Origin of the sequence: Gordonia sp. NPDC057258 (genome assembly GCF_042668985.1) — a bacterium.
Lineage (GTDB): Bacteria > Actinomycetota > Actinomycetes > Mycobacteriales > Mycobacteriaceae > Gordonia > Gordonia hongkongensis.
The window spans coordinates 56,191-112,462 of the sequence record NZ_JBHUXZ010000014.1 but is presented as its reverse complement, the minus strand read 5'-3'; the positions used below and the strand labels follow the sequence as shown (position 1 = coordinate 112,462).

Annotated in this window: 52 protein-coding genes, 1 tRNA gene and 1 pseudogene (2 of these 54 running past the window's edge); 26 read left to right on the top strand and 28 right to left on the bottom strand. The window is 68.9% G+C overall.

Annotated features, from left to right (window positions below):
- The 4 genes from ACFUEJ_RS12600 to ACFUEJ_RS12585 all read left to right on the top strand — a co-directional run.
- On the top strand, positions 1–987 hold the 3' portion of the coding sequence (locus tag ACFUEJ_RS12600) for an HNH endonuclease signature motif containing protein (protein ID WP_259936127.1). 636 nt of this gene lie to the left of the window's left edge; the window shows 987 of its 1,623 coding nt (coding positions 637–1,623); its start codon lies off the left edge, out of view; the stop codon is at positions 985–987.
- Positions 988–1,060: 73 nt separating this feature from the next.
- Positions 1,061–3,250 (top strand): choline BCCT transporter BetT, encoded by a 2,190-nt coding sequence (gene betT / locus ACFUEJ_RS12595; protein WP_388029709.1) that lies wholly within the window; start codon positions 1,061–1,063, stop codon positions 3,248–3,250.
- Positions 3,247–4,773 (top strand): aldehyde dehydrogenase family protein, encoded by a 1,527-nt coding sequence (locus tag ACFUEJ_RS12590; RefSeq protein ID WP_388029706.1) that lies wholly within the window; start codon positions 3,247–3,249, stop codon positions 4,771–4,773. Before betT ends, ACFUEJ_RS12590 begins: the two co-directional genes overlap by 4 nt.
- On the top strand, positions 4,770–6,338 hold the full coding sequence (locus tag ACFUEJ_RS12585) for a GMC family oxidoreductase (protein ID WP_388029704.1): 1,569 nt from the start codon (positions 4,770–4,772) through the stop codon (positions 6,336–6,338). The genes ACFUEJ_RS12590 and ACFUEJ_RS12585 overlap by 4 nt, the downstream gene beginning before the upstream one ends.
- A 13-nt stretch (positions 6,339–6,351) precedes the next feature.
- On the opposite strand, the gene ACFUEJ_RS12580 is transcribed toward ACFUEJ_RS12585, so the two are convergent.
- Positions 6,352–6,954: a TetR/AcrR family transcriptional regulator gene (locus ACFUEJ_RS12580; RefSeq protein WP_288816270.1), complete on the bottom strand. Its 603-nt coding sequence runs from the start codon at positions 6,952–6,954 to the stop codon at positions 6,352–6,354.
- Positions 6,955–7,022: 68 nt separating this feature from the next.
- On the opposite strand from ACFUEJ_RS12580, the gene ACFUEJ_RS12575 reads away from it, so the two are divergent.
- The 3 genes from ACFUEJ_RS12575 to ACFUEJ_RS12565 all read left to right on the top strand — a co-directional run bounded on the left by ACFUEJ_RS12575 (position 7,023) and on the right by ACFUEJ_RS12565 (position 9,833).
- A complete protein-coding gene (locus tag ACFUEJ_RS12575) occupies positions 7,023–7,892 on the top strand; it encodes an alpha/beta hydrolase (RefSeq protein WP_311277728.1) in 870 nt (289 codons plus the stop codon).
- Between the two features lie 118 nt (positions 7,893–8,010).
- Positions 8,011–8,505 carry an RNA polymerase sigma factor gene (locus ACFUEJ_RS12570; RefSeq protein ID WP_058251215.1) on the top strand — a complete coding sequence of 165 codons (495 nt, stop codon included), beginning with the start codon at positions 8,011–8,013 and terminating at the stop codon, positions 8,503–8,505.
- Entirely contained in the window at positions 8,502–9,833 is a 1,332-nt protein-coding gene (locus ACFUEJ_RS12565) for a VOC family protein (protein ID WP_388029700.1), read from the top strand. Before ACFUEJ_RS12570 ends, ACFUEJ_RS12565 begins: the two co-directional genes overlap by 4 nt.
- A 1-nt stretch (position 9,834) precedes the next feature.
- On the opposite strand, the gene ACFUEJ_RS12560 is transcribed toward ACFUEJ_RS12565, so the two are convergent.
- Positions 9,835–10,308, bottom strand: coding sequence for an anthrone oxygenase family protein (locus tag ACFUEJ_RS12560; RefSeq protein ID WP_311277731.1), 474 nt, complete (start codon positions 10,306–10,308; stop codon positions 9,835–9,837).
- Positions 10,309–10,425: 117 nt separating this feature from the next.
- Between ACFUEJ_RS12560 and ACFUEJ_RS12555 the strand changes: the two genes are divergently transcribed.
- Complete coding sequence (locus tag ACFUEJ_RS12555) at positions 10,426–11,736, top strand: hypothetical protein (protein WP_388029697.1); 1,311 nt, start codon at positions 10,426–10,428, stop codon at positions 11,734–11,736.
- Between the two features lie 218 nt (positions 11,737–11,954).
- The gene (locus ACFUEJ_RS12550; protein ID WP_388029730.1) at positions 11,955–12,719 is read left to right on the top strand and encodes a lytic transglycosylase domain-containing protein; all 765 of its coding nucleotides are present in this window, start codon (positions 11,955–11,957) and stop codon (positions 12,717–12,719) included.
- Between the two features lie 125 nt (positions 12,720–12,844).
- Here ACFUEJ_RS12550 and ACFUEJ_RS12545 read toward each other — a convergent pair whose 3' ends face one another.
- From ACFUEJ_RS12545 to ACFUEJ_RS12530, 4 genes are all read right to left on the bottom strand, one after another.
- On the bottom strand, positions 12,845–14,137 hold the full coding sequence (locus ACFUEJ_RS12545; protein WP_137810229.1) for a M18 family aminopeptidase: 1,293 nt from the start codon (positions 14,135–14,137) through the stop codon (positions 12,845–12,847).
- A 14-nt stretch (positions 14,138–14,151) separates the two neighbouring features.
- Positions 14,152–14,832 carry a phosphoribosylformylglycinamidine synthase subunit PurQ gene (gene purQ / locus ACFUEJ_RS12540; RefSeq protein WP_058251220.1) on the bottom strand — a complete coding sequence of 227 codons (681 nt, stop codon included), beginning with the start codon at positions 14,830–14,832 and terminating at the stop codon, positions 14,152–14,154.
- 10 nt (positions 14,833–14,842) lie between these two features.
- Positions 14,843–15,082 carry a phosphoribosylformylglycinamidine synthase subunit PurS gene (gene purS / locus ACFUEJ_RS12535; RefSeq protein WP_010844201.1) on the bottom strand — a complete coding sequence of 80 codons (240 nt, stop codon included), beginning with the start codon at positions 15,080–15,082 and terminating at the stop codon, positions 14,843–14,845.
- A 95-nt stretch (positions 15,083–15,177) separates the two neighbouring features.
- Positions 15,178–15,660 carry a glutathione peroxidase gene (locus ACFUEJ_RS12530; protein ID WP_058251221.1) on the bottom strand — a complete coding sequence of 161 codons (483 nt, stop codon included), beginning with the start codon at positions 15,658–15,660 and terminating at the stop codon, positions 15,178–15,180.
- Positions 15,661–15,786: 126 nt separating this feature from the next.
- On the opposite strand from ACFUEJ_RS12530, the gene ACFUEJ_RS12525 reads away from it, so the two are divergent.
- Together ACFUEJ_RS12525 and ACFUEJ_RS12520 are read left to right on the top strand one after the other, a co-directional pair.
- The gene (locus ACFUEJ_RS12525; protein WP_065629103.1) at positions 15,787–16,293 is read left to right on the top strand and encodes a MarR family winged helix-turn-helix transcriptional regulator; all 507 of its coding nucleotides are present in this window, start codon (positions 15,787–15,789) and stop codon (positions 16,291–16,293) included.
- Between the two features lie 127 nt (positions 16,294–16,420).
- A pseudogene (locus ACFUEJ_RS12520) lies at positions 16,421–17,963 on the top strand (DHA2 family efflux MFS transporter permease subunit).
- 173 nt (positions 17,964–18,136) lie between these two features.
- Here ACFUEJ_RS12520 and ACFUEJ_RS12515 read toward each other — a convergent pair.
- Both ACFUEJ_RS12515 and ACFUEJ_RS12510 read right to left on the bottom strand, forming a co-directional pair.
- Positions 18,137–20,305 carry a S9 family peptidase gene (locus ACFUEJ_RS12515; protein ID WP_388029692.1) on the bottom strand — a complete coding sequence of 723 codons (2,169 nt, stop codon included), beginning with the start codon at positions 20,303–20,305 and terminating at the stop codon, positions 18,137–18,139.
- Positions 20,305–21,201 carry a phosphoribosylaminoimidazolesuccinocarboxamide synthase gene (locus ACFUEJ_RS12510; protein ID WP_388029689.1) on the bottom strand — a complete coding sequence of 299 codons (897 nt, stop codon included), beginning with the start codon at positions 21,199–21,201 and terminating at the stop codon, positions 20,305–20,307. Before ACFUEJ_RS12510 ends, ACFUEJ_RS12515 begins: the two co-directional genes overlap by 1 nt.
- Positions 21,202–21,290: 89 nt before the next feature.
- Here ACFUEJ_RS12510 and ACFUEJ_RS12505 point away from each other — a divergent pair, with 89 nt between their 5' ends.
- A complete protein-coding gene (locus ACFUEJ_RS12505) occupies positions 21,291–21,578 on the top strand; it encodes a SelT/SelW/SelH family protein (RefSeq protein ID WP_211539003.1) in 288 nt (95 codons plus the stop codon).
- A 245-nt stretch (positions 21,579–21,823) separates the two neighbouring features.
- Here ACFUEJ_RS12505 and purB read toward each other — a convergent pair whose 3' ends face one another.
- The 3 genes from purB to ACFUEJ_RS12490 form a co-directional block, all read right to left on the bottom strand.
- Entirely contained in the window at positions 21,824–23,251 is a 1,428-nt protein-coding gene (gene purB / locus ACFUEJ_RS12500) for an adenylosuccinate lyase (RefSeq protein WP_058251227.1), read from the bottom strand.
- A 63-nt stretch (positions 23,252–23,314) separates the two neighbouring features.
- Positions 23,315–23,716 carry a hypothetical protein gene (locus tag ACFUEJ_RS12495; protein ID WP_058251411.1) on the bottom strand — a complete coding sequence of 134 codons (402 nt, stop codon included), beginning with the start codon at positions 23,714–23,716 and terminating at the stop codon, positions 23,315–23,317.
- Positions 23,717–23,815: 99 nt separating this feature from the next.
- Positions 23,816–24,409: a TetR/AcrR family transcriptional regulator gene (locus tag ACFUEJ_RS12490; RefSeq protein WP_175404307.1), complete on the bottom strand. Its 594-nt coding sequence runs from the start codon at positions 24,407–24,409 to the stop codon at positions 23,816–23,818.
- A gap of 181 nt (positions 24,410–24,590) precedes the next feature.
- Between ACFUEJ_RS12490 and ACFUEJ_RS12485 the strand changes: the two genes are divergently transcribed.
- The 3 genes from ACFUEJ_RS12485 to ACFUEJ_RS12475 all read left to right on the top strand — a co-directional run bounded on the left by ACFUEJ_RS12485 (position 24,591) and on the right by ACFUEJ_RS12475 (position 26,916).
- On the top strand, positions 24,591–25,346 hold the full coding sequence (locus tag ACFUEJ_RS12485) for a DUF6882 domain-containing protein (RefSeq protein ID WP_058251413.1): 756 nt from the start codon (positions 24,591–24,593) through the stop codon (positions 25,344–25,346).
- A 53-nt stretch (positions 25,347–25,399) separates the two neighbouring features.
- Positions 25,400–25,891 (top strand): nucleoside deaminase, encoded by a 492-nt coding sequence (locus ACFUEJ_RS12480; protein ID WP_058251228.1) that lies wholly within the window; start codon positions 25,400–25,402, stop codon positions 25,889–25,891.
- A gap of 80 nt (positions 25,892–25,971) precedes the next feature.
- Positions 25,972–26,916, top strand: coding sequence for an alpha/beta hydrolase family protein (locus tag ACFUEJ_RS12475; protein WP_058251229.1), 945 nt, complete (start codon positions 25,972–25,974; stop codon positions 26,914–26,916).
- 68 nt (positions 26,917–26,984) lie between these two features.
- On the opposite strand, the gene purD is transcribed toward ACFUEJ_RS12475, so the two are convergent.
- Genes purD through ACFUEJ_RS12460 form a run of 3 tightly spaced genes read right to left on the bottom strand, consistent with a single transcriptional unit; the run spans position 26,985 to position 31,633 of the window.
- Positions 26,985–28,238 (bottom strand): phosphoribosylamine--glycine ligase, encoded by a 1,254-nt coding sequence (purD, locus tag ACFUEJ_RS12470; RefSeq protein WP_175401151.1) that lies wholly within the window; start codon positions 28,236–28,238, stop codon positions 26,985–26,987.
- 54 nt (positions 28,239–28,292) lie between these two features.
- A complete protein-coding gene (locus ACFUEJ_RS12465) occupies positions 28,293–30,371 on the bottom strand; it encodes an ArnT family glycosyltransferase (protein ID WP_388029684.1) in 2,079 nt (692 codons plus the stop codon).
- Positions 30,368–31,633: a glycosyltransferase gene (locus ACFUEJ_RS12460; RefSeq protein WP_388029681.1), complete on the bottom strand. Its 1,266-nt coding sequence runs from the start codon at positions 31,631–31,633 to the stop codon at positions 30,368–30,370. Before ACFUEJ_RS12460 ends, ACFUEJ_RS12465 begins: the two co-directional genes overlap by 4 nt.
- Positions 31,634–31,768: 135 nt before the next feature.
- On the opposite strand from ACFUEJ_RS12460, the gene ACFUEJ_RS12455 reads away from it, so the two are divergent.
- A complete protein-coding gene (locus ACFUEJ_RS12455) occupies positions 31,769–33,889 on the top strand; it encodes a RecQ family ATP-dependent DNA helicase (protein ID WP_388029680.1) in 2,121 nt (706 codons plus the stop codon).
- A gap of 91 nt (positions 33,890–33,980) precedes the next feature.
- On the opposite strand, the gene ACFUEJ_RS12450 is transcribed toward ACFUEJ_RS12455, so the two are convergent.
- Entirely contained in the window at positions 33,981–34,406 is a 426-nt protein-coding gene (locus ACFUEJ_RS12450) for an HIT family protein (RefSeq protein ID WP_004020640.1), read from the bottom strand.
- Between the two features lie 200 nt (positions 34,407–34,606).
- Between ACFUEJ_RS12450 and ACFUEJ_RS12445 the strand changes: the two genes are divergently transcribed.
- Complete coding sequence (locus tag ACFUEJ_RS12445; RefSeq protein WP_388029727.1) at positions 34,607–35,602, top strand: DNA adenine methylase; 996 nt, start codon at positions 34,607–34,609, stop codon at positions 35,600–35,602.
- 17 nt (positions 35,603–35,619) lie between these two features.
- Positions 35,620–36,459 (top strand): hypothetical protein, encoded by an 840-nt coding sequence (locus ACFUEJ_RS12440; RefSeq protein ID WP_388029677.1) that lies wholly within the window; start codon positions 35,620–35,622, stop codon positions 36,457–36,459.
- Here ACFUEJ_RS12440 and ACFUEJ_RS12435 read toward each other — a convergent pair.
- The 4 genes from ACFUEJ_RS12435 to ACFUEJ_RS12420 form a co-directional block, all read right to left on the bottom strand.
- Entirely contained in the window at positions 36,456–37,937 is a 1,482-nt protein-coding gene (locus tag ACFUEJ_RS12435) for a sensor histidine kinase (RefSeq protein WP_388029724.1), read from the bottom strand. The two genes, ACFUEJ_RS12440 and ACFUEJ_RS12435, sit on opposite strands and share 4 nt — an antisense overlap.
- Complete coding sequence (locus ACFUEJ_RS12430) at positions 37,930–38,652, bottom strand: response regulator transcription factor (protein WP_165630597.1); 723 nt, start codon at positions 38,650–38,652, stop codon at positions 37,930–37,932. The genes ACFUEJ_RS12435 and ACFUEJ_RS12430 overlap by 8 nt, the downstream gene beginning before the upstream one ends.
- 93 nt (positions 38,653–38,745) lie before the next feature.
- A complete protein-coding gene (locus tag ACFUEJ_RS12425) occupies positions 38,746–39,432 on the bottom strand; it encodes a DUF899 family protein (RefSeq protein ID WP_311277740.1) in 687 nt (228 codons plus the stop codon).
- An 86-nt stretch (positions 39,433–39,518) separates the two neighbouring features.
- The gene (locus ACFUEJ_RS12420) at positions 39,519–39,731 is read right to left on the bottom strand and encodes a hypothetical protein (protein ID WP_388029672.1); all 213 of its coding nucleotides are present in this window, start codon (positions 39,729–39,731) and stop codon (positions 39,519–39,521) included.
- 157 nt (positions 39,732–39,888) lie between these two features.
- Here ACFUEJ_RS12420 and ACFUEJ_RS12415 point away from each other — a divergent pair, with 157 nt between their 5' ends.
- A complete protein-coding gene (locus ACFUEJ_RS12415) occupies positions 39,889–40,128 on the top strand; it encodes a three-helix bundle dimerization domain-containing protein (protein ID WP_065631505.1) in 240 nt (79 codons plus the stop codon).
- A gap of 37 nt (positions 40,129–40,165) precedes the next feature.
- Here ACFUEJ_RS12415 and ACFUEJ_RS12410 read toward each other — a convergent pair whose 3' ends face one another.
- Complete coding sequence (locus ACFUEJ_RS12410) at positions 40,166–40,528, bottom strand: Rv2640c family ArsR-like transcriptional regulator (RefSeq protein ID WP_211539014.1); 363 nt, start codon at positions 40,526–40,528, stop codon at positions 40,166–40,168.
- Between the two features lie 101 nt (positions 40,529–40,629).
- Between ACFUEJ_RS12410 and ACFUEJ_RS12405 the strand changes: the two genes are divergently transcribed.
- Positions 40,630–41,115 (top strand): ArsI/CadI family heavy metal resistance metalloenzyme, encoded by a 486-nt coding sequence (locus ACFUEJ_RS12405; protein WP_137810476.1) that lies wholly within the window; start codon positions 40,630–40,632, stop codon positions 41,113–41,115.
- Between the two features lie 61 nt (positions 41,116–41,176).
- Here the strand turns inward: ACFUEJ_RS12405 and ACFUEJ_RS12400 are convergent, their stop codons facing one another.
- From ACFUEJ_RS12400 to ACFUEJ_RS12385, 4 genes are read right to left on the bottom strand one after another with little or no spacing between them, the layout of a single operon-like run.
- Positions 41,177–41,587 (bottom strand): low molecular weight phosphatase family protein, encoded by a 411-nt coding sequence (locus ACFUEJ_RS12400; RefSeq protein ID WP_226512472.1) that lies wholly within the window; start codon positions 41,585–41,587, stop codon positions 41,177–41,179.
- The gene (gene arsB / locus ACFUEJ_RS12395; protein ID WP_388029668.1) at positions 41,580–42,668 is read right to left on the bottom strand and encodes an ACR3 family arsenite efflux transporter; all 1,089 of its coding nucleotides are present in this window, start codon (positions 42,666–42,668) and stop codon (positions 41,580–41,582) included. The genes ACFUEJ_RS12400 and arsB overlap by 8 nt, the downstream gene beginning before the upstream one ends.
- Positions 42,665–43,027 (bottom strand): helix-turn-helix transcriptional regulator, encoded by a 363-nt coding sequence (locus tag ACFUEJ_RS12390; RefSeq protein WP_226512470.1) that lies wholly within the window; start codon positions 43,025–43,027, stop codon positions 42,665–42,667. Before ACFUEJ_RS12390 ends, arsB begins: the two co-directional genes overlap by 4 nt.
- Before the next feature lie 42 nt (positions 43,028–43,069).
- Entirely contained in the window at positions 43,070–44,275 is a 1,206-nt protein-coding gene (locus ACFUEJ_RS12385; RefSeq protein ID WP_226512469.1) for a winged helix DNA-binding domain-containing protein, read from the bottom strand.
- A 499-nt stretch (positions 44,276–44,774) separates the two neighbouring features.
- Here ACFUEJ_RS12385 and ACFUEJ_RS12380 point away from each other — a divergent pair, with 499 nt between their 5' ends.
- A complete protein-coding gene (locus ACFUEJ_RS12380; protein ID WP_388029665.1) occupies positions 44,775–48,548 on the top strand; it encodes a hypothetical protein in 3,774 nt (1,257 codons plus the stop codon).
- Positions 48,549–48,789: 241 nt separating this feature from the next.
- Here ACFUEJ_RS12380 and ACFUEJ_RS12375 read toward each other — a convergent pair whose 3' ends face one another.
- On the bottom strand, positions 48,790–50,427 hold the full coding sequence (locus ACFUEJ_RS12375; protein WP_388029662.1) for a carboxylesterase/lipase family protein: 1,638 nt from the start codon (positions 50,425–50,427) through the stop codon (positions 48,790–48,792).
- A gap of 72 nt (positions 50,428–50,499) precedes the next feature.
- On the opposite strand from ACFUEJ_RS12375, the gene ACFUEJ_RS12370 reads away from it, so the two are divergent.
- On the top strand, positions 50,500–50,853 hold the full coding sequence (locus ACFUEJ_RS12370; RefSeq protein ID WP_065631513.1) for a Fe-S protein: 354 nt from the start codon (positions 50,500–50,502) through the stop codon (positions 50,851–50,853).
- Positions 50,854–50,924: 71 nt separating this feature from the next.
- Here ACFUEJ_RS12370 and ACFUEJ_RS12365 read toward each other — a convergent pair.
- Together ACFUEJ_RS12365 and ACFUEJ_RS12360 are read right to left on the bottom strand one after the other, a co-directional pair.
- Positions 50,925–50,999: transfer RNA gene (locus tag ACFUEJ_RS12365), tRNA-Thr, on the bottom strand.
- Between the two features lie 69 nt (positions 51,000–51,068).
- Entirely contained in the window at positions 51,069–51,455 is a 387-nt protein-coding gene (locus ACFUEJ_RS12360; protein WP_078111682.1) for a RidA family protein, read from the bottom strand.
- Positions 51,456–51,644: 189 nt separating this feature from the next.
- On the opposite strand from ACFUEJ_RS12360, the gene ACFUEJ_RS12355 reads away from it, so the two are divergent.
- From ACFUEJ_RS12355 to otsB, 4 genes are all read left to right on the top strand, one after another.
- A complete protein-coding gene (locus ACFUEJ_RS12355) occupies positions 51,645–53,141 on the top strand; it encodes a threonine/serine exporter ThrE family protein (protein WP_388029658.1) in 1,497 nt (498 codons plus the stop codon).
- A 164-nt stretch (positions 53,142–53,305) separates the two neighbouring features.
- The gene (locus ACFUEJ_RS12350) at positions 53,306–53,476 is read left to right on the top strand and encodes a hypothetical protein (protein ID WP_165630609.1); all 171 of its coding nucleotides are present in this window, start codon (positions 53,306–53,308) and stop codon (positions 53,474–53,476) included.
- A 46-nt stretch (positions 53,477–53,522) separates the two neighbouring features.
- Positions 53,523–55,010, top strand: a complete 1,488-nt coding sequence (locus ACFUEJ_RS12345; RefSeq protein ID WP_058251252.1) for a trehalose-6-phosphate synthase — start codon at positions 53,523–53,525, stop codon at positions 55,008–55,010.
- Positions 55,007–55,795: a trehalose-phosphatase gene (otsB, locus tag ACFUEJ_RS12340; RefSeq protein WP_058251253.1), complete on the top strand. Its 789-nt coding sequence runs from the start codon at positions 55,007–55,009 to the stop codon at positions 55,793–55,795. The genes ACFUEJ_RS12345 and otsB overlap by 4 nt, the downstream gene beginning before the upstream one ends.
- Here otsB and ACFUEJ_RS12335 read toward each other — a convergent pair.
- On the bottom strand, positions 55,792–56,272 hold the 3' portion of the coding sequence (locus ACFUEJ_RS12335; RefSeq protein ID WP_388029655.1) for a putative zinc-binding metallopeptidase. It continues 671 nt past the right edge of the window; the window shows 481 of its 1,152 coding nt (coding positions 672–1,152); the start codon falls outside the window, past its right edge; it ends in the stop codon at positions 55,792–55,794. The two genes, otsB and ACFUEJ_RS12335, sit on opposite strands and share 4 nt — an antisense overlap.

Sequence of the window (56,272 nt, the reverse complement as noted above, 5' to 3'; positions counted from 1 at the left end):
GTATCGGGCACCCTGACCCCCGCACTCGCCGCCCGGCTGACGATGATGTTCGCGGTCTGGGGCAAACCCGGACTCAACAACCCCGACGACCCCGCCTCACCCAGCGGACCGGCCGGCACCGCCGACCCCGACGCCCTGACCGCCGCCGCCGACCGCGACGGACGCACTCTCGCCCAAACGAATCACGACGCCCTCGACGCCGCCCTGGCCGCCGGTTTCGCCGACGGCACACTCGGCACCTCGCACCGCGGGCTACCCGTGCAACTGATCATCAAGGCCGACCTCTCCGACCTCATCCGCGAAGCCGGACTCGCGACCACCGCCACCGGCACCCTGCTGCCCGTCCGGGACCTGATCGCGATGGCCGGTGACGTCCAGCCGTGGTTGGCGATCTTCAAAGACGCCACCACCGTCCCGCTGCACTTCGGGCGGGGTAAACGCTTGGCCACCCGCGAACAACGCCTCGTCTCCTTCGCCCGCCCCGATGGCGAAGTGTGCTCGGCACCAGGATGCGACCAACCCGCCACCCACGTCGACATGCATCACGCACAGAAAGACTGGGCCAAGGGCGGACTCACCGACATCGACGACCTCGCCCCCGCCTGCCCACGCCACAACCGCATGGTCGGCAACCAGCCCGGCCAATACACCACCCGCGTCGTCCGGTCCGGGCCCGACGAAGGCCGCTGCACGTGGCGGTTGAACGCCGAACCCGGCGCACCACCCAACCCCGAACGCCTCAACCGCCGACCCGACATACCCAGGCGGTTCGCACACCACCTCAACACCGTGCGCAACGACATCCACGGACCACCAACCCGGCCCGGCGATCAACCACGCCCAGACGGCCACACCCACGACGACGCACGCCGCTCATGGGCGACAGTCAGCCACGTCATCGACGTCCGACCACCCCGACCCGGCCGACGACAGGTCCGCCCCTCCCTCGTCGAAGCACACCTCATGGAGCTACTCGCCACCCACTGAACCGGGTAGAACAACTCACACGGATCCGTCCAAACGGTCCGCCCCATCGGCGATCGGACTAGCGTCGTGGTCCATGAGTGATGACGCCGCTCGACCGTCCACGTCGGTCCATGCCGAGACCAAGACCGGCGAGCGGCGATTGCCCACGCGCCGGGTCAATCTGACCGTCTTCATAGCCTCGGCTGTCATCGTGGTCGCCTTCGCCGTCTGGGCGCTGGCGGCACCGGCAGCGGCCGAGTCGACGATCAACGACGTACGCGACTTCATCACCCGCTGGTTCGGCTGGTGGTACTTCATCCTCGCCACCGCCATCGTCGGTCTCGTGGTGTTCCTCGGCCTCAGCAAGTACGGGCGCTACCGGCTCGGACCGGAGGAATCGCGCCCCGAGTACAGCCTGTTCACCTGGACGGCGATGCTGTTCGCCGCGGGCATCGGCATCGATCTGATGTTCTTCTCCGTCGCCGAACCCGTAACCCACTTCCTCAACCCGCCGACCGGGGCCGGGGAGACCAACGAAGCGGCACGTGAGGCGGTCACCTGGACGGTCTTCCACTACGGCGTGACCGGATGGGCGATGTACGCGCTCATGGGTGGCGCGCTTGCGTACTTCGCCTTCCGGCACAATCTTCCGCTGACGATCCGGGCGGCGCTGTACCCGATCTTCGGCAAGCGCGTCGAAGGCCGGTGGGGCGACGCGATCGACGTCGCGGCCGTCCTTGGCACCATCTTCGGCATCGCCACGTCGCTGGGGATCGGGGTCGTCCAGCTCAACTTCGGGCTGAACGAGATCTTCGGGATCGAGCAGGGCAAGGCGGCCCAGATCGGTCTGATCGTCCTGGCGGTGGTGATCGCGACCGCGTCCGCGACGTCGGGGGTGGACAAGGGCATCCGACGCCTCTCCGAGATCAACGTGATCCTGGCGATCTGCATGCTGGTCTACATCACGGTCGCCAAGGACGCCGACTTCTTGCTCAACGGTCTCGTCCAGAACGCGGGCGACTACGTGTCCACCTTCACCGACCGCACGCTCGACACCTTCGCGTGGGACCAGGTGAACCCGCCGCCCGGCAACGACGCCCGCGCCTTCGTCGACGGCTGGACCCTGTTCTTCTGGGCCTGGTGGGTGGCCTGGGCGCCGTTCGTGGGGCTCTTCCTCGCCCGCATCTCGCGGGGACGCACGTTGCGACAGTTCATCTTCGGTGTCCTGGTGGTCCCGTTCAGCTTCATCCTGGTGTGGATCTCGATCTTCGGGAACAGCGCCCTGCAGGTGGCCCGCGGCGATGCGGACTTCGCCGAGACGACCGCCTCCACACCCGAAGCCGGGTTCTATTCGCTGCTCGAGCAGTACCCCGGTTCGACGCTGCTCATCGGGATCGCCACGATCACCGGCCTGCTGTTCTACGTGACCAGCGCCGACTCCGGCTCGCTCGTGATGGGCAACTTCACCAGTCGCCTCGGCGACCCGATGGCCGACTGCGCCCGTTCCCTACGAATCTTCTGGTCGGTGGCCATCGGACTGCTGACGCTGTCCATGCTGTTCGCCGGCGGCGGCGACGGCTCGATCCTGACCCTGCAGGCCGCGACGGTGATCATGGGGCTGCCGTTCTCCTTCGTCCTCGGGCTGATCGGCATCTCGCTGCTGCGCGCCGTCCGCAACGAGTCGGTCAAACTCGACAGCTTCCGCACGACCCTGCCGAAGGTGATCGCCGTCGGGCGCGGTCCCACCGAACACGGCAGTTGGCGGCAGCGACTCGTCGGGACCCTTCGCTTCCCCGGTCCGGTCGCCACCCGAAAATTCATCGGGGCCAGCGTCGTTCCGGCGATGACCGAGGTCGCCGAACAGTTCTGTCGCGAGGGGATCACCGCGACGGTCGACGAGTCGGCCGAGAACGAAGGGCTGCCGTCGCCGCGCCTGGTCGTCGAACTCGCCGAGGTCCCCCGGTTCGAGTACTGCGTGTGGCCGGTCTCGGCGCCGACCCCGACGTACGCGGTCCGGACCCAGCGGTCCGACGATCGCTACTTCCGGTGCGAGGTGTATCTCACCGAGGGGTCCCAGGGCTACTCACTCACCGGATACACCCGCGACCAGATCATCGGTGACATCCTCGACCAGTACGAACGCCATCTCGGTTATCTGCATCTGCGGGATGCGGCCGGTGATCACCACGACCCCGAACCCGATCCGGCCGGCGGCGACGGTACCGTGCCCGACAGCGACACGGACATCCCCGACAGCAGTTCCGAAGGAGCACCGGCTCGATGAGCGAGACCCTCTACATCGGCGGCCGCTGGCGGCCCGCCGCCTCCGGCGAGACCCGTGAGATCCGTTGTCCCGCAGACAACTCGCTCGTCGGTGTGGTGGCCGAGGGCGGTGCGGCCGACACCGAGCAGGCCATCGCGGCGGCCCGCCGGGCGTTCGACGCCGGCGAGTGGAGCGCCACACCCGCCGCCGACCGTGGGGACCTCCTTCTCCGCGTCGCCGCCCAGATCGACGAGCGCCGAGACGAGTTCGTCCGCGCCGAGACCCTCGACACCGGCAAGCGGCCCTACGAGTCGGACATCGACATGACCGACATCGCGAACTGCTTCCGGTACTTCGGCAAGCTCGCGGCGGCCGACGCCGGGCGTGTGGTCGACACCGGGTCACCCGACGCCGATTCGCGCATCGTGTACGAACCGGTCGGCGTCTGCGGATTGATCACACCGTGGAACTACCCGCTGCTGCAGGCGGCGTGGAAGGTCGCGCCGGCACTGGCGGCAGGCAACACCTTCGTGCTCAAGCCCGCCGAACTCACCCCGCACACGTCGATCCTGCTCATGCAGGTCCTCGAGCAGGTCGGTCTCCCGGCAGGCGTGGGCAACCTCGTCCTGGGCGCGGGCGCCGAGGCCGGCGCTCCGCTGTCGTCTCATCCTGACGTCGACCTGGTCTCGTTCACCGGTGGGCTCGTGACCGGCCGGGTCATCGCCCGCGAGGCGGCGGCGACGGTGAAGAAGGTCGCGCTCGAACTCGGGGGCAAGAACCCGAACGTGGTCTTCGCCGACGGCTGCGCCACCGACGAACTCCTCGCGGCAGCGGTCGACAACGCGCTCAACGCCGCGTTCCTGCACTCGGGGCAGGTCTGCTCGGCCGGGGCGCGGCTCATCATCGAGGAGTCCGCACACGATCGCTTCGTCGATGAGCTGGTCCGCCGCGCGGAGCAGATCCGGCTGGGCCTGCCCTACTCCGACGGCACCGAGACCGGGCCGCTCATCTCGGCGGCACACCGCGACAAGGTGCACGCCTACGTCGAACAGGCACGTGCGGATGGCGCGATCATCCGTACCGGTGGCGCGTTCGCCACGGGCGATGCGGGTTCGGGGCGCCTCGACGACGGATGGTTCTATCTGCCCACCGTGATCGATCGCGCCGACCGATCGATGGCCTGCGTGCACGACGAGGCGTTCGGACCGACCGTCACCGTGGAGACCTTCGCCACCGAGGACGAGGCCGTGACCCTGGCCAACGACACCGTCTACGGTCTCGCGGGAGCCGTCTGGTCGGCCGATGCGGCACGCGCCCGCCGCATCGCCGGACGAATCCGGGCCGGAACGGTGTGGGTCAACGACTTCGGGCCGTACCTGCCGGAAGCCGAGTGGGGCGGTTACGGCCAGTCGGGATTCGGGCGGGAGCTCGGACCGTCCGGTCTGGCGGAGTACCGCGAGGCCAAACATGTCTACGAGAACCTCCGACCGGGCGTGACCGGCTGGTTCGCGGACCGGTCCGGAGACGGCGAGGAGCGACGATGAGCGAGACCTACGATTACGTCGTCGTCGGCGGCGGCTCCGGGGGTGCCGTGGTGGCGTCGCGGCTGTCCGAGGACCCCTCGGTCACGGTGTGCCTGCTGGAGGCGGGTCCGTCCGATGTCGGCGACGACGCGATCCTCCGGCTCGACCGGTGGATGGAACTCCTCGAATCCGGTTACGACTGGGACTATCCCATCGAACCGCAGGAGAACGGCAACGATTTCATGCGCCACGCCCGGGCGAAGGTCCTCGGCGGGTGCAGTTCGCACAACAGCTGCATCGCCTTCTGGGCTCCGCGCGAGGACCTCGACTCGTGGGAGCGCGACTTCGGATGCGCCGGATGGGGTTCGGCGGAGTTGTACCGCCTCTACCCGCAGATCGAGACCAACGACGCGCCGGGCGCGCACCACGGTCGCAGCGGTCCGGTCCACCTCATGACGGTGCCGCCGAACGACCCGTGCGGGGTCGCCCTGCTCGACGCCTGCGAGTCGGTCGGCATCCCCCGCGTCGAGTTCAACAGCGGCAGCACGGTTGTCAACGGCGCCAACTTCTTCCAGATCAACCGACGACCCGACGGTGTGCGCGCCTCGTCGTCGGTCAGTTATCTGCACCCGCACCTCGAGCGGCCGAACCTCACCATCCGCACCGGATCGTGGGCAAAACGGGTGGTCATTGAGCGGGTCGACGGCGAGTTGCGTGCCGTGGGCGTCGACATCACCGACAACGCGTTCGGTCGCACGACACGGATCGAGGCCCGGGGCGAGGTGATCGTGTCGGCAGGGGCGATCGACTCCCCGAAGTTGCTGATGCTCTCGGGAATCGGGCCGGCCGACTATCTGCGCGAGCACGAGATCGAGGCCCTCGTCGACGCGCCGGGGGTCGGTGAACACCTGCAGGACCACCCCGAAGGGGTGATCGGGTTCGAGACCGCGAAGCCGATGGTCCGCGAGTCGACCCAGTGGTGGGAGGCGGGCATCTTCACCACCGTCGATGCGGGTCTGACCCGGCCGGACCTGATGATGCACTACGGCAGCGTGCCGTTCGACATGCACACCCTTCGCCAGGGTTATCCGACCAGTGACAACACCTTCTGCCTGACACCGAACGTGACGCACGCGCGGTCACGGGGCACGGTGCGGTTGCGCTCCCGTGACTTCCGCGACAAGCCCCGCGTGGACCCGCGGTACTTCACCGACCTCGAGGGCTACGACATGCGGATCATGATCGCGGGCCTGCGCAAGGCGCGGGAGATCGCCGCCGCGGAGCCGCTGGCGACGTGGGTTGCGCGCGAACTCTATCCGGGCCCCGCCGCCACGAGCGATGCCGAACTGGCCGACTACATCACCCGCACCCACAACACCGTCTACCACCCGGTCGGCACCGTGCGGATGGGTGCGCCCGACGACGAGCTGTCGCCGCTCGATCCCGAACTCCGCGTGAAAGGTGTTGCAGGACTCCGGGTGGCCGACGCGTCGGTGTTCCCGGAACACACGACGGTGAACCCCAACCTCACCGTGATGCTCGTCGGCGAACGCTGCGCCGAGCTGGTGCGCGCCGGCGGCAACTGACCGCCAGGAGCGACTAGGTCGCGAAGGAGTCGACGATCCGTTCCAGGACGGCGGCGACCTGTTCGGTGGCGGCCTCGCGATCGTCGGCGGCGGCGACGTAGAGCGCCGCCTCGTCGAGCGCGCCGATCGCGACGTGGGCCAGCGGGCGCGTGGGCTGCTCGACCGCCTGGCCCGTGGCGATCGCGGCCGCGATCAGGCCTTCGACGAGTGCGAACCCGAATTCTTCTCCGCGAGCACGCCATTCACTCCATCCGAGCACCGACGGCGCCTCGACGAGCGTGATCCGATGCACCTCCGGCTCGGTGCACAGCCGCAGGAACAGACGCATACCCGTCTTCAGCGCGGCGAGCGGGTCCTCGCCGGCGCGCTCCCCCACGGCCGCCGCGATCTGCGCGACGATCGACTGTTCCACGTCGTCGTAGACGGCGACGAACAGCCCTTTCTTGTCGTCGAACTGGTGGTAGAGCGCACCGCGCGTCACGCCGGCCTCGGCGACGATCTCCTGGGTGCCGACGTCGGCGAAGCCGCGTTCGCCGAACAGCTTCCGGCCGGCGCCGATCAACGACGCGCGGGTCGCCGCGGTCCGCTCGGCCTGGGTACGACGGTTGACTTTCATACAGGTTGCACGTAACTTTCGTACTGAGTGTTCGTAAGTTACCGAGTCTACGAGAAGCGGGTCTCGCCATGACGACTGCATTGCCGACCGTCGAACTTCCGTCCGGCGTCATCGAGTACGCGACCTACGGTCCGGACGACTCGGCGCATCCGCCGGTCGTCTTCGTCCACGGCGCCGTCGTCGACCACCGGCTGTGGGAACCGACGGCACGGTTGCTCGCCGAGCGCGGATTCCGGTGCCATGTGCCCCTCATGCCGCTGGGCTCGCACCGCATCCCGCTCGGCCCCGGAGCCGACCGCTCGCCGCGCGGGATGAGCACGCTCCTACGTGAGTTCGTCGACCGGTTCGACCTGTCGGACGCGACCCTCGTGGCCAACGACTCCGGTGGCGCCATCACCCAATTCGCCCTCGACGACGATCCTGCGTTCGTCAGCCGGCTGGTGTTCACCAACTGCGATGCCTTCGATCTCTTTCCGCCGCAGCCGTTCCGGTTGTACTTCGCGCTGATGAAGCACCGACTTCTGCTGAAACCGCTGGCCGAGGCGATGCGCCTGCGTGCACTGCGCCATTCCGCGCTGGGCGTCGGTCTGCTGTTGAACGATCCCGATCCCGACCTCACCGGCTCGGTCTTCGAACCGCTGCAGCGCGACGTACGCATCCGCAACGACTTCATCGCGTTCCTCCGCGGCATCCGCCCCGCCGAACTGGCGCAGATCACCCCGCGGATGTCGCGCGTCGACCTCCCGGTTCGAATGGTGTGGGGTCGCGACGACCGGTGTTTCACCCCGGCCCACGGACGCCGCCTGGCCGCCGTCTTCCCGGGCGGGGCGCCGTTCGTCGAGGTTCCCGACGCCCGGACCTTCGTCTCACTCGACCAGCCACAGATTCTGGCCGACGAGATCATCGAGCTCACCGTCGGAGAACGCACCGCTCCGTGACCGCCCGGAGAACGGCGCAAGTTTTTTTCGCCACGGGCGTCGGATCATCGGGTCCGGCCGCGACGATAGAGATGTGAGCAGCGACCAACCGGTTTCTTCGGCCCGGGGACCAGAGGGATTGCTGGCGGTCTACGACCAGGCACTGCCGGAGGTGTACGGCTTCGTCGTGCGGCGCTGCACGGATCGTCGTACCGCCGAGGACGTCACCTCGGAGACCTTCCTGGCCGCCATGGACTCCGTCCGACGACGCCGCGACACCGAACCGACCACTCCGTGGCTCATCGGGATCGCCCGGCACAAGCTCGCCGACCACTGGCGACGTGCACAGCGCACGCCGGAACCGGTCGACGACCTGCCCGACCACGGGGACGACCCGTGGGACACCGAACTCGACCGGATGGTCGCCCATCACACCCTCGGCCAGTTGTCGCCGATCCACCGTTCGGTGCTGACGCTGCGCTACGTCGACGACCTCCCCGTCGGCGAGTGCGCGGAGATCCTGGGCCGCACGGTCGGCGCGACCGAGGCGCTACTCACCAGGGCCAAGCGGGCGTTTCGCGCCGCGTACCCCGAAACACAACCCCAGCCCAGCGGGAGAGGAGGTCACGCATGAGCACCCGGAACAGCTCGCGCTTCGACGCAGCACGAGATCCGCTGCACGTCCTGAACGCAGCGCGCACGCCGGGCTTCGACGATCCGGTCCGTCCCGACCTGGATTTCGCCGCCGCGCTGCGGGACCGCCTCGAGCGCGGGGCGACCCTACCCGAAGGAGTCGTCATGGCCACCGCAACACAACTCGACACAACCGAGACCGTCCGGACCGAGGCGCCCGCCCGACCGGAACCGACGGTCGAACGCCCCGGCGCCCTCCCGTATCTCGTCGTCGCCGAACCGCAGGCCGCGATCGACTGGTACGTCGACACGCTCGGCGCCCGGCTGCGCGGCGAGCCGATCGTGATGTCCGACGGCGTGATCGGTCACGCCGAACTCGAACTGGGCGGCGGCGCCGTTTATCTCGCCGCCGAGTTCCCGGACCTCGGACTCCGGGCGCCCGCACCCGGACAGGTCTCGGTCAGCCTGATGGTCGCCGTCGACGACACCGACGACGCGGTCGCGACGGCCGCCCGCGCGGGAGCCGCGGTGACCCGAGAGCCGTACGAAGCCCACGGCACCCGCACCGCGGTCATCGTCGACCCGTTCGGCCACCGCTGGATGCTGAGCGGGCCGTCGAAGACCGTGGGCACCGAGATGGTCCATCAGGGCGACATCGGCTACATGTCCCTGAACACGCCCGACGCGGCCCGCGCCCGGCGCTTCTACGGCGACGTCCTGGGCTGGGAATTCGACGCCGAGGGCCGACGCGTCACCAATGTCGGCCATCGCCTCGGCATCTTCGAGACCGACGGCGCACCGACGATCTTCTGCGCGTACGCCGTCGACGATCTCGAGGCCGCACATGAGCGCATCGTCGCAGCGGGCGGGCGGGGCGAGTTCGGTTCGAGCCCCGACGGTCATCGCCTGGTCGACGCCGTCGACGATCAGGGCGTCCGGTTCGCGGTCTACGCCGCGAACCCCGCCGACGAACGGCCGCAGGCACACCCGCGCGATCCCGGGGCCATGACCTACCTGACGGTGTTGACGCCCGACAGCGGACGCTTCCGCGCGTTCTACGGATCGGTCCTCGGCTGGACGTTCCACGGCGGACGCATCGACGACGGCTGGGAGGTCGACGACTCGCGACCGCAGGTCGGGCTCGCGGGCGGCGCCGAGAGCTCGGTGGCGGTGCCGATGTGGACGACCGACGACGTCGTGGCCACGGTCGAACGTGTCCGGGCCGCGGGCGGCACGGTGCTCGAGGAACCGAGCACCGCGCCCTACGGCATCTCGGCGCGGTGCACCGACGACCAGGGCGCTCAGTTCTACCTCGGTCAGTTGTTCTGAGTCACCCCACGGCCAACCCGACGACGAGCACCGCCACCGCGGCGGTGGTCAGCACGGACCGCACGATGTTCCACGGCCCCCAGACGGCGGTGAACCGCGTCCAGACCCGCACCGCCTCGTCGCCGCGGACAACACCCGCGGCGTCGAGGCGGTCATTGGCCGGGACGTTGACGACCATCGTGATGACGACACCGAGCGCGGTCAGGACCGTCGCGGTCAGGACCCACCATCGGAGCCCGGAACCCCACGAGGCCCAGACGGTCAGCGCGCCGAACACCACGCCGCCGCCGAAGATCACCGCGAAGAGCGGGTTGAGGATGGCGCTGTTCATCCGCTGCATCGCCGCGACCGCGACGTCGGCGCCGGCCCGGGTCAGGCCGGGGATCACGGCATAGCCGAACCCCGCCAGTACGCCGGCACTGAGGCCGGTGGTCACGACCGTCAGGGTCACCAACACATCACGCAACAGGTCCATGGGAACAGTCCAGTGCCCTGCGGGCGCGAAAACCATGACCGGACCGGCGAATTTCCTGCTCCGCCGTCCGGCTCCCGGCTCCGGAGCGGCCACCACCGTCATGGTTGACTCTTACCCATGTCCTCTCGCTCCCGCGTCCGGGCCCTGTCCGCGCGTCTGCCCTTCGGCATCGGGACCGTCGTCTTCGCCCTGTGCGCCGCACTGGTCGTGACCGGCGGCGTGGTGCTGGCGAGCGGCACCGCCCAGACCGACGACGGCGACTACGCCTACGGCGAGCTGCGCGGCTACGAACGCGAACCGGGGACCGCCTGGACGATCGTCGGGCAGGAGGATCTACCGGACTACTCCGGCGAGGTCACCATCGAGATCGCCGACACCTCCGACGAGGGATGGCTCATCACCTACCCCTCCGGGCTGGGGCGCTCGTTCATGATGGTGGACCGGCGATCGGGAAACCTGCTGTGGGACAGCCCCATCAACGCGGGGCAGGGCGACTGCGCGGTCAACGAAGCCGGCCAGGTCGGTTGCGCGGTACAGCTCGGCACCCCACTCGAGGACGGCTTCTACCTCGTCGACGACGGCGGCATCCCTACCCGCACCGCCGAATACCTGGACACCAAATCGGTGGAGGGCCTCGGCAACAACTTCCTGCGCGTCAACCGGGTCGGGCACCAGGTCACCCTGAACACGCCGGCCGGCAACGGCATCTGGGCGCGGACCTTCGCGGCGCCGGTCGTCGGTATCGAGGTCACCGGCGACACCGTGGTCATCAGGACCGCCGACGCGAGCGAGCACCTGGTCAACCCCGCCACCGGTGAGGACCGCATCGGTTGCGATCAGTGCAGCATCAAGCTCTACCCGACCGGGGTGACCGTCGACCACCAGACGCACGGCGAGGAGAAGGTGGTCACCTACGCCACCGTCAACGGCCGGGTGGACGCCGATCCGGTCGCCGAGGCCGACGGTCTGAGCGTGCTGCCCGGGCCGTCGACCCTCCCGGTCCTGAACGCGGCGAACCTGGTCTTCGCCGCCGAGGGGCAGTACGAGGTCCGCGACCCGGCACGTCCGGGGGCGCTGTGGCAGATCCGCGACGGTGAACTGTCCAAGGCGAATGCCATCGCGTGCGGGTCCCTCGTGAACTTCGGTCGCCTGGACGGTTCGCGGACGACCTACGCGCTCGCCGACGGCACGCACATCGGCAGCGGACCGCCGCCGGGACCGCAGCAGCCGATCCTCGCCAACCCGCGGTGCGTCGGGTCCAGCGGCACCACCATGGTCGTCGTCAACCAGGGCGTGCTGACCGGGCTCACCCCGGCGAACACCGCGGCCTGGGAGCGCGGCCTGTCCTCCCCCGGACTCGTGCGGGTCGTCGACGGATACATCGTCGTCAGCGAGGGCAGCACCCTGTCGATGCTCCGCCCGAATTGACCTCGCCGTTCCCCTGAACCCGAGGGTCTCAATCCCTCTTGTGGGCCGTTTCACATGCCGCGCCGAGCTCCCGGCCTCACCTGCAGAGACACGAATCGGTGGCGGTGTCCAGACCTGAATTGATCACGACAAGGTAACGCTTTGCTCACGGCCGCGTGTACGGTCGGCTCGGTTCCGCAAGCACGAACCACGAGATGTACACGCGAGGTCGATCAGTTTTGGGTAAGCACTCCAAGCCACGGGAGAAGTCACGCACACCGTTGTGGGCCACCGCCCTGCTGCCGGTGGGCGTTCTGGCCGGCGCGGCGACCGCCGGGGCCGAACTCTCCGGCAACACGCTGGCCCCCACGCCGGTGTCCGCGCCGCAGGTGGCGTCCGAGGCCCCGACCACGCCACCGTCCGTGACGCCGGCTGTGAAGGCCCACCCGCTGGCACCCACTCCCCCGCCGCCGCCGGTCCGCCCGGCCAGCGTCACCACCGGTGCGGTCCCGGTGACCAACTACGACGCGTATGAGGCGGCCGCGAAGTCCGTCACGAGCACCCACCCGCGCTGCGGCATCGACTGGAAGGTCATCGCCGGGATCGGCCGGGTCGAGTCCCACCACGCCGACCAGGGCAACGTGAACCCCGACGGCGTCCTGCGCAGCGCGATCTTCGGTCCGCGCCTCGACGGCTCCCTCGCCGGCAACCAGGTCATCGGTGACACCGACGGCGGCGAACTCGACGGCGACCCGGTCTACGATCGCGCGGTCGGCCCGATGCAGTTCCTGCCGTCGACGTGGAAGATGTACGCCGCCGACGGCAACGGTGACGGCAAGTCCGACCCGCAGAACATCTTCGACGCCGCGCTGACCACCGCGAACTACCTGTGCGACGACGATCTCGACCTGCGCGACTCGTCCGCGCTGGTGACCGCCGTCCTGCGGTACAACAACTCGATGGAGTACGTGAACAAGGTCCTCGGGTTCGCCCGCGAATACTGATCCCGCTGCCCCACCAGGACCCTTCGTGACGCGCCCTCCGCAAGCTCCGGGCGCTCCTCAGGGAGTGGTCGTTGGCCTGAGAAAGCGGTGGTCGGCCGCGCCCTCCGCAAGCTCGCGTGCCGTTCCTAGTCCTGCGTCAGAAACGCTTGCAGCGCAGCTGAATACATCGGCACGTCGTCGGCGCCCATGAGCTCACGCGCGGAGTGCATCGCGAGCTGCGGCGCACCGACGTCGATCGTCGTGAGCCCGGTGCGTGATGCCGTGATGGGCCCGATCGTCGACCCGCACGGTAGATCCGCGCGATGGACATATCGCTGCATGGGGACGCCCGCGGCGTCGCACGCGAGCGCGAAGACGGCCTCTCCCACCGCATCCGACGCATAGCGCAGGTTCTGGTTCACCTTCAGCACCGGTCCGCCGCCGATCGAGATGCGGTGCCCGGGTTCGTGGCGCTCGGGATAGTTCGGGTGGGTCGCGTGGGCCATGTCGCCGGACAGGCAGACGCTCGCGGCCATCGTCTGGAGGAAGTCCGCGCGTGATCCGCCGCGCGCGAGCACGATTCGTTCGCAGATCGACCCCAGGAAGTCCGAGGCGGCACCACGCTCGGAACCGCTGCCGACCTCCTCGTGATCGAACAGCACCAGCATCTTCGTGTGCGCCGACGAGCCGGCGTCGAGCAGCGCGCGCAGACCCGTGTAGCAGGTGCCCTGGTTGTCCAATCGCGGTGCGCTGAGCAGGTTTCCGTCGGCTCCGATGATCGCCGACGGCGCGACGTCGTGGGTCATGAGTTCCCAGCCGAGGAGCGCGTCCGGGTCGATGCCCGCGTACTCCGACACCCAGCCGAGGACGTCGGGGACGTCGTCGCCGATCCCCCACACCGCGTTGACATGCCGCTGCGGATCGAGCGTCACGCCCTTCCGGTCCTCGGACAGGTGGATGGCGAGTTGGGGTACCCGCACCACCGGTTCGGTCACATGAACCAGCGTGTGCGCCACCGAGTTCCCCGATCGGTACGCGAGGCGGCCGGAGAGGCCGAGATCGCGGTCGAGCCAGGAATTGAGCCAGGCGCCGCCGTAGGGTTCGAGCGCGACCATCGCGACCCCGGCCGACGAGCGGTCGGGATGCTGCTTGAGCCGCAGGTTCGGGCTGTCGGTGTGTCCGCCGACGATGCGGAAGGCGCCGGTCTGCCCGGTCTCCCAGGCGATGATCGAGCCGCCACGGATGACGTAGTGCCGCGCCGACGGGGCGTCGAGGCCGGCGTCCGCCCACGGCTGATCCTCGAACAGCCTTGTGTACCCGGCACTTTCGAGTTCGCGGGCCACCGTCGCGCAGACGTGGAACGGCGACGGCGAGGCGTCGACGAACTCGCCGAGGCCGCGTGCGGTCGCGCTGGTCGGAATCCTGGCGGACGCACTCATCGACGAACGCGCATTCACGCCGAGGCGAGGACCGAGTCGATCGCCGAGTAGAACAGTCCGAGGCCGTCGTCGCTGGGACCGGTGAGCGGCTCCGTGGCGTGCTCGGGATGCGGCATCAGGCCGACGATCCGCCCGTTCGGACTCGAGATACCGGCGATGTCGAGGGACGAGCCGTTCGGGTTCCGCTCGGGGAACCGGAACACGACGAGCCCCTCACCCTCCAGCTCCTCGAGCTTGCGCTGCGAGGCCACGTAACGTCCTTCGCCGGACTTGAGCGGGATGAGGATCTCCGCACCCTGCTCGAAGCGGGTCGTCCAGGCCGTGGTGTTCGACTCGACGCGCAGCCACTCGTCGCGGCAGATGAAGTGCAGGCCCTCGTTGCGGGTCAGCGCGCCCGGCAGCAGCCCGGCCTCACAGAGCACCTGGAAACCGTTGCAGATACCCAGGATCGGCATCCCCTTGCCGGCTGCCTCGACGACGGACCCCATCACCGGGGCAAAGCGGGCGATGGCCCCCGCGCGCAGGTAGTCGCCGTAGGAGAATCCGCCGGGGACGATGATCGCGTCGACGCCCTTCAGGTCGGCGTCGCCGTGCCACAGGGCGACCGGCTCGGCGCCGGCCAGCCGGACCGCGCGGGCGGCGTCGACGTCGTCGAGGGTGCCGGGGAAGGTGATGACCCCGATTCGTGCTGTCATGTGCTGCTCTCTACTCCGCGACGCGCGAGACGTTGAAGTTCTCGATGACGGTGTTGGTCAGCAACTCCTCGGCGATGCGCTCCAGCGTCGTGTCGTCGACCGTGTCGTCGACCTCGAGCTCGAAGCGCTTGCCCTGACGGACGTCGCCGATCCCACTGAACCCGAGCCGGCCCAGGGCGCCGACGATGGCCTGCCCCTGCGGGTCGAGAATCTCGGCTTTGGGCATCACGTCGACCACCACTCGCGCCATGGACCGCTCCTCAATGTCTGCTGGTCGGTTGTCGCCTGACCGGTGTTCTCCCGATCAGTTCACGCCGGTCAGCTTACCGGGTGCACCAAATCGGCTCAGAGCACGGATTCGATGGCGGCGACGACCGTCGGATCGGTCGGCTCGGTGCGCGGACGGAAGCGGTTGACCACCTCACCGTCGGCGTTGACGAGGAACTTCTCGAAGTTCCACTGGATGTCGCCGGCCTCCCCGTCGGCGTCGGCGTGCCGGGTGAGTTCGGCGTAGAGCGGGTGACGCGCCTCGCCGTTGACGTCGGTCTTCTCCAGCAGCGGGAAGGTCACCCCGTAGGTCGCCGAGCAGAAGGTCGCGATCTCCTCGGCGGTACCCGGCTCCTGCCCCATGAACTGGTTGCAGGGCACTCCGACGACGGTGAGTCCCTTGTCTCCGTACGTCTTGGCGAGTTCCTCCAGGCCGGCATACTGCGGCGTGAGGCCGCACTTGCTGGCGACATTCACCACGAGCAGCGGTCCGCCGAAGTCCTTCAGCGAGACGTCGGAGCCGTCCAGAGCGGTAACGGGGATGTCCTTGATGTTGGCCATGGCTGCCAGATTAGACGGCGCCCGCGCCGCCTTCGGGAGACCCGGGTCACAGGTGCCGCCATGGTATGCGCAAGGTCACCGTTAATTGCGTTTCGGCAATAGTTGCATTCGGGTTAGCATCTTTCGGTGTCCGGAGAATGCAGGTCGAACAGCGGCGCCGACGAGTCGGTGAACGCTGCGTCGTCGGCGCTCAACGCCTTCCTCGAGCGGCTCCTCGATCTGAGCCGGCCCGAGGCGCTGGAGAGTCTGGCGGCAAGCGAGGTCACGTTCTCGCAGCTCCGGATCCTCTCCACGCTTGCATGCCAACCCGGGCCGATGCCGGTCAACGCGATCGCCGATCACGTTCACCTGTCCCTCGCGGCCGCCGGCCGGACGGTGGACAAGCTGGCGACCGGAGGTCTCGTCGACCGTCGAGAGGACCCGTCCGACCGTCGGGTCAAGCGCATCTCCCTCACCGACGCGGGCCGGCGCTACCTCGAGACCCATCTGGCCGTGAAGCGCGGGACCATCCGACACTTCGTCGCCAACCTGCCCGCAGACATGCGCGACAACCTCTGCGCGGCACTGCGTCCCATCGTCGACGACGGCGTCGACCATTTCTGTCTGCCCACCGACGGACGGCAGGCCTCGTGACTCCCTCTCCTACCTCGTCGCTCCCTGATCTCTGACCACCGACCCTCACGGGGTCGGGCCCACAGACTTCTCTGCCGCGGATGGCCGCGGCACGCCCATTTCTCGCCCGACCGATAGGAACACGCGAATGACCTCATCCACAGGTGGCCACCTGCACGACGGCCCACCCGACACCAAGTTGGACCGTCACGTCCTGCTGGTCGCGGGCGTGGTCGTGCTCGGCGCGATCATGTCGATCCTCGACGTCACCGTGGTGGCGGTCGCCCAGAACACCTTCCAGCAGGAGTTCGGCACCGACGCCGCGGGCGCCGCCTGGACCGCGACCGGTTACACCCTGGCACTGGCGGCGGTGATCCCGTTGTCGAGTTGGGCGGCATCGCGTTTCGGCACCAAGCGCGTCTACCTCGTCTCGCTGGTTCACGGTGGGTTCGGTGTTGTGCGCGCTGGCGCCGAACATCGGCATGCTCGTGGCCTTCCGCGTGATCCAGGGACTCGGCGGCGGCATGCTGATGCCGATCGGCATGATGATGCTGACCAAGGCGGCCGGTCCCGAGCGGGTCGGTTCGGTCATGGCCGTGCTCGGTATCCCGATGCTCCTGGGTCCGATCTCGGGCCCGATCCTCGGCGGCGTCCTCATCGAGCAGCTGAGCTGGCACTGGATCTTCCTGATCAACGTCCCGATCGGCATCATCGCGCTGGTCTACTCGTGGATCGTCCTGCGCGACGACGCGGAGACCAGCCGCCCCTCGATCGACGTCGTCGGTCTGTTGCTCCTGTCGCCGGGGCTCGCGTTGTTCCTGTTCGGTATCTCCTCGAGCGCCGAGCACCGCACGTTCGTCACGGCATCGGTTCTGGTGCCGACCATCATCGGTGCACTGCTGATCGTGGCCTTCATCGTGCACGCCCTGCGCAAGAAGAACCCGCTGCTCGACCTGCGGCTCTTCGCGAACCGCACACTGAGCATCTCCGTCATCACGATGGTGCTGTTCATGGTCGCGTTCTTCGGTGCGGCGCTGCTGTTCCCGCAGTACTTCATCGGCGTGCGCGGCGAGTCCACGTTGACCGCCGGTCTGCTGCTGGCGCCGCAGGGCATCGGCGCCATGCTCACCATGCCGATCGCCGGCCGTCTCACCGACAAGATGGGTCCGGGCAAGTTCGTGCTCGCCGGCATCGTCCTGATCGTGCTGGGTCTGAGTACGTTCATGTTCCTCGGCGCCGAGACCTCGTACTGGCTGATCTGCGGTTCGCTGTTCGTGCAGGGTCTCGGCATGGGCATGACGATGATGCCGATCATGTCCGCGGCTCTCGCGACACTCAGCAACCCGCAGGTCCCGGACGGTTCGACGCTGCTGAACGTCATCCAGCAGTCGGCCACGTCGATCGGTACGGCCGTCATCTCGGTGATCCTGGCCAGCAGCCTGGCTAGCCGACCCGAGGCGGGACTGGCGATCATGGCGAACACCTCCGACGATCCGCTGCCGCCGGGCGTGCCGAACCCGTTGCCGGAGTCGTTCTTCGAGACCGCGGCGGACGTGTTCTCGAGCACGTTCACCATCTCGGTGGTCCTGATCGTCCTCACCCTGATCCCCGCGTTCTTCCTGCCCCGCAAGAAGATCGCGTCGCCCCTCACCGAAGAGGACATGGACCGCGGTCCGATCATGATGCACTGATCATCTCCTGCTGATCGCAAACCAAAGCCCCACCGACTTCCGGGTCGGTGGGGCTTTGTGGTTTCGACAAGCTCAACCAGCGGAAGGGTGAGCTCAACCAGCGGAAGGTGAGCTCAACCAGCGGAAGGTGAGCTCAACCAGCGGAAGGTGAGCTCAACCAGCGGAAGGTGAGCTCAACCAGCGGGAGTATCGAGCGCGCCCGACTGCTGCAGGATCCACGCGATCTCGAACGCGACCTCTTCCCACTGCTTGTAGCGTCCGCTGACGCCGCCGTGGCCGGCGGACATCTCGGTCTTGAGCAGTACCGGGTTGTCCGAGGTGGTCTTCTCCTGCAGTCGTGCAACCCATTTCGCCGCCTCGGTGAACAGCACCCGGGTGTCGTTGAGCGAGGTCAAGGCGAGGATCGGCGGATACGGCTTCGCGTCGACGTTCTCGTACGGCGTGTAGGTCTTCATGTACTCGTAGACCTTCGGGTCGTGCAGCGGGTCACCCCACTCGTCCCACTCGATCACCGTGAGGGGCAACGACGGATCGAGGATCGAGTTCAGCGCGTCGACGAACGGCACCGACGCCAGGATCCCGTTGAACAACTCGGGCGCGAGGTTCGCGACCGCACCCATCAGCAATCCGCCGGCGGACCCGCCCTCGGCGACCATCTGCTGGGGTGTCGTCCACCCGGTGTCGACGAGATGCCGTCCCGCGGCCACGAAGTCGGTGAAGGTGTTCCGCTTGCTGAGTTCCTTGCCGTTCTCGTACCAGTAGCGCCCCATCTCCCCGCCACCGCGGATGTGGGCGAGGACGAAGACCATGCCGCGATCGAGCATCGACAGTCGCGCCACCGAGAAGTACGGGTCGATACTCGCCTCGTAGGAGCCGTAGCCGTAGAGGAGCAGGGGCGCCGGCTTGGCGGCGTCGGTTTCCTTGCGCCGCACCACCGACAGCGGGATCCGGGTGCCGTCCTCGGCAACGGCCCACTCCCGCGACTGCACGTAGTCGGCCGGGTCGTAACCGCCGAGCACGGGCTGCCGCTTGAGCAGGGTCCGCTCGCCGGAGGCGACGTCGAGCTCGAACAGTTCCGCCGGTTCGATGAAACTGCCGTATCCGATGCGGAGCCTCGGGGCACGCCATTCCGGGTTGGCGCCGAGGCCCGCGGAGCCGAGTTCCTGGTCGAAGGTCACCTCGCGGAAATCCGATTCGACCGGGATGCCGTCGATCTGCCGCAGATCGGCGATGGCGAGACGCGGCAACGCATCTCGGCGGTAGGACAGGACCAGATAGTCGGCGAAGGCGTCCAGGTCCTCGATCCGGCGCTGCGGGTCGTGCGCGATCAGCGGGCGACGGTCCGTCGGATCGGCCACCGGCGCGAGGTCGATGGCGAAGTTCTCCGCCTTCTGCCCGTCGCGGACTTCGTTGTGCACAATGACCAGATAGTCCTCGCCACCGATGACGGCGTGCTCGACGCTGTACTCGACACCGTCGACCCGCGGTGCGACGCTGCGGAATTCACCCGTCGGATCGTCGGCGGCGAGCAGGTAGCTCTCCGAGGTGATCTTGGACCCGACGCCGATGACGAGGTACTTGTCGCTCCGGGTGGTGCCCATCCCGACCCAGAACCGTTCGTCGGGCTCGTGGAAGACCTTGACGTCGGCCGTCCCGGCACCGATGTCGTGGCGCCACACCGTGTCCGGGCGCCAGGCGGCGTCGACCGTCGAGTAGAACACGTGCCGGGCGTCCGCCGACCACACCGCACCCCCCGAGGTGTCGCGAACCTCGTCGGGGAGGAGTTCCCCGGTGCGAAGGTCCTTGACGCGCAGGGTGTATCGCTCGTCCCCGACGATGTCGATGCTGTAGGCGAGCCAGTTGCCGTCGTCGCTGACGGTCAGCGCCCCGAGACTGAAGAAATCATGACCCTCCGCCTCGACGTTGGCGTCGAGCAGGATCTCCTCGCCGGGCAGCGGGTCGTCGCCCACCTCCGGCGGGGTCCAGTCGTCCTCGGACCGGATCGGGCACCGGCACGACGTCGAGTACTGCTTGCCCTCATGGGTTCGCCCGTAATACCAGTACCGCCCGCGCCGGTTGGGCACCGACATGTCGGTTTCCTTGGTGCGGCTCTTGATCTCACCGAAGATCTGCGTGCGCAGGTCCGCCAGCTGCGCGGTGTGCGATTCGGTGAAGGCGTTCTGCGCCTCCAGGTAGGCGATGACCTCCGGATCGTCCTTGTCGCGCAACCATTCGTAGTCGTCGACGAAGGTGTCGCCGTGGTGGGTGCGTTCGGTGGGCACCTTCTTGGCCACCGGCGCGGTGACCGGCGCTGCGTTCATGATGGTCTTCTCGTCGGTCATCAGATCACCTCTGCATCGGGCCAGTCCGCGAAGGACTTTCGCGAGATCCATTCGTAGGCGTCGATATAGCGCTGCCTCGTGCGGTCGACGACGTCGTCGGGCAACGGCGGCGGCGCGACATCGGAGGTCCGGTCCCACCCGGATTCGGCACCGGTGAGCCAGTTCCGCACGATCTGCTTGTCGAAGCTCGGCTGCACCTTGCCGGCCTCGTAGGTGGCGGCCTCCCAGTACCGCGACGAGTCGGGGGTGAGCACCTCATCGGCCAGGACGAGTTCGCCGTCGGCCCCGCGGCCGAACTCGAATTTGGTGTCGGCCAGGATGATTCCGCGCTCGGCGGCGACGGCGGCGCCGCGGGCGTAGATGTCGAGGGTGGCCGATCGCAGCGCCTGCGCCAACTCCTCCCCCTCCTGCTCGACGACCCGCTCGAAACTGATGTTCTCGTCGTGCTCACCCTGCTCGGCCTTGGTGGCCGGCGTGAAGATCGGTTCGGGGAGCTTGCTCGCCTCCGCCAGTCCCGCCGGCAGTTCGACGCCGCACACCGACCCGGTCGCCTGGTAGTCGAGCAGGCCCGAGCCGGTCAGGTAGCCGCGGGCGACGCATTCGACCTGCACCATCGGCAGTCGACGGACCACCATCGACCGGCCAACGACCGACGCCGGGATCCGTTCGTCGGTGGGGCCGCCGGCCAAATGGTTGGGCACGCCGAGTTCGTCGAACCAGTAGAAGCTCATCGCGGTCAGGATGCGCCCTTTGTCGGGGATCGCGGGACTGAGGATGTGGTCGTAGGCCGAGATCCGGTCGGACGCCACCAGCAACAGGGTGTCGGCGTCGATCTCGTAGATCTCGCGGACCTTCCCCGACGCCAGATGACGGTAGGACTGCAGTTCAGGACGCATGGACTCGACCCTAGAGGGTGAGGTGACCCCGCGGGGCGGCAGGGACCACCCGTCCGGCCGTGGGCCCCGGGGTCTGCGATCCTGGACCGATGAGCGAGCCGCACATCACCATCACCTACTGCACGCAGTGCAACTGGCTGCTGCGAGCGTCGTGGATGGCCTCGGAACTGCTGAACACCTTCGGCACCGAGATCGGCTCGGTGACCCTCGTCCCCGGCACGGGCGGGGTGTTCGCCATCGACGTCGACGGCACCCAGATCTGGGAACGCAAGCGCGACGGCGGCTTCCCCGGTGCTCCCGAACTCAAGCGTCGCGTGCGCGACACCGCCCTCCCGGACTGGAACCTCGGCCACTCCGACGTCAGCGCGCCGGAGTGACCCCGTTCCCTAATCCGAGGAGCCGCACATCACTGCTCCCTGAGGTGTGAGGAGCGAAAGCGACGAGCCACGAAGGGCTCGCGAGACACCTCACCAGGCCCTTCGTGGCTCGCTTCGCTCGCACCTCAGGGAGCAGATGGGGTCGCTTTCCTCGCACCTCAGGGAGCAGACGGGGTCGCGCTCCTCAGGGAGCAGGGGGTAGCAGGCACTCCGACGTCACCGCGCCGAAGTGAGATGGCGGAGAGCTACAGGATCGGCGCCGGCGAGTAGCCCGCGGCGTCGGGGTACTGCCCGATGATCTTCTCCGCGGCCGCGATGACGTCGGCGACCTGCTGTTCGGCGGCACCGACGAAGGCCGTCTTGTCGGCCAGCAACGCGTCGAGCTGCGCGCGGTCGAGCGGGATGCGGTCGTCGGCGGCGAGCCGGTCGAGGAGGTCGGGTTCGCGTCCCTCCTCCCGCATGGCGAGCGCGACCGCGACCGCGTTCTCCTTGATCGCCTCGTGCGCGGTCTCCCGCCCGACGCCGGCGCGCACCGCGGCCATCAGGACCTTGGTGGTCGCGAGGAACGGCAGATAACGGTCGAGTTCGTTGGCGATCACGGCCGGGTAGGCGCCGAACTCGTCGAGCACCGTCAGGAAGGTCTCCATCAGTCCGTCGATCGCGAAGAACGCGTCGGGCAGGGCCACGCGACGGACGACCGAGCAGAAGACGTCGCCCTCGTTCCACTGCGCGCCCGCCAGTTCGGCGGCCATCGAGCCGTATCCGCGGAGTACGACCGCGAGCCCGTTGACGCGTTCGCAGCTGCGGGTGTTCATCTTGTGCGGCATCGCCGAGCTGCCGACCTGACCGGGCTGGAAGCCCTCGGTGACCAGCTCGTGGCCCGCCATCAGCCGGATGGTGTGGGCCAGCGACGACGGCGCGGCCGCCAGCTGCACGAGTGCCGACACCACGTCGTGGTCGAGCGACCGCGGATAGATCTGGCCGACCGAGGTGAACGAGCGGGCGAACCCGAGGTGATCGGCGACCCGGCCCTCGAGGTCGGCGAGCTTCACCGCGTCGCCGCCGAGCAGGTCGAGCATGTCCTGCGAGGTGCCCATCGGCCCCTTGATCCCGCGCAGCGGGTAGCGGTCGATGAGTTCGCGCAACCGGGTGAGCGCGATCATCAGCTCGTCGGCGGCCGAGGCGAACCGCTTGCCGAGCGTGGTGGCCTGGGCGGCAACGTTGTGACTGCGTCCGGCCATCACCGTCGACGAGTAGTCGGCGGCGCGTGCGACGATGCGCGCGAGCACTGCCACGCCGTGGGCGTGGACGTGTTCGAGCGAACGCAGGATCTGCAGCTGCTCGACGTTCTCGGTGAGGTCGCGGCTGGTCATGCCCTTGTGGATCTGCTCGTGGCCGGCCAGGGCGTTGAACTCCTCGATCCGGGCCTTCACATCGTGGCGGGTGACCCGTTCACGCTCGGCGATGGATGCGAGATCGACCTGGTCGACGACGCGCTCGTAGTCGGCGATGGCGTCGGCCGGTACGTCGATGCCGAGGTCGCGCTGCGCCTTGAGGACCGCGATCCACAGTCGCCGTTCGAGCTCGATCTTGGTGCTCGCCGACCACAGTTCGGCGAGATCGGCGGAGGCATAGCGGCTGGCCAGGACGTTGGCGATGACGGGCTTCGACACCCGGTCAGTGTAGGTCGCGGCCGTCGCGATCCTCAAAACCCGGAGAGGGCCGCGCACACGCGGTCAGAACGCGATGCACGCCCCGTTGGACCCGTAACCCTGTCGCACGCGGACGAACGTCGGCGCCGACACCTTCCCGTTCTGCACGGCATACAGATACTTGTCACCGGTCCGGTGCGGCACCCAGGTGGTCGAGGCGAGCGCACCCTGCGGCAGGTCGCGTCCGACGAAGCGCGGCGGCAGACCCGCCTTGACCTCGAAGAACTCGACCCAGCCGGACGAGTTGACCGCCACGGTCAGCGGATAGGTGCAGCCGGTGCCGTAGACCGCCGAGGAGAACGGGACCGACGCATCGACCCGCCCGGCCGGCGCGGCCTGCGCTGTCGGGGCGACGAACGCCGTCGCTGCCATGACGGCCGCGCCGAGCGCGGCCCCGACTCCCACCATCCATCGTCTCGCTGACACGCGATCCCCTTCCCCGTCGGTGACCTGACGCCCCATCGTGTCATCGCCGCGTCCACCGCGCGGTGAGTTCGCGAGGTTCGGCCCGGACACTCCGTCCGGTCACTCCCGTGGGGCGAGGACGTCGACGACGTCGAGCAGGGCGTCGCGCACCGCGTCGACCGGTCGTACGGCCGTCTGGGACAACGCTCCCACGATCGCTCCGTCCTCGATGCCGATCAGTTGCGCGATGTGCGCCGGATCGGCGACCCGGTGCGACTTCACCAAGACCTCGCAGTGGTGGAACGCCAGCGATTGCCCCCGGCTCGCGACGACCTCGCGCAGAAGCGGATACCGGGCCGCGAGCGCGATCATCTCGTACCGCGCGGACAGTTGCTGGAGGGTGGTGTCGGAACCGACGAAGACGTCGGCGAGGGCACCCGCCGTCGCCGTGCTGCCCCGGTGCCGGCGCGGAAGAGCGTTGCAGCGGGCGGCGACTGCGGTCTCGTCGTGCGCGCACAGATAGGCGGCGGCCTCGGCCATCAGGTCGTCGAGGGAACCGAAGTAATAGGTGGTCGACGCCAGCGGTAGTTGCGCGCGCTCGGCCACCGCGCGATGACGCACCGCATCGAAGCCTCCTTCGAGCAGCAACTCGCCGGCAGCCTCGATCAGTCGAGACCGCCGCCGCGCACCCTTCGGTGTCGCCGCCGAGGTCATCATGGGAGTCAATGCTGCCAAAGGGCCGGTACCGTCGTATCGCTTTCACCAAAGCGATACACGCCCAGGCGGATTCCCGTATAAGCCCGCTGACCTCGGCGGAATGCCCGACGGCGGTCGGCCGTCAGTCGGACGTCGGACAGAGGGGTACGACGACCACACCCGCGGTTACCGTGACCTCATGCAGTTCGACGGCCTCCATGCTGTCGCCGATTACGCGGCGCTCTACACCTGTCTGCGGCAGGTCGCGTTCGCCGACTTCCTGCGCGAACGGCTCGGTAGCTTCGAGTCGCGCTGCGACCCGGCGGAGCGGTCCGTCGTCTTCACCTCGACGGCCTCGTCCGACCCGGACGGGCACCGCGACTGTGTCCGTTCACGTGCCACCCTGATCGCGGTCATCGAATCGGACGCGATCGTGTGGGGGTGGGCCCATCCTCGCGGCGAACCGGCGGGTCCAGCCGCCGCGCTGCGCGACGTCGGCGCCCGATTCGGCGTCGATGATTTCGCCGTTCCCCGGGTGTCGTTGCCGCCCAGCCTCTCTCGCGACCAGATCGCCGACTACCGGACGCAGGCGATCGACATCGTGGCCGCGGCCGCGGTCGAGAGCACCGGGATCAGTCCGTACTGGACGGCACAGCACGACGACGGGGATCTCGCGGTGTACCTCCTCGACGACGTCGCGCTGCCCGAACCGACCTTCGCCGACTTCGCCACCACGATGCCGACGGTGATGAGATCACTTGCGGTCAACGATCATCGGGTCGCGATCCACGGGATGGCCGCGCGACGCGGCTGGCACATCAGCTGGCGCACCGGCTCCGACGGCGGCCGGTCGCCGATCTGCGACGTCACCGACGGCGAGTCGGTGGCGCACGTCGAGTTCGACCGGCGCGCGCGGCCCGTCGACTTCAGCTGTGAACTCGTCGGGCAGGCCTGAGACACTCGCCGTTCGCCCCACGCCGGCGTGCGGAACCGTGCGACGATCGGGACATGTCCCCCGACAGTCACGAGGACCCCGACATCACCCATCTCCGGCAGGCGATCGACCTCGCCGCCCGGGCCCGGACGCGCGGCGACCACCCGTTCGGCTCACTGCTTGTGGCGCCGGACGGCAGCGTGGTCGCCGAAGCGATGAATTCCGTGGACACCTCGGGTGACCCGACCGGGCATGCCGAGACGAACGTCGTCCGCGCGGTCGGGCACCTCGATCTCGACACGCGCGCCGAGCTGACGCTGTACACCAGCACCGAGCCGTGCGCCATGTGCGCCGGCGCGATCTACTGGGCCGGGGTCGGGACGGTCGTCTACGCGCTCGGCGAGGACGACCTGCGGGAGATGACCGGCGACGATCCCGCCAATCCCACGCTGGCGATGCCGTGCCGACGGGTCTTCGAGGCGGGCAGTCGGCCGATCGTGGTACGCGGTCCGTTCGCGATCGACGCCGCACACGAGGTCCACGACGGTTTCTGGCAGCACAGCTGAGAGGAATTCCTCACAACGGTGCGCGTCGGGAGCCATTCCGTTGCGGCGGGACGGGGGTCGGCCATTACCCTGTTGACTCGATGACCCGAGTGCCACCCCTCCCCAGCAATCCCGACGAACACGCCCGTGCGTTCGTCGGGCGTCGTGCTGTCCTGGCCGCCGGCCTCGGCGCCGCCGCCCTGGGGGTCGCCGCGTGCTCGGGGTCGACCCCGCCGACGTCGGTGGAGCCCCGCAAGCTCGAGGGTCGGGCCGACGATGAACTACCGGTCGAGGCGTCGCCGCCACCGGTCACCGGCGGCCCACCGCTGATCACCGGCAGCTTCCGCTCGGCGCGCATGGCCGGGCGTGACACGCGCTGGGCCGTCGCCCGGCCCAACGGGGTGACGGGCACCCTGCCCGTCGTCGTCGTGCTGCACGCGCTCAACACCAACGAGAAGTCGATCTTCGGGCCGAAGCTCGAGATGCAGTCGGTGATGCAGCAGTACGTCGACGCCGGGAACGCGCCGTTCGCGCTGGCCGCCGCCGACATCGGGCGCAACTACTACCACCGACGCACCGACGGCGCCGACGGGGGCGCGATGATCCTCGACGAGTTCCTGCCGATGCTCGCGAGCAACCCCGACCTGGACCTGTCCACCGAACGCATCGGCCTGTTCGGATGGTCGATGGGCGGGTACGGCGCGTTGCGCCTGGCGGCCATGCTGGGTTCGCCGCGTGTCGCCGCGGTCGCGGTCAGCTCCCCCGCGATGTGGGCCGACCCGCGCAACTTCCCGCCGCGCGCCTTCGACGGCCTCGCCGACTACCAGGCGAACTCGCTGTTCGGGGCCCAGCCGAAGTTCGCGAAGATCCCGCTGCTGATCAACATCGGCTCGAGCGACCAGTTCTACACCTACACACGGCAGTGGGCCGCCGGACTCCGGCCACCGGCGGCGTTCGGGACCGCGGCGGGTGGTCACACCAATCGCTACTGGCGCAGCGTCCTGCCCGAGCAGGTCGAGTTCCTCGGGCGGAACCTGGCGGTCTGAGTCGACCGTCATTCCCTATTTCGTTCTCGCTCAACCGATTTCGGTGAACGGGAACGAGGGAGCGAGACTCAGATGCTGATCCGGCCCTCGAGGGCGTTGCGGCCGATGTCGCGGCGGAAGTGCGAACCGGGGAGCTTGATGTTCGCGATCCGCGCGTAGGCCTGCTCGCGGGCTTCGGCGAGATCGGCGCCGGTGCCCACCACCGCGAGCACCCGCCCACCCGAGGAGACGACGGCGCCGTCGGCGTTGCGCGCGGTGCCGGCGTGCAGCACCCCGTCGGTGTCGGCACCGGTGATGAGGTCGCCGGTTCGCGGCTTGCCGGGGTAGTTCTCCGCGGCGACCACGACGGTGACCGCGGCCCCGTCGCGCCACTGCAGCGGCGGGAGGTCGGCGAGGGTGCCGGTGGCGGTCGCGTGCAGCGCCTGCCCGAGCGGCGATTCGAGCAGGGCCAGCACCGCCTGGGTCTCCGGATCGCCGAAACGACAGTTGAATTCGACGACGGCCGGCCCGTCCGACCCGATCGCCAGGCCGGCGTACAGCAGGCCGGAGAACGGGATGCCGCGTCGAACCATCTCGGCGGCAACGGGTTTGACGACCTCGTCGACGATGCGCGTGGTCATCTCGGCGGGCAGCCAGGGCAACGGCGTGTAGGCACCCATCCCGCCGGTGTTCGGTCCGGCGTCGTCGTCCCCGACGCGCTTGTGGTCCTGGGCGGGCAGCAGGGGCACCACGGTCTCGCCGTCGACGAGGCAGAACAGCGACACCTCCGGCCCGTCGAGGAAGCTCTCCAGCAGGACGGGGTGGCCGCTCTCGAGGCACTCGGCCGCGTGATCGCGGGCGACGTCACGGTCCGCGGTGACGACGACGCCCTTGCCCGCGGCCAGACCGTCGTCCTTGACGACCCAGGTCGGGCCGAACCGGTCGAGTGCGGCGTCGAGCCGGGCGGGATTGTCGACGATCTCGGCGTGGGCGGTCGTGACCCCCGCGGCCTTCATGACGTCCTTCGCGAAGGCCTTCGACCCCTCGATCTGCGCGGCCTCGGCACTCGGACCGAAGGTCGCGATGCCGGCCGCGCGCAGGGCGTCGGCGACCCCGAGGACCAGGGGCACCTCGGGACCGATGACCACGAGGTCGGCGCCGATCTCGCGTGCCAGCGCGACGACCGCGTCGCCGGAGACGGCGTCGACGGGATGGTTCGTGGCGATCGACGAGGTGCCGGCGTTGCCCGGGGCGACGTGCAGGTCGGTGACCGCCGGATCGTTCGCCAGACCGATGAGGAGGGCATGTTCGCGGCCGCCCGAGCCGATCACGAGTACGCGCACGTCCATGACTCTAAACGCCGGTACCCGTGACCGCCCAAACGGTGTCGGCGCCGGTCAGCTCGTGGGCTGGGTGAGGTCGTACAGGGTCACGCCGTCGACGGTTGCGGCGGTGAAGTTCTCCTGCACCCAGGTGCTGATCTGCGACGACGGTTGCGACGAGTTGCCGCCCATGCCGCCCCCCATACCGGGACCAGAACCGCCACCGATGAAGTAGTGGATCTTCTTCGCGGCCACGAGCTGCTGGAATTCGGCCAGGGTCGGCGACGGATCGCTGCCGTTGAATCCGCCGATCGGCATCACCGAGTGTCCGGTCTCGAGCTGGTAGCCCGACGCCGACATCGAGCCCACGGCAGCTGCGACCCACGTGTACTCGTCGGCGTCGGCGGTGAGCCTGTCCACGAGCGCCGCCGACGGCGTCGAACCACGGAGCAGTCCCCCGGCGGCTCCGTCGCCACCGCGACCGCCCCCATCCTGTTGACCCATACCGGGCATCCCCTGCCCGGGTGCTCCCGATCCCTGCGGTGGCATGCCGGGCATGCCCCGTCCGCCGGGACCACCCGGGCCACCTCGTCCACCCGGCCCACCGCCACCGGGACCGAATTCGCCCTCGACGCGCGGTCCGGCGGTGATGATGGATCCGCTCTTCTCGGTCGCGATGGTGTCGACGGTGTAGGCGACCGGCCCGGCCAGGCCCGCCATGATGGCCCCGATGAGCGCTGCGGCCGCGACGGTCCGACGCTGGGTGAAGACCATGGCCACCGCGGCGAGGAGTCCCACGACGAGGACCGCGTATCGCAGCCACGGCACGAAGTCGGGTGTGCGATCGAGCAGGACGAAGCCCCAGATCGCGGCGGCCGCGACGGAGATCCCGAGCGCGATCCGCACCCACAGGCGGTCCCGGTGCGACCAGCACACCGCCGCGCCGCCGGCGACGACCGCGGCGACCGCGGGAGCCAGTGCCGCCGTGTAGTACTGATGGAAGATCCCGGCCATGAAGCTGAAGACACCCATCGTGACCAGCAGCCACAGCGCCCAGACGACCAGATACGCACGGCGCGGGTCGGTTCGTCGGGCCCTGCCGATCAGTACGAGTGCCACGGCAGCGAGGATCAGGCCGGTCGGGATGAGCCAGGCGATCTGACCGCCCTGCGCGGGTTCGAACATCCGCAGCCAGCCGGTCTCGCCCCACGCGCCGCCCCCGCCGCCGGGGCCACCCGGTCCACCGCCCATGCCCTCCATCGCGTTTCCCCCACCACCGGGGACGACGGCGCCGGTCTCGTTGCCGTTGAGCCGGCCCAGGCCGTTGTAGCCGAGGGTCAACTCGAGGATCGAGTTGTTCTGCGAGCCACCGATGTACGGACGCGACGACGCGGGCCACAGCTCGACGGCGAGAATCCACCAGCCGGCGCTGACGATCATCGCGCCGAGCGCGGCGAACAGTTGTCCGATCCGGCGCAACCAACCACGCGGCCCGAAGGCGAGGTAGGTGACCGCCAGCGGCGGCACGATCAGCATGACCTGGAGTTGCTTGGTGAGGAAACCGAAGCCGACGAACACGCCGGTCAGAACCAGCCATCGCCACCGTCCGTCCTCGAGTCCCTTCATCATCGACCAGACCGCGGCGATCATCAGCAGGATGAGCAGCGCCTCGGGGTTGTCGAAGCGGAACATCATCGCCGCGACCGGTGTCACCGCGAGGGTCACCCCCGCGACGATGCCGGCCCAGTGGCCGAAGTACTTCCGGGCGATCACGTAGAGCAGCGCCACCGAGGCGACGCCCATCAGCGCCTCGGGCACCAGGATCGACCACGGGTTGACCCCGAAGATCCGGGCGCTGAGCCCCGGAATCCACAGCGAGGCAGGAGGTTTGTCGACCGTGATGGAGTTCGCCATGTCCGACGACCCGAAGAACCAGGCCTCCCACGACTGGGAGCCGGCCTGGATGGCAGCCGAGTAGAAGGAGTTGGCCCACCCGTTGATCGACAGGTTCCACAGGTAGGCCACCGTGGTGCCGACCAGTAGCGCCGCCAGCGAGAGACGTTCCCAGATGGCACTTTTCGCCGGGGATCGCGTCACTCCTGACGAGTCCGCGGGCGCAACGGAGCCCGCCGGGGAGACGAGGGTGGTACTCATGCGGCAACCTCCGTGTGGTGAGCGGGTGCCTTGCGGAACACCCAGCGGAGACCGACGAACCGGGTGAGCGTCGCCACCAGGTTCGCGATCACCAGGATCATCAGTTCGATGTGTTTCGTCGCGTCGGGGGCGACGGTGTGGAGAACGAACAGCGCGCCCGAGGTGACGACCCAGCCGAAGAGGAAGACGCCGAGGCCGAAGAGCTGGTGGCGCAGGGCGTTGTCGCGTCCGCGGATGCCGAAGCTGAAGCGCCGGTTGGCGGCGGTGTTGAGGACCGCGGTGATCGCGAGCGCGACCACGTTGGAGACCTGGGCGCCCAGGAACGAGTGCAGCGCCAGGAACAGGACCGCGTAGGCGAGCGTCGAGGCCACGCCCACCACGCAGAAGCGGGCGAGCTGCCCGACCATGCCCGTCGGCACCCCGTCGAGCTGTGGTCCCGCGGCCCGGTCGCGGCCGATGGAGGCGCGCAGCTGGGCGATCGGCAACCGGCCCATGGCGAGTGCGAGCCCCACGCGCGCACAGCCTTTCAGATCCGCGATCGCGGTCGGCACGATGTCGACGGTGCTGTCGGGGTCGTCGACCCAGTCCACCGGCACCTCGGCGATGCGCAGACCGATCTGCTCGGCGAGCACGAGCAGTTCGGTGTCGAAGAACCAGCCGGTGTCGGCGACGAACGGCAGCAGTTCGCGGGCGATGTCGGTGCGCATGGCCTTGAATCCGCACTGCGCATCGGAGAACCGGGCGCCCATCGCAGTGCGCAGCATCAGGTTGTACGAGCGGGAGATGAACTCGCGCTTGGGTCCCCGGACGACACGTGCGGACCGGCTGAGACGAGTACCGATCGCGATGTCGGAGTGCCGCGAGACGAGCGGTGCGATGAGTGGCATGAGTGCGTTGAGATCGGTCGACAGGTCGACGTCGCAGTAGGCGACGATCTCGGCGTCACTGTGCTGCCACACCGCGCTCAGCGCGCGGCCGCGTCCCTTCTGCTCCAGATGGACGACGCGCACGCCGTCGATTTCGTCCGCGAGTGCGGCGGCGATCGCGAGGGTGTCGTCGGTGCTGGCGTTGTCGGCGACGGTGATGCGCGAGGCGTACGGCACGTGGAGACGCAGGTGGTCGGCGAGGCGACGCACGGACGACGCGATGTCGGCCGGTTCGTTGTAGACGGGGACCACGATGTCGAGTATCGGGTTCGGCGTGGAACTGTCGATGAGTGTGTACATCTGCGCCGTCCGGGCCGGCGGTGCTTCTGGGATCATGCGTACAACCTTCGGTTCCCAGCCTCTCGTCACTCTGCGCGCGAGCTGTCAGGTTCCTGTGAACGGATCCCCCGCGCGAACGGGGCGTGTGGACGGCGTCATCGGCGTGTCCGAGGGCGCATCTACATTGGGCACATGGCCGCAACCCTCACCCCGGATCAGCTGACCGCCGCCAATCGCGTGATCACCAGCCTGGCCGGTGAGGGCGCCGCCCTGCGCGACGACCAGCTCCGGGCCGTGACCGCGCTGGCCGGCCGACCCGCCGATCCCACCGAGCGCGGCGCACGGGTCCTCGTGGTCCAGGCGACGGGATGGGGCAAGTCGGCGGTCTACTGGTCGGCGACCGCGATCATCCGGGCGGGCGGCGGTGGGCCGACCCTCATCGTGTCGCCGCTGCTGTCCCTCATGCGTGACCAGGTCTCGGCCGCTGCCCGCGGCGGGTTGTCGGCGGCCACCCTCAACTCCTCCAACGTCGACGAGTGGTCGATGATCGAGGCACAGCTGCGCGCCGGTGATCTCGACGTCCTACTCGTGTCGCCGGAGCGGCTCGCCAACCCGGGTTTCGGCCGCCGCGTCCTCGACGCCCTTGCCGGCAACCTGGGTCTGCTGGTCGTCGACGAGGCGCACGCGGTATCCGACTGGGGTCACGATTTCCGCCCGGACTACCGTCGCGTCGCCGACGTGCTGCGCACCGTCAACCCGACGACGCCGGTCCTGGCCACCACCGCGACCGCCAACGCGCGTGTCACCTCCGACGTCGCCGCTCAGCTCGACGCCGACACCGCCGGCGAGCCCACTCTCGTCCTGCGCGGGCCGCTGGCCCGAAAGTCCCTGCACCTCAACGTTCTCGACGGACTCTCCCCGGTCCAGCGGTACGGCTGGGTGGCACAGTCGCTGCCCGCCCTCCCGGGATCGGGCATCGTGTACGTGCTGACCGTCGCCGACGCCGACCGGCTGGTCGAGGCCATCCGGGCGGTCCACGGCGACGCCCTCGCGGTCGCGGCCTACACCGGTCAGCTCGACGCCGACCGCCGCCACGAACTCGAAGACGCGTTGCTGCGCAACGAGGTCAAGGCGCTGGTCGCGACGTCGGCGCTCGGAATGGGTTACGACAAGCCCGATCTCGGGTTCGTGGTGCACGTCGGGTCACCGCCGTCGCCGGTCTCCTACTATCAGCAGGTCGGCCGTGCCGGCCGTGCCCTCGACGACGCCGTCGTCATGCTCCTGGCCTCGCAGACCGACCACCGGATCTGGGATCACTTCGCGACCGCGACGATCCCCGACCCGGACAAGATGCGGGACCTGCTCGCCGCCCTGGAGTCCGCCGACGAGCCGCAATCGGTCGTGCAACTCGAGGCCGCGACCCGATTCCGTCGCACGCGAATCGAACTGATGCTCAAGCAACTCGCGGTGGACGGCGTCACCGACCGGACCCCCGACGGGTGGGTGGCCACCGGCAAGCCCTGGACCTACGACGCCGAGCACTACGACGGCATACTCGCCGTGCGGCGTCGCGAGGCAGACATCATGCGCGCCTACATCGCGGGCCGCACGTGCCTCATGCGGTTGCTGACCGAATCCCTCGACGACCCGCAGGCCGCAGACTGCGGACGCTGCTCGGTCTGCCGGGGCGCCCTCAGCGAAGGACTCCCCGATTCGGTCGACGCCGAGATCGTCCGCACCGTGACCTCGACGCTGCGTCGCAAGGCCCAGACCCTGGACCCCCGCAAGATGTGGCCGGGCGGCGAATTCGGGCGTCGCGGAAGAATTTCCGCCGATCTCCTGGCCGAGCCGGGTCGTGTCCTGGCCCATGCCGACGCCCCGGAGTGGGTCGAGGTGCTGGCCGCGGCCCGCAACGGCGACGAGCGCGCGCTCGCAGAGTTGGGCGACGCCGCGGTTGCGACCCTGGCCGCGTGGGTGCGCGACACCGGCATCCGGGCCGACGTCATCGTGTCGCTCCGTCTGACCGGCACCGTCCTGGCCGAGACCCTGGCCGACCACCTGCGGAAGGTCGGGAAACGCGAGGGCGACAGCTTTTCCGTGCGCATGGGCGATCCGCCCACCGACGCGACCGGCGCGGTCGAGGCCGCGTACTGGCGCGACCACCTCGGCGACCCGCCCGACGTCGCGGGCCGCGCCGTGCTGCTCGTGGTCGACGCCAACGGCTCGGGCTGGCCGATCACCCTGGCCGCCGCCGCCCTCCGCGAGGCCGGCGCCACCGCGGTGCTACCGCTGCTGATCCACCGGACGGTGTGAGCCCTCCGCAAACCCACCCCTTTTCGGCATACCCAGCACCCTGACGAGGGGTGGGTTCGCCGAAAAGTGGTGGGTTTGCCGGACGGTGGGGTCAGTCGGCGACGTACTCGCCGTACCCGAGCGAGCGAAGGCTCGCGCGGATCTTCTCGGCCGCGGCGTCGAGGTCCTCGGGACGGGCGTTCTTGTTCGCGTTCGCGAGGTCGAAGGTCTGCATCGAGAGCGCCGGGAACACGTGGACGTGCACGTGCGGGACTTCGAGGCCGGCGATGAGCAGGCCCATCCGCGGCGCGTCGAAGGCGTCCTTCACCGCGCGACCCACGTTCTGCGCGACGGCGCTGAGGTGCGCGAACGCGGCGGTGTCCATCTGCTCCCAGTGGTCGACCTCGGCGCGGGGAACCACCAGGACGTGACCGGGCGTGACCGGTTCGATCGTGAGGAACGCGACCGCCTCGCCGTCCTTCCAGACGAATCGACCGGGGAGATCGCCATTGATGATCATGCTGAAGACCGATGCCATGGGCCGAGTCTAGGTGTTGCGGGCGTCGCCACGGTGACGCGGCGGACGACGGCGAGTGTTGTCCCGGGATGTCGGGGGTCCATGACATTCTTTTCGGTGTGAGTGGGCCAGAATCATCCCGGGCGGGACGCACCTCCCGAGCCGTCGTCGGATCCAGCGACGTCCTGGCCCGCGCCCAACGGTTCCCCCGCCTCCGGTACATGGGATCCAAATACCGGCTGCTGCCCCACCTCGAACGCACCTTCGCCGACATCGGCGGGTCCACCGCGGTCGACGCCTTCTCCGGTTCCGGGGTGGTGTCCTACCTGCTGAAGGCGCAGGGCTTCGAGGTCGTCAGCAACGACTTCCTCAACTTCCCGCACATCATCACCCGCGCGTCGGTGGCCAATTCGAGTGTCCGGCTCGAGCCGGACCTGATCGAGGCCATCTGCGGTCCGCCCGCCGACGATCGCGATTACATCTCGCGGACGTTCGACGGGCTGTACTTCACCACCGAGGACCGTGCGTTCCTGGACTCCGCGTGGTCGCACATCGACGCACTGCGCGGTTACCGACGTGATCTCGCGATCGCCGCCCTCGTCCTCTCGGCCGCGCGCAAACAACCCCGTGGCGTGTTCACCTTCACCGACTCGACGCGTTACGCCGACGGTCGTCGCGACCTGACGATGTCGCTGCGCGACCACTTCCGTCTGCGGGCGGCCGCGGACTACAACGCCACCGTGTTCAGCAACGGACGCAACAGCCGGAGCGTGCAGGGCGACATCTTCGACCTCGAATTACCCTGGGTAGCACCGGACCTCGTGTACCTCGATCCCCCGTATGCCCCGCCGACCGACGACAACGACTACATCAAGCGCTACCACTTCCTCGAAGGCCTGTCGGCCTACTGGCGCGGGATGAGCATCATGGAGAACACCAAGACCAAGAAGCTGCCGAAACGCTTCACGCCGTTCGCCTACAAGCGGACGATCGAGGACGCGCTGCTGCGTACGTTCGAGCATTTCGAGGACGCCGGCGCCATCGTGCTGTCGTACTCGTCGAATGCGTTGCCGGGCAAAGATCGCATCGTCGACCTGCTCGGGAAGGTCAAGCCGTCGGTGGAGGTCATCGCGATCGACCACAAGTACAGCTTCGGCACCCACGCGGCCGCGACCCGCCGCGACGTGAGCGAGTACCTGTTCATCGGCCGGGACTGAGCGGACGACTCTCCACGATGAGCACCGCGGGCGACTTCGACGACTATCTGCAATCGTTGGGACGGTTGACCTCTCACGTCGACCCGACCGCGTCGACGCCGGAGGCCGAGCGGATCACCCAGGCCACGGCGCGTCTCGGTGAACTGCTCGACACCGACATCGCGGGACTGGCGGCGTGGGTGCGCGACAACCCCACCGATGTCCCTGTACTGGGGCTCGCCGTCGGGCTGTCCCAGGAGAAGCTGAAGAACGCCCTGCGCGACCGGTTCGACACCAGCGGCTGGCATGCATTGGCGCGCGCACAACCGGTCGAGCTGGTGACCTGGCTCGACACCGAGTTCGACCTGGTCCGCATGCTGCGCACCCAGCTGTCCCGCACGTTCACCTTCGCCGACATTCTCGTGGCCCGCGCCGGCACCCGCGCCACCGCCACCCGCGCGGGCGCATCAGGCCGGCGTATCGAGGACGAGATCGAGGACATCGCCCGCGACATCGGGCTCGACTACGTCACCCGCTCGCGGTTCGCGGGACGCAACGGCCGGACCGCGCCCGCCGACCTCATCGTCGGCGACCCGTCGTCGGCCGACATCGTGGTGGCGGCCAAGGGTTTCGACTCGACGGGTTCCAAACTCACCGACGCGGTCCGTGAGATCGAGGAGATGGCCGAGGTGCGGCTGCCGACCCAGCTCGTCCTCGCGGTGATCGACGGGATCGGTTGGAAGTCACGGCAATCCGACCTACGCCGCATCCACCAGCTGTGGGTCAACCGGCAGATCGACGGGATGTACACGCTCGTCGGACTCGACCGGTTCCGCGACGACGTCACCGAGTTCGCCACGTTGCGCCGGTTGATCTAATCGGCCTCCGCGAGCGGTAGGCGCACCCAGAACGTGGCTCCCACACCGGGGCTCGTGTCCACGCCGACGCGGCCGCCGTGCGCGGCGACCAGTGCCGCGACGATCGAGAGGCCGAGGCCGCTACCGCCGCCGGAGCCGCGATGTCGGGACGAGTCGCCGCGGTAGAAGCGCTCGAAGACGCGCTCGGCGTCCTCGGGCGAGAGCCCGGGCCCGGTGTCGGCGACGGTCAGCACCGCCTCCCCGGGGCTCGCGGCGTCGTCGACGCTCACCCCGACCGTGATCGAGGCGTCCGCCGGGGTGTGGTTCACGGCGTTGCCGATGAGGTTGCGCAGCACCTGGACCAGGCGGGGCCCGTCGCCGAGGACGACCGGCGGCCGATCGCCCGGGACGACGTCGAGCCGGATCTCGCGCTCGGGGGCGGCGACACGGGCGCTCTGCACGGCATCGGCGGCCAGACCGAGGAGGTCGACAGGAGTCGAATCCAGCGGCCGCTGCGCGTCGAGTCGCGCGAGCATCAGCAGATCCTCCACCAGCAGGTTCATCCGGCCGGCCTCGTCGTCGATGCGTCGCATCGCGTCGGTGACATCGGGCAGATCGGGGACATCGGAGACGCCGCTGCGCGAATAGAGTTCGGCGAATCCCTTGATGGACGTGAGCGGGGTCCGCAGTTCGTGGCTGGCGTCGGCGACGAAACGGCGCATCCGCTCCTCGGAGGCGCGGGCCTGCTGTTCGGACGCGGCGGTCGAGGCGAACGCATGCTGGATCTGGCCGAGCATCCGGTTCAGCGAGTCCGACAGACTGCCGACCTCGGTGTTCGGCGGTGCCGGCGGGACGCGCCGTGTCAGATTGCCCTCCGCGATCTCGTGCGCGGTCTCCTCGACCCGGCGAAGCGGGCGCAGGCTCGTACGGACCAGCACGTAGCTCAGCACCCCGATGAGCAGGACGACCAGCGCGCCGATCGCGAGCTGCAGCCAGATCAGCCTGCTGACCGTGTCGTCGATGTCGGACATCGGGGTGGCCACGATGGATCTGCCGAAGCTGTTGCTGTGCTTGATGACCCGCCACTGCGGCCCGTCCCCGTCGATCGACGGGACGGTGACGGGTCCGGCGTTGTCACCGGTCAGTCCCCTCAGGTCGGGTGCGTCGTCGAACTGGTTGTAGACGTTGTCGGCCGACATCCCGCCGGGCCCGTAGACGACCGACTCGACGTAATAGGGCGACGGCGGCCGACGCGGCCCGGGCGGGCCGGGGCCGTCGCCGAGGAGACCACGGGGTTCGGCCCACGTGCGCACCGAGTTCTCCAGCCCCTCGTCGGCACGGGAGATCAGGTCCTGCCGCATCGACGAGGTCACCGCGACACCGGAGGCGAGGAGTCCGATGGCGACGAGCAACACCGTCAGCGCCACCAGCGAGACCCGCAGTGGGACACCGCGCTTCGGCGTGCGACGGCCGGTACTCGTCACCGTCGCATCAGTCACGGGGCTCACGCATCACGTAGCCGACCCCGCGGAGGGTGTGGATGAGTCGCTTGTCCCCGGTGTCGAGCTTGCGCCGAAGGTACGACACATAGGATTCGACGACGTTCACCTCGCCGCCGAAGTCGTAGTTCCAGACATGGTCGAGGATGCGCGGCTTCGACAACACGGTGCCCGCGTTCACCATGAAATAGCGCAACAGCGTGAACTCCGTCGGCGAGAGGGCCACCAGCTCGCCCGCCTTGAACACCTCGTGGGTCTCGTCGTCGAGTTCGATGTCGGCGAAGGTGATCTTCGACGACGCGCGCTTCTGGTCGTCGAAACCGCTGCGGCGCAGCAACACCTGTAACCGGGCGACGACCTCTTCGAGACTGAAGGGTTTGGTGACGTAGTCGTCCCCGCCGATGGTGAGGCCGTTGATCTTGTCCTCCACCGTGTCGCGCGCCGACAGGAACAGGGCCGGCGCCTCGACCCCGTCGGCACGCAGCCGGCGCAGCAGTCCGAACCCGTCCATCCCCGGCATCATCACGTCGAGGACGAGGACGTCGGGTTTGGCGATGCGGCATCGGTCAAGGGCCGCCGGACCGTCGGCGGCGGTCTCGACCTCGTAGCCCTGGAACTTCAGCGACACCGACAGCAATTGACGGATGTTCTCCTCGTCGTCGACCACGAGGACCTTCGCGCCGCGCGTGCTGTTCTGTTTCGCCACTTCACTCACACGACCAGAGTCCCAGCCGGCCCTGGAACCTCACTGTAGGCACGCTGGGAGATTCCTGTGAACGCTGACCAGCGGGTTCTGCGCGGCCGGGGGTCACGCGTCGGGGTCACCGTACGCGGCGGCCATCTCCTCCGAACCGCGCCACCGCGAGTAGGTCGGGCTCTGCGGCCAGCCGTCCGGGGAATCCTGCCACTCCTCCTGGCGTCCGTAGGGCAGGACGTCGAGTAGTCCGAAGGTGAATCCGAGTTGTTCGGTACCACGACCGGTCGAGTGCCAGGTGCGATACACGGTGTCACCGTCTCGGAGGAAGACGTTGAGGGCGAAGCCTTCGCCCGGGGCGGCGTCGACGTCGGCGGAGAAGGTCGTACCCGCCGACGAGTACCAGTCCATGCGGTTTCCGACGCGCCGCTTGTAGGCGAGGATCTCGTCCATCGGCCCGTGCGTGATGATGACGAACCGCGCGTCGTAGTCGGCGAGGTAGTCGAGCCGAGAGAACTGGGTGGTGAACCCGGTACAACCCGGGCACTGGAACCGGGCGCCATCGGTCCACATGTGGTTGTAGACGATCAGCTGTGACCGTCCGTCGAAGACGTCGACGAGTCGAATCGGCCCGTCGGGCCCGGTGAGGACGTAATCGTCCATCTCGACCATCGGGAGTCGACGACGCTGTGCCGCCACCGCGTCGAGTTCGCGGGTGGCCGCCTTCTCGCGGCGGCGTAGGTCGGCCAGCGCCGCCGCCCAGGTCTCGCGGTCGGCTACGGGTGGGAGTGCCGCGGTCATGACGAAGCCTTTCGCTCGGTGGTGAGAACAGTCCACCGGGTCTGACCCGCGCCCGTGGCGGAATTCATCGGAAAGGGGGCACAGCTCTACGAAGGGGAAAGGGCGTACGTGCTCTGGAGTCGGCGCACGTGTTCGCGGACCTCGTACAGTTCCCGGCGCGCTGCTCGCTGCGCCTTCTCGCCACCGACACCGGCCTGCAGCCGGTCCACGAGCGAGTCCGCGACGCGTTCCAGCTCCTCGACCAGCACCCGCGCCTGCGCCTGCGCGGCCGGGTCGATGGGTCGCTGTGACGGAACCATGGGTGTCATCGTAGGTTCTCCGATCGTCAACCGCCCACGATCATCAGCGGTGCGTACGGGCCGGTCGAGATTGAGTCTCGATGGCGGCGAGATGAACTGTCAGTGAATCCATCCGTCGTGACAGTCGACGTTGTCGCATTCGCACTAAATTGTGTGCATGGATGCTAATGACGAGCGGCGTCAGATCAGCGAAGTGCAGGACCGGCTGATCGGCCTCTACTCGCACCGACGACCAGAAGACGTCGCCGCCGCGGTCGAGCAGGCCTACGAGCACTTCAGCGGGACCGAAGTCCGCGACTTCGTGCCGCTGCTGGTGGAACGTCGCGCCAACAAAGCACTGGGCGGCACCGACGTGATGGCCGACCCGACCACTGTCCCGCCGCACGTCGGGGAGTGAGCCGGGCCGGGGTCGCGTCCGTGGGAGGTCCCGGTGGTCAGCAGCACCCGGTGGTCGCATTGAGTACCTGGCGCAGCGCTTCCAGAGACTCTGGCCTCGGGCGGTAATAGACATTCATCCCGCGACGTTCGGGGGAGACCATCCCGGCCTTGCGTAGTTGACCCAGGTGATGGCTCGTCGTTGCTTCGGTGAGCCCGACCGCGGTCGCGAGATCGCAGGTGCAGATCCCGTCACCGCCGTCGGCGAGAAGGATCGAGACCAGTCTGATCCGCACCGGATCGGCAAGAGCCTTGAGCCGCAACGCGATCTCGAGAGCCGTGGCGTCGTCGAGTGGCGCTGCCGACACGGGCGCACAGCAGATGGGTGCGCTGATGTCGACCATCGGCAGGGTCTTGGGCATGGTCCGACCCTACCGGCTGTATTGACATATGTCGAAAAGGTGGCATTCTGCAAGAACGTCCGGATTTGACATATGTCTCACAGGTGAAGGTGGTTCCCCTCATGTCCCGCATGCAACTCGCACTCAATGTCGATGACCTCGATACCGCGATCGAGTTCTACTCCAAGCTGTTCGACACCCCGCCGGCCAAGCGAAAGCCCGGATACGCGAACTTCGCGATCGTCGAACCCCCGCTGAAATTGGTGCTCCTCGAGAATCCGGGTCAGGGCGGCACGATCAACCATCTCGGGGTGGAGGTCGAATCGAGCGAGACGGTGCATGCCGAGATCGCCCGACTGTCCGGCGAGGGCCTGTTCACGCAGGAGGAGATCAACTCCACCTGTTGTTTCGCAACGCAAGACAAGGTGTGGGTCACCGGTCCGAGCGACGAAAAATGGGAGATCTACACCGTGCTCGCGGACTCCGACACCTTCGGAACCAGCCCGAAGCTGTTGGCCGAGAGCGGTGTCGACGAATCCGCCGAGGGGTCGGTGTGCTGCGGCGGTAGCGCCACCGACCCCGCCGACGCTCGCACAGCCTGCTGCTGACCGAGCGTCGTCGTTCCTGTCAGTGCGTGGAACGCCGCCAACCCACCACCGTTCTGAACGCTCACCGCTCCAAGCGGTCGGCGAGGGCGCGGATGCGGGTGGTGATGTCGTCGCGGATCAACCGCATCCGTTCGAGGCCGTCGATGCCTCGATCGGAGGGTTCGTCGGTGTTCCACACCTCGACACTCACCCCGTCGGGCGGGGTGACCTCGGCGGTGCCGACCACCACGACCAGGTCCGCGGCTCGCATCATCTCGTCCGTGAGCTGTCGTGGCCGGTGTCCGCCGACGTCGGCTCCGACCTCGGCGAGCACCTGCGCGGACAGTTCATTGACCACGCCACCGATCTTCGCACTGGTTCCGGCGGACGACGCCGCGATCCGGTCGGTGACCGTCACCGAGAGACGTTCGGCCATCACGGATTTGCCACGGTTGCTCACGCACACGAACAGCACATTGATGAGGTCAGACATGGCGCGCGGGCTCCCCGGTCGAGTCGGGTGTTGTAGAGAACCGTTTCCGCAACGCGAGGGACACGTACACGAGGGCGACGAGGACCGGCACTTCGATGAGCGGTCCGATGACCCCGGCCAGGGCCTGGCCGGAGGTCGCACCGTAGGTGGCGATCGCGACGGCGATGGCGAGCTCGAAGTTGTTGCCCGCGGCGGTGAATGCCAGGGTAGTGGTGCGCTCATAGCCCAGTCCCATCAACGCGCCGAGCACGAACCCACCGCCCCACATCACCGCGAAGTAGATCAGCAGCGGCAGAGCGATACGCGCGACGTCCGAGGGCTGCGACATGATCTGCTCACCCTGCAATGCGAACAGGATGACGATGGTGAACAACAAACCGTAGAGGGCCCACGGCCCGAGGCGCGGCAGGAACGCGGACTCGTACCACTCACGCCCCCTTGTCCGTTCACCGATCCGGCGGGTCAGGTACCCGGCGACCAGCGGGATGCCGAGGAAGATCAGGACCGACTTCGCGATCTGCCACGGCGAGGCGTCGATGGTCGTCTGTTCGAGGCCGAGCCAGCCAGGCAACACGGAAAGGTAGAACCAGCCCAGCACGGCGAACATGATCACCTGGAATACCGAGTTCAGCGCGACCAGGACGGCAGCGGCTTCGCGGTCGCCGCATGCCAGGTCGTTCCAGATGATGACCATCGCGATGCAGCGGGCCAGCCCGACGATGATCAGTCCGGTCCGGTACTCCGGCAGGTCCGGGAGCAGGAGCCAGGCCAGCGCGAACATCAACGCCGGGCCGATGATCCAGTTCAGGACCAGCGACCCGAGCAGCAGGCGACGGTCGGCGGTGACCGAGTCGAGTCGGTCGTAGCGCACCTTGGCCAGCACCGGATACATCATGATCAGCAACCCGAGTGCGATCGGCAACGAGATGCCGTCGAGCTCGACGGCCGCCAGCGCGTCGCCCACGCCGGGAACACTGCGGCCCAGCAGCAGACCCACCACCATCGCGGCGCCGATCCACACCGGCAGGAACCGGTCGAGCATCGACAGCCTGCCCGCGACGGCGGCTTCCGTGACGTTCATCGTCCGGCCTCACACGAACGTGCTTCCCCCAGGACCGTGGCGAGACAGCCGAGCAGCCCCGACAATTCTTGTAGTGCAACAGAGTTCACGCGGTAGTACACCCAGGTCGCGCGTCGCTCGCTCGTCACCAGACCGGCTTCGCGCAGCACTCTCAGATGGTGCGAGATCGTCGGCTGCGAGAGGTCGAACGGTCCGGAGATGTCGCACACGCACGCCTCACCTCCCGGATGCGCGGCGATCTCGGACAACAACCGCAACCGGACCGGGTCCGCGAGTGCCTTCAACGCCGGAGCGACGGTCTCCGCCTCGTCGGTCGTCATGCCGCGGGAGACCGTCGCCAGCAGGTTCTGGTTCGACATTCATCAATATTGACAGATGTCGAACCAAGCGAAAGCATCGACCTACAACCCTCGCGCATACGGCGCGGCGTAGCCGGTCTTCAGCGGCTCGTCCCCCAGCCACGCCGCGAGCTCCTCGGCCCGGGCATCGAGAGCCCGACGCGCTTCGGAGGACAACGGTTCGAGCGGAACGACGTCGATCGTCGAGTCGGCGCGGCGATACCAGCCACCGACGATGCGACCATCCCACCAGGCGGTCTGGCCACCGTTGCCCGCGGAGTCGAAGACCTGCGGCGCGTGACCGCCGAGATAGAAGCCACGTTCCTTGTAGCCCATGGTGGTCGGGTCGAGTTCCGGCAGGAGCGCGGCCTGTGGTTCGACCGGCTCGTCCCCCATGCCGTCGACCCCGGGGCCGTCGGGCAGATCGTCGGGCAGGACGTGGCCGACTCCGCCACCCTCCAGGTCGACCTGGACGGTCTCGAGTTCGGCCAGGGCCGCGCGGACCGCGGTCTTGGTCGACCCCAGCCACCACACCAGGTCCGTCTCGGTGCCTGGTCCGTAGGTCCGCAGCCAGCGTCCGATCAGCGCGCGGTGCCCGTCGTGGACGCTCATCGACGGCAGATCCTCGCCGAGCCAGAGCGGCATGGACGTCCACGCCGGTCGCGACAGATGCCAGCGCAGCCGGTTGGGTCCGCGGACGATCGCCCCCTCGGCGTCGAGCATGTTGAGCACGCGCGGCCCCATCGGGGCGCGGCCCGCCCACGTGGTGCCCGCGCCGTGACTGATGTAGCCGTCGAGCGCGGGCAGACGCTCGCGGAGTTCGGTGGAGGTCAGCGACTCGCCACCGGCGAGTTCGGCCAGGACCGCCTGCCGCGCGGTCTCGATCCAGCCCTCCGGGTCGTCGAAGTCGGGACTGCGCCGGAGGTCGCGCAACATGTTGGTGCGTTCCGACGCCGAGATCCGCGGCCCGAGGGCTCCGACGGACTCGGCCAGGATGTCCCGCGGGAAGACGAACAACGTGCGACGCATCGCGAGGTGCTTGACGAGCGTCCGGTCGTCGTAGAGGGCGGCGTCGACCGACTCGCGCGAGAGCTCCGGATCGACCCGGGCCCATGCGGCGAGGTGGACGCTCGACGGTGTGGTCGCGTGCAGACCGACCATCGTGGCAGCGGCTTCTACGGAGTCGGCAGCTCGAGACGAGACATCGAGGTGTTGCCGGCGCATGAGGCGAGTGCGGCGTTGCGAGTCGGAGATCAACAGGCGGCTCATCGCACGGGCACCCGGGGTCGTCGCATGGACAGATCGTAGTGATCGAAGCCGACAGCCCGGGTTACCCGGCAGGCGAGGAGGGGACGCGGGTGCCGGAGACCGCCGACCCCCGTCGACCCGGTGTCCGGCACCCGCGCGGTCGTGTGGGCCGAACGACACACAGCCCCCGACGGGCAGTGCTTCGCGACACTTTCGGTGTGTCCTTCGACCGACGCAACCTGTGCGTTTCCCGACCCCCGTCGAGTTGCGCCCCACCAGCAGACCCCACGAACGCGACCCACTCCACCCCCGTTCCGGAAACCGGTACATAAGCGCAGATCAAGCCGCTAACGGACTATCCGGACCGGACAGAACCGGTTCCGGATCCGCTTGCCACGTCCGGTGATCCGCGGTCCGCGGTGTGGCCGTCACCACATCGGATCGCCGATGGTGGCGCGGCGGGATCGGCTATCGCATGATGGTGCGGTCGATCTGTCGGGGCGAGCACAAGGACAGCTGAGTGGATTTCGGTCAGGCACTCACGCGTCTGTTCGTGCAAGCGGGACGTCCCACGCTGCGCGCCGCGGCGACGCGGGCCCGGGTCTCGGCGCAACGGATCAGTGACTGGCGCAACGGCCGTCATCTCCCCCGCGACTTCGCGACGGTCGAACCGCTGCTCGTCTGGCTGACCGCCCGCGCCGTCGCCGCCGGGGCCGACGACGTCCTGACCATCCCGCAGTGGCGGGAGATGTGGGACCGCCGGACGCCCGACGAGACCCCCACCGCCGAGCCGCCCGCACCGCAGCATGCCCGGCCGTTCCCCGGCCTCGCCACCCTGACCGCGGCCGACAGTCAGATGTACTTCGGCCGGGACGACGTCGTCGGCACCCTTGTGGATGCGATCCTGTCGGCCCGCTCCGGACCGCCACCGCTGTCCCCCGCGTCGCGACTGGTGGTGGTCACCGGGGTCTCGGGATCGGGCAAGTCGTCGCTGCTCCGTGCCGGCCTCGCCCGGGACACGCGATTGTCGTCGCCCCGACTCGGCGAGATCACCCCGAGCGGGCTCGTCATCGCCGACCCGGACGAGCCGGGCGCCACCGATGCGCCGGCCTCGACGACCGGGGACCCGGTCATCGTCATCGACCAGTTCGAGAACGTCTTCTCGCTCGAGGACCCGCTTCGGACCGAGACGCTGCGCGAGGTCGAAGAACTGGCGTCCGACGTCGTGGTCGTGGTCGGCGTGCGAGCCGACTTCTTCAGTCAGTGCGTCGAGCATCCGTTCCTCGCCGATGCGTGGCAGCACCGCTGCGTGATCGTCTCGGAGATGACCCGCACGCAGTTGCGCGAGGTGATCACCGCGCCCGTCCGACTCGCCGGCGGCCGCATCGAGACCGGACTCGCCGACGTGATGATCACCGAGCTGTACGAGGCGTCGACCGGCGGTGACCGCGCCGGCCGCCTGCCGCTGCTGGCGCACGTTCTCCAGGCGACCTGGGCACGCCGCACCGGCAACCGCATGACCCTATCCGGGTACCGGGCCACCGGCGGTATCGCCCGCGCGGTCGCCGACACCGCCGAGACGGCCTGGGCGGCGATCGATCCGCGTCATCGGGATCTCGCACGCGCGGTCCTCCTCGCCCTGGTGCACGTCGGCCCGGCCGGCATCGCGCTGCGCGTGCCGCTGTCCACGGCGACCATCGCGAACCGGTTCCCGCCCGAGGTCGCGACCGTCATCGACGAATTCGCCCAGGCCAGGCTGCTCACCGTGTCCACCGACTCAGTGATGCTCGTGCACGACGTGGTGCTCACCGCCTGGCCACGTCTGGCCGAGTGGATCGCCGACGACACCGACAACCACCTCTGGCGCCAGCAGGTCGACGCCGACACCGCGGCGTGGCTGGCCAACGGGCGCGGCCGGTCGTTCCTCTACACCGGGTCGCGCCTCGAGGACGCCAAGCGCCGGCGACGAACCCTGCGCAGCGACTACCTGCATCTGCTGAGCAACGAGAACGACGCCTTCCTCGACGCGGCGGTCGCCATGCAGCAGCGGCGCCGCACCACGCGCGTCGGCGCGGTGTCGGTGATCGTCGTGCTGGCCATCGCGGCGTCCATCACCGCCGCCATCGGCTTCCGACAGGCCCACGACCTGCGCGAACAGCGCAACGCCGCCGAACGCTCGGCTCTGTTGTCGCACATCGACAGCATGCAGTACTCCAACCCGTCGCTGGCCGCGCGACTGTTGCTCGTCGCCCACGAGGTCTATCCCGACGACCCAACCGTCCAGAGCCGTCTGCGCGGCGCCGCGACGACGCCCCTGGTGGCCCCGCTGACCGGCCACACCGGCCCGGTCTACGACCTGTCCTTCAACCGGACGGGCACGCAGCTCGCCTCGGCGAGCGGCGACCGGACCGTGCGCGTCTGGGCCCGGTCCGGCTCGTCGGACTATCGCGAGGTGGCGGTCCTGCGCGGCTTCGACAACTACGTCACCAGCACCGACTTCCACCCGACCCGGCAACTGCTGGCGAGCAGCAGCGGGGACGGTTCCGTCCGGATGTGGGACCTGGGCGACGCACCGAACCCGCGGCTGGCGACGACGGTGTCCCCGGGCCACGGCACCGTCTACATGGTGCGGTTCTCCGCCGACGGCCGGACCCTGGCCGCATCGTCCGACGACGGCACGATCACGATGTACGCCGTCTCACCGACCGGAGCGATCCGGGAGACGGCCGTCCTGCGCGGCCACACCGCCGCGGCGCGCACCCTCTCCTTCAGCCCCGACGGACGCGTCCTGGCCAGCGGCGGCGACGACCGGACCGTCCGGCTGTGGACGACCGGCGAATCGCCGCAGCCGCTGGGTGGGCCGCTGACCGGCTTCCCCAGCATCACCCATGCCGTCGCGTTCAGCCCCGACAGCCGCTCGCTGGCAGTCACCGGCGACAGCCCGAACACCCAGCTGTGGGACGTGGCCGACCCGCTCGCACCCCGCCCGCTGAGCACGTCGCTGCCCAACAGCACGGCCGGGTCCTGGTCGATCGCTTTCGACGGTTCGGGTGCGCAGTTGGCCTCCGCCCGGGCCGACGGCCTGGTCCGGGTGTGGAACACCGCCAACACGGCCTCGCCGATCCTGCAGTGGGCGCTGCAGACGACCTCCGAACAGGGCTCGGTGCGGACCTTCGCGGCCCGGTTCGACCCCAGCGGCCGCCAACTCGTCTCCGGCCGCTCCGACGGGACGATAGACGTCTGGAGCCTGCCCGGCCGAACCGAACCCGACCGCGGCGGGACCATCACCGGCGTGGACACCGACGACGCCCAACGAGTCCTGGCGACGGTCGGCGCCGACACCACCCTGAACCTGTGGACGATGTCCGACGGCCTCACCCTGCGATCGCGCACGCCCATCCAGCGTCGGGTCAACGACCATCCGCGGGTCAGCCTCAACGGCCCCGGCACCCTCGCCGCGACCGCCAACAACAACGGCGGGCTCGTCGAGTTGTGGGACATCACCGACACCGCGGCCCCGCGACGCGCCGCGGCCCTCGACGTCGCCACCCGCTATTCGTTCCCGGTCGCCTTCGCGCCGTCGGGCCATCTGCTCGCGACCGGAGACACCGACACCACCGTGGCCCTGTGGGACACCTCGGTGCCCGGCTCCCCGCGACGCGTGGGCGCACCGCTGCGCGGACCCACCGACCTCATCCGCAATGTCGCCTTCAGCTCCGACGGCTTGCGGCTCGCGGTCACCTCCGACGACAAACGCGTCTACCTGTACGACCTGACGTCGCCGGGCGCGGACCCGGTCGACGTCATCACCGCCGAGGCGCCGGCCGCCCAGGCCGTATTCGACGGCGATGTGCTGGTGGTCGCCTCCCGCGACCTCTCCACGTGGCGGCTCCCGCCGGCCGGCACGGACGCCGAACCCGAACTGATCGACCGGGAGGAGGACATGTTCGCCTCGACGGTGTCCGTCGCGCCGAACCGCCTCACGGTGGGTACAGCGACGCACGAGCTGATCAGCTTCGCCCTCGACGACGACGGCCGGCTCACCGACCCGCAACCGGTCGGGACGCTGCTCGCGACCACGGACACGACCACCACCTGGCAACTACCCGCCCAACTCCCCACCGACGAGGACATCATCTCCGGCGGTGACACCACCGGGAACGTCTACCTGCACACGCTCGATCTCGACGAAGCCCGCGACTGGATCTGCGCCAGCACCGCACCCGTCACCGACGCTCAGCGCGACGCCTATCTCCCGCACATCGACGTTCGTGCGGATTGCCGTCGGGACTGAGGCTTGTTGCGAGACAGGTGACCTCGACACGCGGCGTCCTCGCTGCGCTCGGTCCACGCTGCTCGGCCAGCGGAGGGGCCCGACCCCGCTCCGCCTGCGAAAGCCCCCACCCGCTGGTTGAGCCGGCACCGAGCGCAGCCGCCGGGCCGAGCAAGCGACGAAGGAGCGCGTCGAGGTCGAGGAGCCGTGTCGAAGCCACTTGGTGACATCGACGACGCTGCTCGGCCAGCGGAGGGGCCCATCAACGGAAGCCGAGCACCTCGTCGCCCCACGCCTCCCAGATGTCGCCGTCGAGGTTCTGCACGACCCGGTCCTCGGCGTCGATGCGCAACACCGGGCGATGGCCGGTGTCGTAGGTCGGCCAGGGATCCCCGAGCGATCCGGCGTCCGGCTCCTGACCGTGCGCGAATGCGGTCCATCGTCGGATCATTCTCTCCGACACCGCTTCTCCCTGTTTACGCCCGCCGAGCAGGAACGTGATGTCCTTCGGCCCGTTGCCCAGATTCCCCCACACGTACGGGACCTCGGTCGCATGGGCGGCCCCCAGACCGAGCAGCCGGAACATCCGCGTCGTCCAGTCGTAGCGGTAGACATAGACCGGCGCCGAACGCGCATGCGCCTCCGCGAGCCACAGCGTGGGCATGCGGAACGCCACGTCACGGGCCACGCCGAGTCCGGTGACCTTCGGGCGCAGACCGGAATACGCGGAGAGCACCTGCGCACGTTCGGGCAGGACGACGTCCGGATACTCCTTCGCCATCCCGGCGAACATGCGCTCGATGTCGGCGGTGGTGATCGGCATCAGCGGCGACTTCATGTACTTGAAGAGATTCGCCTCGTCGCGGTTGGTCCCGATGATCAGCGGCACCGGATGCGCCCGACCCGCGCGATAGACGTCGAGGGGATGTTCGGGCAGCAGATCGCCGTCGATGACCGGTGCGAACGCGATGGTCCCCGGCACCTCGGTGGGGACCTTCTCGAACAGGGTGGTGGTGATCGCCGAACAGGTCATGCCGTCGAGTTGTTCGAGACGCCCGACGATCTCGCCGGTGTCGAGTCCACCGGCGTCGATGCCGGCGGCCTCGAGCAGTTGGTCGGCGACCCGCGCGGCCCGGTCGGCACCGTACATCGACGTCACGGGCGAACTCTGCGCGATCGCCCGGCCGAAGAGCCCGGCCGCGGCCGGCATGGTGAGCAGCGCGGTGACCAGTCCCGCGCCCGCCGACTCGCCGAACACCGTCACCTTGTCGGGATCACCGCCGAAGGCGGCGATGTGGTCGCGGACCCAGCCCAACGCGGTGAGCACGTCACTGAGGCCGGCATTCGACTCGAACCGCGGGTCGATCGACGACAGGTCGGCGAACCCGAGCACACCGAGCCGATAGTTCAGCGTCACGACGACCACGTCGCCGGTGGCGGCGAGGTTCGAGCCCTCGTAGAACGGCTGGGCCCCCGACCCCAGCACGTAGGCGCCGCCGTGCAGCCACACCATGACCGGGAGTCCGACGGCGTCGTCGGCGTGCTCCGCGGCCCCCGGCGGGGTCCAGACGTTGAGGAACAGGCAGTCCTCGTCCATGACCACATCGGGACCGAGACGTACGGCGGGGTTGAGTTGTTGTGGGCAGACCGCGCCGAAGGTCGAGGCATCCACCACGTCCTCGGGCGCATCGGCCTCCTCGAGGGGAATCGCACGGCGCCAGCGCAACTCCCCCACGGGCGGGCGGGCGTACCGGATGCCCCGCCACACGTCGGCCCGTTCCCCGGCGACCCCGCGGAAGGTGCCGACCCGGGTCTGGGCCGTTGGGCGGGTCCCGTCCGGAGCCACGCCGTCGGTCGGGGACGTCGAGTTGGCGGAGGTGCCCGGTTCGTCGTGCTTCATCCGTCCATCGTGCACCGTGAACCCGTTCTCGTAATCCAGAACTCGGCCGTGTCTGCTGGGTATGGTGACCGCATGGAGCTACTACGCAACGTCGTAATCTTCCTGCACATCATCGGCTTCGCCGTGACCTTCGGCGGCTGGGTCACCCAACTCGTGGCTCGCGAGTTCCGGTTCACCCGCGTGATGGACTACGGACTGCTGCTGTCCCTGCTGACCGGGCTCGCGCTCGCGGCGCCGTGGCCGGCCGGTATCGAGCTGAACTACCCGAAGATCGGCATCAAGCTGGTGATCCTGCTCGTCCTCGGCGGAATCCTCGGCATGGGCAGCGCTCGGCAGAAGCGCACCGGCGAACCCGTACCGCGCGCCCTGTTCTGGTCCGTCGGCGCCCTGTCCCTGCTGGCCGCGGGCCTCGCCGTCATCTGGTAGCCCGGGCCCGCGAGACGAACCCGCGAGACGACAGACGCCGCGCACCGGAACAGGTGCGCGGCGTTCGTGCGTGGAGCCCCCTGTCGGGATTGAACCGACGACCGCTCGCTTACAAGGCGAGTGCTCTACCACTGAGCTAAGGAGGCGCGCGGGGCGAGTATATCGGCCGGACCGCTCCCGCTTCATCCGCACCCGGCGGACCGGCCGTGCCGCGATCAGCCCCGGAGGGCCGCGACCGCTTCGATCTCCACCAGCTGATCGTCGTAGGCGAGGACCGAAACGCCCAGCAGGCTGCCGGCCGGCTTGTGGTCGCCGAAGGCCTCGGTCACCGCGTCCCACGCGACCACCAGATCGGCCTGCAGGTGTTCGGCGACGAAGACGGTGACCTTCGCGACGTCGCGCAGCGTCGCGCCGGACTCGATCAGCGCGGCCTCGAGGTTTCTCATGCACTGCACGGCCTGTTCGCGAACGTTCCCGGGTGCGACGGTGGCGCCGTCGTCGTCGATGGGAGCCGCACCGGCGGTGAAGACGAGACTCCCGGGACTCACCGTGGCACTGCGGGTGTGGCCGTCTCGCGGACCGTTGATCTGCACCGAGGACATGCCGCGATCGTAGACGAGTGGTCGCCGTCGTCACCCCGGTCACCGGCGCTCACCGCCGCTCCCGGCTCCTCCGCCGACCCTGCCGGAGTCGTGCGGACGGACGAGGTGTATCCAGTCTCCTGTCAGGGTTGAACCGGCCGGGTGTCGGTCACCCCGCGAGCACTCCACCATCGACCCGAGGGGGCCTGCGTGCGCGAACAGATCGGCCGTGTCCTGCGTCGGCTCAGCGGCAGCCGGCAGGCGACGATCGACACGATCGAACCCGGCAGCATCATGGTGTCGCCGCGCAGGCCGATCGAACCGTTCGACGTCGCGGCGATCACCGAGGTCCTCGATCTCGCCACGAAGATCGGGGCGGTGCTGCTCGACTCGGGCACCGGGGCCATCGACACCCAGACGCAGATCAAGTTCGTCGCCGGCGTGTACGGCCTCGAGGACGTCGACGTGGATGTCACCTACAACACGATCGTCGTCAGCGCGCGGCGCGGCGCGACGCTCCCGCCGATCACGACCATGGAGCAGGTCTACTACCGGTCGATGGACTTCACCCGGCTCGCGCAGGTCGACCGGCTCGTCCGTCGCATCCGCGATTCGTTCATCAGCCCGTCCACCGCGCACCAGATGGTCGACGAGATCATCACCGCGCCGCACCCCTATCCGCACTGGCTGGCCACGACCGCCTGGGGGATCATGGCGTCGGGCATCTCGGTGCTCCTCGGCGGCGAATACCTCGTCGCCGCGCTCGCCTTCCTGACGACCGTGGTGACGGTCACCGTCAACCGCTGGCTCAACCGCATCGGGACACCGGTCTTCTTCCAGCAGCTGACCGGCGGTTTCATCGCGGTGGTCCCGGCCGCCCTGGTCTTCGCCGCGGCCGAACGACTCGGTGTGCAGATCGCGCCGTCGCAGGTCATCGCGGCCGGCATCGTCGTGTTGCTCTCGGGGTTGTCCCTCGTCGGCTCGGTCCAGGACGCGATCACCGGCGCACCGATCACCGGTGTCGCCCGGTTCTTCGAGTTGCTGCTGATGACAGGCGGCATCATCGCCGGTGTCGGCGTCGCGATCCGAATCCTGGAGGCGGGCGGCATCTTCCTGCCCACGATCACCACGACCACCAGCTTCGAGGTCGTCGAACTGCCGATCCGGGTGGTCGCCGGCGCGGTCGCCGCCTGCGCCTACGCGCTGGCCAGCTACGCCGAGACGCGCGCCCTCGGCGTGGCGTTCCTCGGCGGTTTCATCGGCACCGCGGTCGCGGCGGCCTCGACGTTCACCGACATCGGCGACGTCATCGCCAACGGTCTCGCGGCGGCGTTCGTCGGACTGATCGGCGGCCTGCTGGCACGCCGCGCGTTGACCCCGCCGCTGGTCGTCGCGGTGGCCGGCATCACCCCGCTGCTGCCCGGTCTCGCGGTGTATCGCGGCCTCTACGGCATCCTCGGCGACCAGACGCTCGACGGATTCACCTGGATCGCGAACGCGCTGGCCATCGGCTGCGCCCTCGCTGCGGGGGTCACGCTGGGCGAGTTCGTCGCCCGGTCGCTGCGTCGCCCTCAGCTGCCACCCCGTCCGGACTGGCGTCTCCGCCGCCGGATCGCCCTGCGCGAAGCCCGTGAGGCGCGGCAGGCCGACGCGGCCGCACGCCGGGTCCGGGCGAACCGGTGGCGGCCGCCACCGCCACGATGCTGACGCCGGACGGGTGGCCGTGAGCACCACCGATGTCCGGGTAGAATGCGGAGTCGGGCGTGTCATCGGACGGCCGCTCCAGTCAGCAACGGACCGAGACACCGCACGGCTGCGCCTCGTCACCGCGCACCGAACCGCACACCATGCCGCACAACGAGGGGACTCACATGCCCGCGAAGACCACCGACGCGACCGACATCACCGACGACGAACTGGAGCCGGTGGCCGACGAGACCGCCAACTCGGCGCGCCGAGTCGTCGCCGCGTACGCCACCGACGCCGACGAGTGCCGGATGCTGTTCGCCATGCTGGGGATCGCGCCGGGCGAGAACGCCTGAGCAGGTGGCTCCGCGAGCAGGAGAAACCAACCCCGACACCGGCGGAGTGACCGGCACCGACCGGTCCACCCATGACGGGGCCGAGTTCGTGGTCGTCGCGAACCGCCTGCCCGTCGACAAAGAGGTCCTTCCCGACGGCACCGTCAACTGGAAGCAGAGCCCCGGCGGACTCGTGACCGCGCTCGAGCCGATCCTGCGCGCCAACACCGGGGCCTGGGTCGGCTGGTCGGGCATCCCCGACTCCGATGACAACCCCGACATCGAGGGCATCGACATCCACGCGGTCCCGCTGTCGGCGCAAGAGATCGCCGAATACTACGAGGGCTTCTCCAACGCCACCCTGTGGCCGCTCTACCACGACGTCATCGTCAAGCCCGAGTACCACCGCGAATGGTGGAACACCTACGTCGAGGTGAACCGGCGCTTCGCCGAGGCGGCCTCGCGAGCCGCGGGCGAGGGGGCCGTCGTCTGGGTGCAGGACTACCAGCTCCAACTGGTGCCGAAGATGCTGCGCATGCTGCGGCCCGACGTCAAGATCGGCTTCTTCCTGCACATCCCGTTCCCGCCGGTCGAGCTGTTCATGCAGATGCCGTGGCGGACCGAGATCGTCGAAGGCCTGCTCGGCGCCGATCTCATCGGCTTCCACCTGCCGGGTGGGGCACAGAACTTCCTCTTCCTCGCCCGACGCCTAGCCGGGCAGGCCACCAGCAAGGGCACCGTTGGGGTGCGGTCGCGCTTCGGCGTGGTGCAGGTCGGATTCCGCACCGTGCGCGTCGGCGCGTTCCCCATCTCGATCGACTCCGGGGAGCTCGACGCACTGTCCAAGACCCGCAAGATCCGGGAGCGCGCCGCCGAGATCCGCCGCGAGCTGGGCAATCCGAAGACGATCATGCTCGGCGTCGACCGGCTCGACTACACCAAGGGCATCGACGTCCGGCTCAAGGCCATCTCCGAGTTGCTGGCCGAGAAGCGACTCGATCCCGCCGACACGGTGATGCTGCAACTCGCGACGCCGAGCCGCGAGCGCGTCGAGAGCTACAAGCAGATGCGCGCCGGTATCGAGCAACTCGTCGGGAACATCAACGGCACCCACGCGACCGTGGGCCAGCCGGTGGTGCAGTACCTGCACCGACCGGTGCCGCGTGAGGAACTCGTCGCCTTCTTCGTCGCGGCCGACGTCATGCTGGTCACGCCCCTGCGCGACGGCATGAACCTCGTCGCCAAGGAGTACGTGGCCTGCCGGGGCGACCTGGGCGGCGCACTCGTCCTCAGCGAGTTCACCGGCGCGGCAGCCGAACTGCGCTCGGCGTACCAGGCCAACCCGTACGACCTCGACGGCGTCAAGGACGCGATCGAGGCCGCGGTCGAACAGAGCGAACACGAGGGCAGGCGGCGCATGCGCGCGCTGCGCAGGCAGGTCCTCGCCCACGACGTCGCGAAGTGGGCGGAAAGCTTCCTCGGCACCCTCGGCGCCGACTCCGACACCGAACTGTCGCCCAACCGGGGTGTTCATCTGGTGGACGAGCCCGAGTGAACCACACCGGGATTCCCGCCGAACTCACCGACGCGCTGGTCCGGGCCGCCGGCGTGGGGGTGCTGCTCGTGGCCAGCGATTACGACGGATGTGTCTCGCCAATCGTCGCGCGTCCCGAGGACGCCGTCCCCGAACCCGCGTCGATCGACGCGCTCGTCGCCGCCGCGGCACTTCCCGACACCGTCGTCGCCGTGGTGTCCGGCCGCGAACGGGCCGTGCTCGCGGAACTGTCCGGCCTCACCGCCCCAGTCGTGCTGGTAGGTAGTCACGGCAGTGAGTTCGAGTCCGGGTTCGCGGTCGAGGTCACCGACGAAGCGCGCGCGCTGTTGACCCGCCTGATCGACGAGTTGCGCGCCATCGCCGCGGAATTCCCGGGCAGCACCGTCGAGGTCAAACCGGCGAGCACGGTGTTGCACGTGCGCAACGCGTCGGCGTCCGACGCCGTCGCCGCGCTCGATCGCGCCCGCACCGGTCCGGCCTCCTGGCCGGGGGTGCACACCACCGAGGGCAAGGCCGTCCTCGAACTCGCGGTGATCGAGACCAGCAAGGGCCACGCCCTCGACACCCTGCGCGCGGCCGTCGGCGCCGACGCGGTCATCTATCTCGGCGACGACGTGACCGACGAGAAGGCCTTCGCGCACCTGCGTCCCCAGACCGGTGACATCGGCATCAAGGTCGGCGAAGGTGACACCGCCGCCGACTATCGCATCGCCGACACCGACGATGTGGCAACGGTTCTCGCGTTCGTGGCCGAGCAGCGGGCGCGGACGGCCTCGGCCGGTTAGGCCAGCTGCGCCGGGGCCGCGACGAGCGGGTCCGTCGTCACCGCCCGCCGGGCGCTCTCCCGAATCACCTCGTGCACGAAGCCGAGTTTGCGCACGACGGGTTCGGGGATGGTGAACGGATAGAGCGGGCGGCGTCCCATGGCCACGTTCACCCGGTTCAGCATGAGCGACAACCACTTCCAGTCGTACAGCAGCCGTTCGATCGGCTCGTCGGCGTACGACCGGAGCGGCACGATGTCACGGTCCATGGTGAACCGGACCTGCTGCGCGTCGAGATTCAGCCCGGATTCCCGGGCGGTGTCGATGGTCCCGGTGATGTGGAGGTAGTGCGCGAAGCACTCCGCGAAGTCCTCCCACGGATGCATCGTGGCGTACTCGGAGATGTACGACTCGCGCCAGTTCTCCGGTGACCCGAACCGATAGTGGCGGTTGATCGCGTCGGCGTAGCTCGCGCGTTCGTCGCCGAACAGGTCCCGA

What these genes read in the sequence shown, in the direction of transcription:
- ACFUEJ_RS12360 (WP_078111682.1), bottom strand. Translation starts at nt 51,455, where the DNA reads ATGTCCTCGGTGCAGATCAACGGTCCGCGAGACGGCCACACCCGCAGT.
- arsB (WP_388029668.1), bottom strand. Translation starts at nt 42,668, where the DNA reads ATGAACGTCACGGAAGCCGCCGTCGCGGGCAGGCTGTCGATGCTCGAC.
- ACFUEJ_RS12590 (WP_388029706.1), top strand. Translation starts at nt 3,247, where the DNA reads ATGAGCGAGACCCTCTACATCGGCGGCCGCTGGCGGCCCGCCGCCTCC.
- ACFUEJ_RS12545 (WP_137810229.1), bottom strand. Translation starts at nt 14,137, where the DNA reads ATGAGTGCGTCCGCCAGGATTCCGACCAGCGCGACCGCACGCGGCCTC.
- ACFUEJ_RS12420 (WP_388029672.1), bottom strand. Translation starts at nt 39,731, where the DNA reads ATGGTTCCGTCACAGCGACCCATCGACCCGGCCGCGCAGGCGCAGGCG.
- ACFUEJ_RS12485 (WP_058251413.1), top strand. Translation starts at nt 24,591, where the DNA reads ATGCAGTTCGACGGCCTCCATGCTGTCGCCGATTACGCGGCGCTCTAC.
- ACFUEJ_RS12375 (WP_388029662.1), bottom strand. Translation starts at nt 50,427, where the DNA reads ATGAAGCACGACGAACCGGGCACCTCCGCCAACTCGACGTCCCCGACC.
- ACFUEJ_RS12370 (WP_065631513.1), top strand. Translation starts at nt 50,500, where the DNA reads ATGGAGCTACTACGCAACGTCGTAATCTTCCTGCACATCATCGGCTTC.
- ACFUEJ_RS12475 (WP_058251229.1), top strand. Translation starts at nt 25,972, where the DNA reads ATGACCCGAGTGCCACCCCTCCCCAGCAATCCCGACGAACACGCCCGT.
- ACFUEJ_RS12480 (WP_058251228.1), top strand. Translation starts at nt 25,400, where the DNA reads ATGTCCCCCGACAGTCACGAGGACCCCGACATCACCCATCTCCGGCAG.
- ACFUEJ_RS12580 (WP_288816270.1), bottom strand. Translation starts at nt 6,954, where the DNA reads ATGAAAGTCAACCGTCGTACCCAGGCCGAGCGGACCGCGGCGACCCGC.
- ACFUEJ_RS12390 (WP_226512470.1), bottom strand. Translation starts at nt 43,027, where the DNA reads ATGTCGAACCAGAACCTGCTGGCGACGGTCTCCCGCGGCATGACGACC.
- ACFUEJ_RS12585 (WP_388029704.1), top strand. Translation starts at nt 4,770, where the DNA reads ATGAGCGAGACCTACGATTACGTCGTCGTCGGCGGCGGCTCCGGGGGT.
- ACFUEJ_RS12400 (WP_226512472.1), bottom strand. Translation starts at nt 41,587, where the DNA reads ATGTCTGACCTCATCAATGTGCTGTTCGTGTGCGTGAGCAACCGTGGC.
- ACFUEJ_RS12515 (WP_388029692.1), bottom strand. Translation starts at nt 20,305, where the DNA reads ATGACCGACGAGAAGACCATCATGAACGCAGCGCCGGTCACCGCGCCG.
- ACFUEJ_RS12565 (WP_388029700.1), top strand. Translation starts at nt 8,502, where the DNA reads ATGAGCACCCGGAACAGCTCGCGCTTCGACGCAGCACGAGATCCGCTG.
- betT (WP_388029709.1), top strand. Translation starts at nt 1,061, where the DNA reads ATGAGTGATGACGCCGCTCGACCGTCCACGTCGGTCCATGCCGAGACC.
- ACFUEJ_RS12440 (WP_388029677.1), top strand. Translation starts at nt 35,620, where the DNA reads ATGAGCACCGCGGGCGACTTCGACGACTATCTGCAATCGTTGGGACGG.
- ACFUEJ_RS12450 (WP_004020640.1), bottom strand. Translation starts at nt 34,406, where the DNA reads ATGGCATCGGTCTTCAGCATGATCATCAATGGCGATCTCCCCGGTCGA.
- ACFUEJ_RS12410 (WP_211539014.1), bottom strand. Translation starts at nt 40,528, where the DNA reads ATGCCCAAGACCCTGCCGATGGTCGACATCAGCGCACCCATCTGCTGT.
- ACFUEJ_RS12405 (WP_137810476.1), top strand. Translation starts at nt 40,630, where the DNA reads ATGTCCCGCATGCAACTCGCACTCAATGTCGATGACCTCGATACCGCG.
- ACFUEJ_RS12555 (WP_388029697.1), top strand. Translation starts at nt 10,426, where the DNA reads ATGTCCTCTCGCTCCCGCGTCCGGGCCCTGTCCGCGCGTCTGCCCTTC.
- ACFUEJ_RS12560 (WP_311277731.1), bottom strand. Translation starts at nt 10,308, where the DNA reads ATGGACCTGTTGCGTGATGTGTTGGTGACCCTGACGGTCGTGACCACC.
- purS (WP_010844201.1), bottom strand. Translation starts at nt 15,082, where the DNA reads ATGGCGCGAGTGGTGGTCGACGTGATGCCCAAAGCCGAGATTCTCGAC.
- ACFUEJ_RS12575 (WP_311277728.1), top strand. Translation starts at nt 7,023, where the DNA reads ATGACGACTGCATTGCCGACCGTCGAACTTCCGTCCGGCGTCATCGAG.
- ACFUEJ_RS12425 (WP_311277740.1), bottom strand. Translation starts at nt 39,432, where the DNA reads ATGACCGCGGCACTCCCACCCGTAGCCGACCGCGAGACCTGGGCGGCG.
- ACFUEJ_RS12505 (WP_211539003.1), top strand. Translation starts at nt 21,291, where the DNA reads ATGAGCGAGCCGCACATCACCATCACCTACTGCACGCAGTGCAACTGG.
- ACFUEJ_RS12465 (WP_388029684.1), bottom strand. Translation starts at nt 30,371, where the DNA reads ATGAGTACCACCCTCGTCTCCCCGGCGGGCTCCGTTGCGCCCGCGGAC.
- ACFUEJ_RS12460 (WP_388029681.1), bottom strand. Translation starts at nt 31,633, where the DNA reads ATGATCCCAGAAGCACCGCCGGCCCGGACGGCGCAGATGTACACACTC.
- ACFUEJ_RS12385 (WP_226512469.1), bottom strand. Translation starts at nt 44,275, where the DNA reads ATGAGCCGCCTGTTGATCTCCGACTCGCAACGCCGCACTCGCCTCATG.
- ACFUEJ_RS12445 (WP_388029727.1), top strand. Translation starts at nt 34,607, where the DNA reads ATGGGATCCAAATACCGGCTGCTGCCCCACCTCGAACGCACCTTCGCC.
- ACFUEJ_RS12490 (WP_175404307.1), bottom strand. Translation starts at nt 24,409, where the DNA reads ATGACCTCGGCGGCGACACCGAAGGGTGCGCGGCGGCGGTCTCGACTG.
- ACFUEJ_RS12455 (WP_388029680.1), top strand. Translation starts at nt 31,769, where the DNA reads ATGGCCGCAACCCTCACCCCGGATCAGCTGACCGCCGCCAATCGCGTG.
- ACFUEJ_RS12415 (WP_065631505.1), top strand. Translation starts at nt 39,889, where the DNA reads ATGGATGCTAATGACGAGCGGCGTCAGATCAGCGAAGTGCAGGACCGG.
- ACFUEJ_RS12350 (WP_165630609.1), top strand. Translation starts at nt 53,306, where the DNA reads ATGCCCGCGAAGACCACCGACGCGACCGACATCACCGACGACGAACTG.
- ACFUEJ_RS12530 (WP_058251221.1), bottom strand. Translation starts at nt 15,660, where the DNA reads ATGGCCAACATCAAGGACATCCCCGTTACCGCTCTGGACGGCTCCGAC.
- ACFUEJ_RS12510 (WP_388029689.1), bottom strand. Translation starts at nt 21,201, where the DNA reads ATGCGTCCTGAACTGCAGTCCTACCGTCATCTGGCGTCGGGGAAGGTC.
- purQ (WP_058251220.1), bottom strand. Translation starts at nt 14,832, where the DNA reads ATGACAGCACGAATCGGGGTCATCACCTTCCCCGGCACCCTCGACGAC.